At 73.0% G+C, this 56363-nt stretch carries 46 protein-coding genes and 3 pseudogenes (1 of these 49 running past the window's edge); 30 read left to right on the top strand and 19 right to left on the bottom strand.

Annotated features, from left to right (window positions below; all coding sequences use genetic code 11):
- Together ACGFIE_RS32680 and ACGFIE_RS32675 are read left to right on the top strand one after the other, a co-directional pair.
- A protein-coding gene (locus ACGFIE_RS32680) for a multiprotein-bridging factor 1 family protein (protein ID WP_393302179.1) crosses the window boundary here: on the top strand, positions 1 to 1137 show its 3' portion. The gene continues 81 nt to the left of window position 1, outside the view; 1137 of the gene's 1218 nt are visible here — the last part of the coding sequence; its start codon lies beyond the left edge, outside the window; the stop codon is at positions 1135 to 1137.
- A gap of 12 nt (positions 1138 to 1149) precedes the next feature.
- The gene (locus ACGFIE_RS32675) at positions 1150 to 1692 is read left to right on the top strand and encodes a GNAT family N-acetyltransferase (protein WP_393302176.1); all 543 of its coding nucleotides are present in this window, start codon (positions 1150 to 1152) and stop codon (positions 1690 to 1692) included.
- 58 nt (positions 1693 to 1750) lie between these two features.
- Here the strand turns inward: ACGFIE_RS32675 and ACGFIE_RS32670 are convergent, their stop codons facing one another.
- Both ACGFIE_RS32670 and ACGFIE_RS32665 read right to left on the bottom strand, forming a co-directional pair.
- Positions 1751 to 2212, bottom strand: a complete 462-nt coding sequence (locus ACGFIE_RS32670; RefSeq protein ID WP_393302173.1) for a hypothetical protein — start codon at positions 2210 to 2212, stop codon at positions 1751 to 1753.
- A gap of 102 nt (positions 2213 to 2314) precedes the next feature.
- Positions 2315 to 2974 carry a YitT family protein gene (locus ACGFIE_RS32665; RefSeq protein WP_393302170.1) on the bottom strand — a complete coding sequence of 220 codons (660 nt, stop codon included), beginning with the start codon at positions 2972 to 2974 and terminating at the stop codon, positions 2315 to 2317.
- Positions 2975 to 3033: 59 nt separating this feature from the next.
- On the opposite strand from ACGFIE_RS32665, the gene ACGFIE_RS32660 reads away from it, so the two are divergent.
- Positions 3034 to 4491, top strand: coding sequence for a PLP-dependent aminotransferase family protein (locus tag ACGFIE_RS32660; RefSeq protein WP_393302167.1), 1458 nt, complete (start codon positions 3034 to 3036; stop codon positions 4489 to 4491).
- A gap of 60 nt (positions 4492 to 4551) precedes the next feature.
- On the opposite strand, the gene ACGFIE_RS32655 is transcribed toward ACGFIE_RS32660, so the two are convergent.
- From ACGFIE_RS32655 to ACGFIE_RS32645, 3 genes are all read right to left on the bottom strand, one after another.
- Positions 4552 to 6378: an AMP-dependent synthetase/ligase gene (locus ACGFIE_RS32655; RefSeq protein WP_393302164.1), complete on the bottom strand. Its 1827-nt coding sequence runs from the start codon at positions 6376 to 6378 to the stop codon at positions 4552 to 4554.
- 137 nt (positions 6379 to 6515) lie between these two features.
- Positions 6516 to 7466: a terpene synthase gene (locus ACGFIE_RS32650; RefSeq protein ID WP_393302161.1), complete on the bottom strand. Its 951-nt coding sequence runs from the start codon at positions 7464 to 7466 to the stop codon at positions 6516 to 6518.
- A gap of 128 nt (positions 7467 to 7594) precedes the next feature.
- Complete coding sequence (locus tag ACGFIE_RS32645; protein ID WP_393302158.1) at positions 7595 to 8224, bottom strand: TIGR03085 family metal-binding protein; 630 nt, start codon at positions 8222 to 8224, stop codon at positions 7595 to 7597.
- A 172-nt stretch (positions 8225 to 8396) separates the two neighbouring features.
- On the opposite strand from ACGFIE_RS32645, the gene ACGFIE_RS32640 reads away from it, so the two are divergent.
- From ACGFIE_RS32640 to ACGFIE_RS32630, 3 genes are all read left to right on the top strand, one after another.
- A complete protein-coding gene (locus ACGFIE_RS32640) occupies positions 8397 to 10280 on the top strand; it encodes an ABC transporter ATP-binding protein (protein WP_393302155.1) in 1884 nt (627 codons plus the stop codon).
- The gene (locus ACGFIE_RS32635; protein WP_393302152.1) at positions 10277 to 12064 is read left to right on the top strand and encodes an ABC transporter ATP-binding protein; all 1788 of its coding nucleotides are present in this window, start codon (positions 10277 to 10279) and stop codon (positions 12062 to 12064) included. Before ACGFIE_RS32640 ends, ACGFIE_RS32635 begins: the two co-directional genes overlap by 4 nt.
- 85 nt (positions 12065 to 12149) lie before the next feature.
- On the top strand, positions 12150 to 12899 hold the full coding sequence (locus ACGFIE_RS32630) for a DUF2470 domain-containing protein (RefSeq protein ID WP_393302149.1): 750 nt from the start codon (positions 12150 to 12152) through the stop codon (positions 12897 to 12899).
- Positions 12900 to 12914: 15 nt separating this feature from the next.
- Here the strand turns inward: ACGFIE_RS32630 and ACGFIE_RS32625 are convergent, their stop codons facing one another.
- The 3 genes from ACGFIE_RS32625 to ACGFIE_RS32615 all read right to left on the bottom strand — a co-directional run bounded on the left by ACGFIE_RS32625 (position 12915) and on the right by ACGFIE_RS32615 (position 15085).
- Positions 12915 to 13511: a TetR family transcriptional regulator gene (locus ACGFIE_RS32625; RefSeq protein WP_393302146.1), complete on the bottom strand. Its 597-nt coding sequence runs from the start codon at positions 13509 to 13511 to the stop codon at positions 12915 to 12917.
- Positions 13512 to 13592: 81 nt separating this feature from the next.
- On the bottom strand, positions 13593 to 14348 hold the full coding sequence (locus ACGFIE_RS32620; RefSeq protein ID WP_393302143.1) for an ABC transporter permease: 756 nt from the start codon (positions 14346 to 14348) through the stop codon (positions 13593 to 13595).
- Entirely contained in the window at positions 14345 to 15085 is a 741-nt protein-coding gene (locus tag ACGFIE_RS32615; RefSeq protein ID WP_393302140.1) for an ABC transporter ATP-binding protein, read from the bottom strand. Before ACGFIE_RS32615 ends, ACGFIE_RS32620 begins: the two co-directional genes overlap by 4 nt.
- Before the next feature lie 192 nt (positions 15086 to 15277).
- Between ACGFIE_RS32615 and ACGFIE_RS32610 the strand changes: the two are divergent.
- The 4 genes and pseudogenes from ACGFIE_RS32610 to ACGFIE_RS32595 form a co-directional block, all read left to right on the top strand.
- A pseudogene (locus tag ACGFIE_RS32610) lies at positions 15278 to 15964 on the top strand (phosphoribosyl-AMP cyclohydrolase); the annotation flags it as partial.
- Positions 15965 to 16144: 180 nt separating this feature from the next.
- Positions 16145 to 16573: a phosphoribosyl-AMP cyclohydrolase gene (hisI, locus tag ACGFIE_RS32605; protein WP_393302199.1), complete on the top strand. Its 429-nt coding sequence runs from the start codon at positions 16145 to 16147 to the stop codon at positions 16571 to 16573.
- The gene (locus tag ACGFIE_RS32600) at positions 16570 to 18123 is read left to right on the top strand and encodes an anthranilate synthase component I (protein ID WP_393302137.1); all 1554 of its coding nucleotides are present in this window, start codon (positions 16570 to 16572) and stop codon (positions 18121 to 18123) included. The genes hisI and ACGFIE_RS32600 overlap by 4 nt, the downstream gene beginning before the upstream one ends.
- Positions 18120 to 18692, top strand: coding sequence for a Trp biosynthesis-associated membrane protein (locus ACGFIE_RS32595; protein WP_393302134.1), 573 nt, complete (start codon positions 18120 to 18122; stop codon positions 18690 to 18692). Before ACGFIE_RS32600 ends, ACGFIE_RS32595 begins: the two co-directional genes overlap by 4 nt.
- Here the strand turns inward: ACGFIE_RS32595 and ACGFIE_RS32590 are convergent, their stop codons facing one another.
- Positions 18693 to 18962: a hypothetical protein gene (locus tag ACGFIE_RS32590; RefSeq protein WP_363688696.1), complete on the bottom strand. Its 270-nt coding sequence runs from the start codon at positions 18960 to 18962 to the stop codon at positions 18693 to 18695.
- A gap of 488 nt (positions 18963 to 19450) precedes the next feature.
- On the opposite strand from ACGFIE_RS32590, the gene trpC reads away from it, so the two are divergent.
- Genes trpC through trpA form a run of 3 tightly spaced genes read left to right on the top strand, consistent with a single transcriptional unit; the run spans position 19451 to position 22335 of the window.
- Entirely contained in the window at positions 19451 to 20254 is an 804-nt protein-coding gene (trpC, locus tag ACGFIE_RS32585; protein WP_039906616.1) for an indole-3-glycerol phosphate synthase TrpC, read from the top strand.
- Positions 20255 to 20291: 37 nt separating this feature from the next.
- Positions 20292 to 21530 (top strand): tryptophan synthase subunit beta, encoded by a 1239-nt coding sequence (gene trpB, locus ACGFIE_RS32580; RefSeq protein ID WP_393302131.1) that lies wholly within the window; start codon positions 20292 to 20294, stop codon positions 21528 to 21530.
- 1 nt (position 21531) lies between these two features.
- Positions 21532 to 22335 carry a tryptophan synthase subunit alpha gene (gene trpA / locus ACGFIE_RS32575; RefSeq protein WP_363688700.1) on the top strand — a complete coding sequence of 268 codons (804 nt, stop codon included), beginning with the start codon at positions 21532 to 21534 and terminating at the stop codon, positions 22333 to 22335.
- 121 nt (positions 22336 to 22456) lie between these two features.
- Here the strand turns inward: trpA and ACGFIE_RS32570 are convergent, their stop codons facing one another.
- Positions 22457 to 23029: an NUDIX hydrolase gene (locus tag ACGFIE_RS32570; protein ID WP_393302128.1), complete on the bottom strand. Its 573-nt coding sequence runs from the start codon at positions 23027 to 23029 to the stop codon at positions 22457 to 22459.
- Between the two features lie 101 nt (positions 23030 to 23130).
- On the opposite strand from ACGFIE_RS32570, the gene lgt reads away from it, so the two are divergent.
- Both lgt and ACGFIE_RS32560 read left to right on the top strand, forming a co-directional pair.
- A complete protein-coding gene (lgt, locus tag ACGFIE_RS32565) occupies positions 23131 to 24333 on the top strand; it encodes a prolipoprotein diacylglyceryl transferase (protein ID WP_393302125.1) in 1203 nt (400 codons plus the stop codon).
- Between the two features lie 15 nt (positions 24334 to 24348).
- Complete coding sequence (locus ACGFIE_RS32560; RefSeq protein WP_007462913.1) at positions 24349 to 25536, top strand: FAD-dependent monooxygenase; 1188 nt, start codon at positions 24349 to 24351, stop codon at positions 25534 to 25536.
- A gap of 13 nt (positions 25537 to 25549) precedes the next feature.
- Here ACGFIE_RS32560 and ACGFIE_RS32555 read toward each other — a convergent pair whose 3' ends face one another.
- A complete protein-coding gene (locus tag ACGFIE_RS32555; protein ID WP_393302196.1) occupies positions 25550 to 26386 on the bottom strand; it encodes a GNAT family N-acetyltransferase in 837 nt (278 codons plus the stop codon).
- Positions 26387 to 26539: 153 nt separating this feature from the next.
- Here ACGFIE_RS32555 and gltB point away from each other — a divergent pair, with 153 nt between their 5' ends.
- The 3 genes and pseudogenes from gltB to ACGFIE_RS32540 form a co-directional block, all read left to right on the top strand.
- Complete coding sequence (gene gltB / locus ACGFIE_RS32550) at positions 26540 to 31246, top strand: glutamate synthase large subunit (RefSeq protein WP_393302122.1); 4707 nt, start codon at positions 26540 to 26542, stop codon at positions 31244 to 31246.
- Positions 31239 to 32774, top strand: coding sequence for a glutamate synthase subunit beta (locus tag ACGFIE_RS32545; protein ID WP_393302119.1), 1536 nt, complete (start codon positions 31239 to 31241; stop codon positions 32772 to 32774). The genes gltB and ACGFIE_RS32545 overlap by 8 nt, the downstream gene beginning before the upstream one ends.
- Before the next feature lie 67 nt (positions 32775 to 32841).
- Positions 32842 to 33045 (top strand): annotated as a pseudogene (locus tag ACGFIE_RS32540) (hypothetical protein); the annotation flags it as partial.
- Positions 33046 to 33352: 307 nt separating this feature from the next.
- Here the strand turns inward: ACGFIE_RS32540 and ACGFIE_RS32535 are convergent.
- A complete protein-coding gene (locus tag ACGFIE_RS32535; RefSeq protein WP_393302116.1) occupies positions 33353 to 34885 on the bottom strand; it encodes a M1 family metallopeptidase in 1533 nt (510 codons plus the stop codon).
- A 190-nt stretch (positions 34886 to 35075) separates the two neighbouring features.
- Here ACGFIE_RS32535 and ACGFIE_RS32530 point away from each other — a divergent pair, with 190 nt between their 5' ends.
- The 7 genes from ACGFIE_RS32530 (at position 35076) to ACGFIE_RS32500 (ending at position 43444) form a co-directional block, all read left to right on the top strand.
- Positions 35076 to 37607 (top strand): FtsK/SpoIIIE domain-containing protein, encoded by a 2532-nt coding sequence (locus tag ACGFIE_RS32530; protein ID WP_393302113.1) that lies wholly within the window; start codon positions 35076 to 35078, stop codon positions 37605 to 37607.
- A 2-nt stretch (positions 37608 to 37609) separates the two neighbouring features.
- A complete protein-coding gene (locus tag ACGFIE_RS32525) occupies positions 37610 to 38530 on the top strand; it encodes a hypothetical protein (protein WP_393302110.1) in 921 nt (306 codons plus the stop codon).
- A 191-nt stretch (positions 38531 to 38721) separates the two neighbouring features.
- Entirely contained in the window at positions 38722 to 39900 is a 1179-nt protein-coding gene (locus ACGFIE_RS32520; RefSeq protein WP_393302108.1) for a radical SAM/SPASM domain-containing protein, read from the top strand.
- Positions 39901 to 39904: 4 nt separating this feature from the next.
- On the top strand, positions 39905 to 40156 hold the full coding sequence (locus ACGFIE_RS32515; RefSeq protein ID WP_363688721.1) for a phosphopantetheine-binding protein: 252 nt from the start codon (positions 39905 to 39907) through the stop codon (positions 40154 to 40156).
- A 1-nt stretch (position 40157) separates the two neighbouring features.
- Positions 40158 to 41429, top strand: coding sequence for a hypothetical protein (locus ACGFIE_RS32510; protein ID WP_393302105.1), 1272 nt, complete (start codon positions 40158 to 40160; stop codon positions 41427 to 41429).
- A gap of 21 nt (positions 41430 to 41450) precedes the next feature.
- Positions 41451 to 42536, top strand: a complete 1086-nt coding sequence (locus ACGFIE_RS32505) for a hypothetical protein (protein WP_363688725.1) — start codon at positions 41451 to 41453, stop codon at positions 42534 to 42536.
- Positions 42533 to 43444 carry an NAD-dependent epimerase/dehydratase family protein gene (locus tag ACGFIE_RS32500; RefSeq protein ID WP_393302102.1) on the top strand — a complete coding sequence of 304 codons (912 nt, stop codon included), beginning with the start codon at positions 42533 to 42535 and terminating at the stop codon, positions 43442 to 43444. The genes ACGFIE_RS32505 and ACGFIE_RS32500 overlap by 4 nt, the downstream gene beginning before the upstream one ends.
- 1 nt (position 43445) lies before the next feature.
- On the opposite strand, the gene ACGFIE_RS32495 is transcribed toward ACGFIE_RS32500, so the two are convergent.
- On the bottom strand, positions 43446 to 44732 hold the full coding sequence (locus ACGFIE_RS32495; protein ID WP_363688729.1) for an MFS transporter: 1287 nt from the start codon (positions 44730 to 44732) through the stop codon (positions 43446 to 43448).
- The gene (locus ACGFIE_RS32490) at positions 44729 to 45928 is read right to left on the bottom strand and encodes a condensation domain-containing protein (RefSeq protein ID WP_393302099.1); all 1200 of its coding nucleotides are present in this window, start codon (positions 45926 to 45928) and stop codon (positions 44729 to 44731) included. The genes ACGFIE_RS32495 and ACGFIE_RS32490 overlap by 4 nt, the downstream gene beginning before the upstream one ends.
- A 694-nt stretch (positions 45929 to 46622) precedes the next feature.
- Between ACGFIE_RS32490 and ACGFIE_RS32485 the strand changes: the two genes are divergently transcribed.
- A complete protein-coding gene (locus tag ACGFIE_RS32485) occupies positions 46623 to 47870 on the top strand; it encodes an FAD-dependent monooxygenase (RefSeq protein WP_363688733.1) in 1248 nt (415 codons plus the stop codon).
- Here the strand turns inward: ACGFIE_RS32485 and ACGFIE_RS32480 are convergent.
- On the bottom strand, positions 47758 to 48819 hold the full coding sequence (locus ACGFIE_RS32480; protein ID WP_393302096.1) for a phosphotransferase family protein: 1062 nt from the start codon (positions 48817 to 48819) through the stop codon (positions 47758 to 47760). The two genes, ACGFIE_RS32485 and ACGFIE_RS32480, sit on opposite strands and share 113 nt — an antisense overlap.
- Positions 48820 to 49189: 370 nt before the next feature.
- Here ACGFIE_RS32480 and ACGFIE_RS32475 point away from each other — a divergent pair, with 370 nt between their 5' ends.
- Together ACGFIE_RS32475 and ACGFIE_RS32470 are read left to right on the top strand one after the other, a co-directional pair.
- Positions 49190 to 49453 carry a DUF6244 family protein gene (locus ACGFIE_RS32475; protein WP_393302093.1) on the top strand — a complete coding sequence of 88 codons (264 nt, stop codon included), beginning with the start codon at positions 49190 to 49192 and terminating at the stop codon, positions 49451 to 49453.
- A gap of 181 nt (positions 49454 to 49634) precedes the next feature.
- Positions 49635 to 49856 (top strand): annotated as a pseudogene (locus tag ACGFIE_RS32470) (hypothetical protein); the annotation flags it as partial.
- Here ACGFIE_RS32470 and ACGFIE_RS32465 read toward each other — a convergent pair.
- From ACGFIE_RS32465 to ACGFIE_RS32455, 3 genes are all read right to left on the bottom strand, one after another.
- Entirely contained in the window at positions 49853 to 50305 is a 453-nt protein-coding gene (locus ACGFIE_RS32465; protein WP_393302090.1) for a nitroreductase family deazaflavin-dependent oxidoreductase, read from the bottom strand. The pseudogene ACGFIE_RS32470 and the gene ACGFIE_RS32465 sit on opposite strands and share 4 nt — an antisense overlap.
- A gap of 135 nt (positions 50306 to 50440) precedes the next feature.
- Positions 50441 to 51424, bottom strand: a complete 984-nt coding sequence (locus tag ACGFIE_RS32460; protein WP_393302088.1) for an SEC-C domain-containing protein — start codon at positions 51422 to 51424, stop codon at positions 50441 to 50443.
- A 102-nt stretch (positions 51425 to 51526) separates the two neighbouring features.
- Positions 51527 to 52993, bottom strand: a complete 1467-nt coding sequence (locus tag ACGFIE_RS32455) for an MFS transporter (RefSeq protein ID WP_393302085.1) — start codon at positions 52991 to 52993, stop codon at positions 51527 to 51529.
- A gap of 215 nt (positions 52994 to 53208) precedes the next feature.
- Between ACGFIE_RS32455 and ACGFIE_RS32450 the strand changes: the two genes are divergently transcribed.
- Complete coding sequence (locus ACGFIE_RS32450) at positions 53209 to 53784, top strand: TetR/AcrR family transcriptional regulator (protein ID WP_393302083.1); 576 nt, start codon at positions 53209 to 53211, stop codon at positions 53782 to 53784.
- Between the two features lie 42 nt (positions 53785 to 53826).
- Here the strand turns inward: ACGFIE_RS32450 and ACGFIE_RS32445 are convergent, their stop codons facing one another.
- Positions 53827 to 55185 (bottom strand): pentapeptide repeat-containing protein, encoded by a 1359-nt coding sequence (locus ACGFIE_RS32445; RefSeq protein ID WP_393302080.1) that lies wholly within the window; start codon positions 55183 to 55185, stop codon positions 53827 to 53829.
- A 233-nt stretch (positions 55186 to 55418) separates the two neighbouring features.
- Between ACGFIE_RS32445 and ACGFIE_RS32440 the strand changes: the two genes are divergently transcribed.
- A complete protein-coding gene (locus ACGFIE_RS32440) occupies positions 55419 to 56222 on the top strand; it encodes an esterase/lipase family protein (protein WP_393302077.1) in 804 nt (267 codons plus the stop codon).
- Positions 56223 to 56363: the final 141 nt, after the last annotated feature.

The raw sequence follows: 56363 nt of genomic DNA, 5'->3' as shown, positions 1-56363 counted from the left end.
TTCCAGTACAGCCACATCTCTCAGGTGGAACGCGGTGACCGCCGCCCCACCGAGGCGCTGGCCACGGCCTGCGACCGGGCACTGGACGCCGACGGCGCGCTCGTCGAGGCGTACCGGAGCGAGCGGGCCGGTGTCACCGACCTGCACCGGCGCACCATGCTGCGTGCCATGACGGCGTTGGCCGCCGCCCCTGCCGTCGCGCCCCTGGCTGGATTGGAGGCCCTTCGCCACGGCCTCAGCGACGCGGCGACCCCCGGCCATGACGAGTGGGACCAGATTGCGGCCGACTACGGCCACGGCTACTACCGGCAACCCCGTCCCGCGTTGATGGCCCATCTGAGTGCCGACCTGACGGTGCTGCAACACCAGATTGCCGCCGACCCTGGCGCGCGTCGACCTGGTCTCCTGCGGGCTGCTGCGCGCCTGTCCGTCATCGTCGCGTTGAGCCTTGTCGCGTCAGGCCAGGTCGTGATGGGTCGGCGCTGGTGGCAGACCGCCCATCGGATCGCCGACCAGTCCGAGGACACCGAGACCCGGGTGTTGGTGCGGGCTTGGGATGTGGTGAACGGCTGCTACGACGGACGACCACCATCGGCGGTCGTCGCCCTGTCGGACGAGGTGCTGCCCCTGCTGGGTCGGCAGGCCACGTCAGCCGCGTGTGGACTACTCGCTGGCCGGGCCCAGGCCCTCTCGTTGGCCGGGCGGCATGCGGAGGCGGTGGCGACGGTGCGGCAACTCGTCGACCTCGCTCCGCGGTTGCCGTCCACGATCGTGAGCGACGTGGAGTCGCTGTGGGGGTGGCCGGAGCATCGGGTCCGCCACACCGAATCCTGGGTGTACACCCACGCCGGCCGGCTGGCCGAAGCCGAGGTCGCGCAGGATCTGGCCCTCGGCCTGTATCCCGCCTCGCAGACCCGGCTACGTGCGCAGGTGCAACTGCACCAGGCTGCCCGGCTGATCCGTGGCGGGCACATTCCCGACGGGCTGCGGCACGCCGCCGACACCCTTGATGCGCTCCCAGCCCACCTGCACAACCACCTGCTGCGGTCGGTGGCCACGCAGGTCGCGGCCGCCGTACCCACAACGGAGCGGTCTCGGACCGCGTTCGTTGAACTCGCCGACCGGGTTTACACCTAGGGTCCTCCCGCGATGCCCGTGACGTACACCGCGTACACCCCCGGATCGGCTGTTGCTTTGTTTCCGGCGCTGGTCGGCCTGTACGCGGTCGTCTACGCGGAGCAGCCGTACAACGAGGGACCGGAGCAGGTGGTCGGGTTCGCCAACGGCTTGCCCGCCGAAACGCAGCGCCCCGGGTTCACACTCGTCGCCGCCGACGACGCGGGCGGACTGGTTGGTGCGGCCTATGGGTGGACGATGCCCGCCGGCCGGTGGTGGACGCGCGCCGACACCGAGCCGCCCGCCCACGTCCGGAACGCCGACAAGTTCGCGGTGATGGAGTGGGTCGTGCACCCCGATCGGCGGGGTGAGGGCATCGGCGCGGAACTCATGCGCCGGCTCCTCGACGGGCGGTCCGAACCGTGGGCGACCCTCGCGTCCAACCCGGCCGCACCCGCCCGCGCCATCTACCAGCGCGCGGGTTGGCAGCAGGTCGGCGGGTCAGCGATGCCCGACGGAACTCCCATGCACCTGCTTCTTCTGCCGCTACCGGCAGCGCCGGTCCAGCATTGCTGACTGCCGGGCCGCGTCCGCGACGCTAAACGTCTCCACGAAGCCTGCGGTCCCCAGGCCGTCAGTGCCCGCCGGAGTGGCCCTCGGAGGACCGGCGGGGCGTGGGGATCGACCGTACCGCGTATTCCTGTACGGCCGCCGCGTGCTCGGCCTCGTCCAGGATCCACTCGGCGCGACCCGGCGCGTGCCGGCGGCTCAACACCCCCTGCACGGTGTCCACCATCGTCGCCACCCCGGCGCGGGGCCGGGAGCGCCAGAGCTGTTCACCCTCCGAGGTGATGCGGAACCAGCCGTCCGCGACGGTGACCAGACCCGCCCCGACCAGCCGCTGGACCGCTACCTCCACCTCGTGCCGCTGCGGAATCGTCTGGTTGAGGTGATCGGCGGTGGACAGCACGTCGGTCAGACGTACGCCCTCCGGCCGGCGACTGGTCGCGGACCGTCGGTGCCGCCCGGCCCCGCTCGCGATCACCAACGAGACGAAGATCCAGGCGTCGCTCCAGCGCCAACCGTTCTCCCCCATGCAGAGATGATGACGGCGAGCGTCGCGGAAGGGAACACCCACCCTCCAACGAGCACACTCGCACCAGCGCGGCGTGCCGGGGTGTGAACGGTAGGTGAGCGCTCAGGCTGCCGGGGCGGGAGCGGCGCTCGGCGGGTCGCCCGTGACGGCAGCCGGCGCGGGCACCGCGACGAGCGGGATGAAGAACTGTGCCAGTGGGCCGATGGCCAGCGCGTACGCGACGGTGCCCACGCCTACTGTGCCGCCGAGCAGAAAGCCCAGCGCGAGCACGGTGACCTCGATGACCGTGCGTACCAACCGGATCGACCACCCGGGCCGGCGGGCGACGAAGCCGGTCATCAGTCCGTCGCGGGGGCCGGGACCCAGCCGGGCGCCGAGGTAGAGCGCGGTGGCGGCGCCGTTGGCGACGATCCCGGTGATCAACAGAGCGATGCGGACGCCGAGGGGGCCGCCGGCGGGCAGCAGGGCCAGGGTGGCGTCGACCACCAGGCCGATCACCACCACGTTGCTGACGGTGCCGAGACCGGGTCGCTGGCGCAGCGGGATCCACAGCAGCAGCACCAGGGCGCCGACGCCGATGGTGACGGTGCCGAAGGAGAGCCGGGTCAGCTCGGACAACCCCTGGTGGAAGACGTCCCACGGGTCGAGGCCCAGGTCGGAGCGGACCATGAGGGCCATGCTGACCCCGTAGAGGACGAGCCCGGCGTAGAGCTGGGTGAGCCGCCGCACCGGCCGTTGCCGCAGATTGCCAATCAGTGCCATGCATGCCACCCTAGGTGCCAATTCTGACTCTGGAAGAAGCCAATATTCGAGGAGTGGCCATGACAGGTCAGGTGCGAGGCGTCCAATTGGCCCGGTTGCTGGGGCAGTGGCACGCTCTGCCGGGCCGTCGCCGCAGCCCGGACTACGCCGCCCTGGCCGGGGCGGTGCGTGGCCTGCTCGCCGACGCCCGGCTTCCGCTCGGCGTCCGCCTCCCGGCGGAACGCGAGCTGGCCGAGGCGCTGCGGATCAGCCGCACCACTGTCACCGCCGCGTACCGGGAGCTGCGCGAGACGGGGCACCTGGCCAGTCGCCGGGGCGCCGGCAGCTGGACGATGCTGCCCGGCAACCACCGGGTCGCCAGTACGGGTCTGTGGACCCCGCTGGACGACCGGGAGATGATCGACCTGGGCGTCGCCGCGCTGGCCGCCCCGCCGCAGCTGCTCGGCGCCGCGCGGGCCGCCGCCGAGGATCTGCCCCGCTACCTGGGCGGGGCCGGCTACCACCCGACCGGGATCGGCGAGCTGCGCGAGGCGGTGGCCGCCGGCTACACCGCCCGCGGGTTGCCCACCTCGGCCGACCAGATCATGGTCACCAGTGGCACCCAACATGCCCTGGACCTGGTGCTACGTCTCGCCCTCGCGCCCGGCGGGAGTGTTCTGGTGGAGTCTCCGACCTACCCCAACGCGCTTGCCGCGCTGGCCGGCCGACGGGCCCGGATCACGACCCACGGGCTGTCCGCCGACGCCGGTGGCTGGGAGCCCGACCTGCTGCTGGGCAGCCTGCGGCAGACCCGGCCCAAGCTGGCGTACCTGATTCCGGAGTTCCAGAACCCGACCGGGCACCTGATGCCGTCGGCGTTGCGCGAGCGGGTGGTCGCGGCCGCGCACGCGGTCGGCACCGACCTGATCGTCGACGAGTCCTTCGTGGACCTGCCGCTGGACGGCACCGAGCTTCCCCCGCCCACTGCCACGTTCGACAGGCACTCCCGGGTGGTGAGCATCGGGGGGATGAGCAAGCCGTACTGGGGTGGTCTGCGGATCGGCTGGGTCCGCGCCTCCGCGCCGCAGGTGCAGCGGCTGGCCGCCGTCCGCGTCGGCGTGGACATGTCCAGCCCGGTGCTCGACCAGTTGGTCGCGGTGCACCTGCTCGCCGACGCGTCGGCAATCGTCGCGGCCCGCCGGGCGCAGCTCACCGCCCAGCGCGACGCGTTGCTGGACGCGCTGGCGCACCGACTTCCGGACTGGCGGGTGACGGTGCCGCGCGGCGGCGTGACCCTCTGGGCCGAGCTGGACGGCCCGGTCTCCAGCGCCCTCGCGCGGGCCGCCGAGGAGGTGGGCGTCCGCCTCGCGCCCGGCCCCCGGTTCGGTCTGGACGGCACCCTGGAACGGTTCCTGCGACTGCCGTTCACCCTGCCGGCCGCCGACCTGGTGGAGGCCGTGGAGCGGATCGCCACGGTCCGCTACGACCTGGATCGGACCGGCCGGCAGCGGTGGCGGGAGCCGTCCGTCATCGCCTGAGCATCCGACACCCACGCCGGTGGCCCACACCCGCAAGGTGCGGGCCACCGGCGGCCGTTTCTACAGCTCGGCGAGGGTGCCGGCGTACATCTTGTCGATCTCGGCGGCGAAGTTGCTCTCCACGCCGCGCCGCTTGATCTTCAACGACGGGGTGATCTCGCCGTTCTCGATGGTCAGGTCGCGCGGCAGGATCGCCACCTTCTTGATCGTCTCCCAGCGGTTGAGCTTGGCGTTGAGCTGGGCGACGTACTCCTCGACCATCGCCTTCGCCTCCGGCGAGGCGACGATCTCGGTGTAGTCGCGGCCCTCGAGGGGGCCGCCGGCCACCCAGCCCCGGATGGCGTCCGGGTCCAGCGTGACGAGCATCGTGCAGAAGTTGCGGGCCTGACCGACCACGACCGCCTGCGAGGTGTACGGGCAGATGGCCTTGAACATTCCCTCGATGTGCGAGGGCGCGATGTACTTGCCGCCCGAGGTCTTGACCAGATCCTTCTTGCGGTCGGTGATCCGTAGGTAGCCCTGCTCGTCCAGGCTGCCGATGTCGCCGGTACGGAAGAAGCCGTCCTCGGTGAACGCGGCGGCGGTCTCCTCCGGCAGGTTGTGGTAGCCGCGCATCACCGGCCGGCCACGGACCAGGATCTCGCCGTCGCTGTCGATCCTGCACTCCAGATCGCCCATCGCCTGCCCGACCGTGCCGATCCGCAGCCCGGAGGGCGGGTTGACGAAGTTGCCGGCGCTGGTCTCGGTGAGGCCGTAGCCCTCGGAGATCGGCAGGTTGGCGGCGGCGAAGAAGGTGGCGATCTCCGGGCTCAGCGGTGCGGCGCCGGAGACCAGCACCCGCATCCGGCCGCCCAGGCGGGCCTGGAGCTTGCTGAACACCAGCTTCTCGGCCAGCCCGTAGCGCAGCCTCAACCCGGCCGGCACCGGCTTGCCGGCCTGCTCCAGGGCGACCTTCTCCTTGCCGACCTGGACACCCCAGGCGAAGATCTTCGCCTTCGCGCCGCCGGCGCCCTGGGCGGTGGTCACCGCCCGGTTGTAGACCTTCTCGAAGACCCGGGGAGCCCCGCACATCAGGGTCGGCCGGATCACCGCGAGCAGGTCGACGAGCTTCTCCACCCGCCCGTCGACGTAGGTGGGCAGACCGACGTGGATCGCGCCGCAGAGCAGCGTCTTGCCGAAGGAGTGGGCCAGCGGCAGCCACAGGTACTGCAGGTCGTCGTCGCGCAGCAGCCCGACCTCGGCCTGCGCCACGGCCTCCCAGCACCAGCCGCCGTGCAGCAGTTCGACACCCTTGGGCTGGCCCGTGGTGCCGGAGGTGTAGATCAGCGTGGCCAGGTGGTCCGGACCGATGCCGGCCACCAGCATGTCGATCAGATCGGGCTCGGCGGCCAGCACGTCGGTGCCCCGCGCCTCCAGCTCGGTGAGGGTGAGCTGGGGGACCGCGGCGCTCGGGTCCGGGGCGCCGTCGAAGAGCACCACGTGGGTCAGCGCCGGCAGGGCCGCTCCGGCGATCTTGGCGGCCTGTGCCGGGTTCTCCGCGAAGAGCACCCGTGAGGCGGAGTCAGCGATGATGTATGTCGCGTCCGCCGGCTCGGTGGTCGGGTAGACGGTCGTGGTCGCCCCGCCCGCGCACATGATGCCGAGGTCGGCGACCACCCAGTCCAGCCGGGTGTTGGCGAGGATGGCGACCGGGTTCTCCTGGCCGACGCCGAGCGCGTGCAGGCCGGCGGCCACGGCCTTGGCGCGCTGGCCGACCTGCTCCCAGGTCAGCCAGTCGGGGCCCGAATCGTCGGGGGTCGGGGACGCGAACGCGTGCTGGTCGGGGGTGGCCGCCACGCGCTTGAGGAACATGTCCGGGATGGAACGGTACGGTACATCGAGAGCCATCGCTGTAGCCGCCTTCGGGGGTGGTGGCGTGACGGGCGTCACGTCATAGTGGTTACCGAAGAGTATTGCCTGCCACCGGGCATCGGCTAGTGCGGGTGATCGACCGGCGGCCCGTTCCGCCGGCCGGTGCCCCCGCATCAGGCGTAGCGGGCGGCCACGAGTGACCAGTCGTAGGTGGCCCGGACCCAGTTGCGCCGCGTGGCCAGCGGCGGGTGCAACGCCTCGACACCGCCGGCCAGCAACCTCTCCTCCGCCGCCAGGTACGCCGCCAACCCCCTGTTGAAACGGTCGGCGGCCGCCCGCAGCGCGTCCGCCTCGGCCAGACCGTCCTCCTGGGCGATGACCGTCACCAGATTGTGCGCGTCCGGGTCGGTCCGGCTCTCCTTGCCGTACGAGAAGAGGTCGTTGCACCAGCAGACCAGGTCCACCGCCAGCAGGTCCAGAGCGGTCAGCGCCGGATCGGCACGCCGGGTCGGCCCGGGTGGCTGCTCCGACGCCAGGTCGGTCAGGGTGAGGCAGGGGTGCACCCCGCCGATGTGCCGACGCAGTTGGACGTACTCCGTCACGCTCGGCACCCGCCGGCGTTCCCGGTTGGCGGCCTCCCAGAGCAGCGCCAGCAGGTACTGGCGCACCTGACTGACGAAACGCAGCAACATCGGCGCCCGGCCCTGTGCCCGGGTCCGGCGGCACAGGTCGTGCAACGCGGCCCCCAGCGGGCCGGCGTCCGGAGGCGGTGTCGCGAGCGGGTCACCGCACCGGTCCAGCACGTCGAGCAGGGCGGCGATGACCGGCGCCAGCCGGCTCGGGTCCGCGCCGAGGCCATCTTCGTCGCAGGCGTCGTCCATGACGAAGAGCCAGGAAATCAGGTCGGTGAGGAGCCGCAGCCCCCGCGTCGGCCCGTCCGGGCAGGCCCGGCCGGCCAGGCCGGCGGCGTCCGCCCGTTGTAGTCGGTGTACCTGATGACCGGAAATGACCAGGCCGAACGCGCGCGCCCACTCGACGCTCTCGCTGGCCACCCGATCCGTGGACCTGTGGCGCCCCGCCGTGAAGGAGGGTTCCCGTAGCGCCGAGATCGCGAAGCTCCGCATCGTGTGCCCCCACATCGTGCCGCCCCGGCGCGGAACGGCGCGCTGAAGCGTACGGGAGGAGGTATCGGCACGCATCGCTGGGACTGAGGCAAATGCCCGCGTTCGTGTGACCGATTAGGTGCAGTAAGTTACATGCCCAGGCTGGCATTGCGGAGCTGCCGCGCGGATGTCGGCGAACCGTCCAGTTGTACCCGGGCCACCCGCTGCCGCCCGGAGAGGAACAGGGCCAACTCGGCGGGAGCGCCCACCAGGCGCAGTCGCTCGCCGCCGCGGCCGACGGAGACCTCGCCGTAGCCGGGCGCCTGCACGTAGAGGTCCGCCGGAAAGCGGCGCAGCGTCAACCGGGCCAGCGGGGCGGCCCGCTTCCACAGGGTCGCCTGCAAACCGCGGGCCAGCTCGCGCGGCTGCCACCCCGCAACGGCCCGCCGCACGTCCTCGTGGTGGATGAAGAACTCCATCGTGTTGACCAGCTCGTCGGTCAGCGGGTTGCTGATCGGGCTCCACACCGGGGGCCGGCGTACCTGCGCCACCAGCTCGGGGTAGGGCCCGGCGGCGAGCCGCCGGCGAACCCGTTCGGCGTGCCCCCGCAGCGGCGCCAGCAGGATCCCGCCGGCCGCGTCGGGACGACGCTCCCGCAACACCAGGTGCGCGGCGAGGTCACGGGTCGCCCAGCCCTCGTTGATCGTCGGCGCGTCGGGCCCGAGGGCCAGGAGGAGATCGGCCAGCGCCTCGCGCTCGGCTCGGGCGTACCGCGACATGGCCCGATCGTAGGCCCGCGCACGCGCCGCCGCGCGTTGGCGGACGCCGGGTCGCACCCCCCGGGCCCGCGCGTCCGGTACGTGACGGTCGACATATCCCGTCCGGGTCGGCGGTGCCGGTCCGCAACGGTAAGGATGAGGGAGATAATTGTGGCTTACGGCGGGGGAGAGCGTGGCGAGCAGGACAAGCCGAGACGTGCTCGGCAGAGGGCTGGGGGTTCTGCGGCAGGCGATCCGGGAGCAGCCGCGGATCTTCGCGGTTGCCGTGCTCGGCAGTGTGCTGTTCGGCTCGATGGTCATCGCCAGCGCGTACGTGGTGGGCGCGGTGGTCGGTGACGTGGTGGTGCCGGCCATCGCGCGGGGCGACGTGGGCGTCGGCGCCCTGGCGCTGGCGGCGGGCGCCCTCTTCGGGATCAGCGTGCTGCGGGTGGTGGGCATCTTCGGCCGCCGGCTCGGCGCGGGTTACATGCAGTACCGGCTCCAGGCCGCCTACCGTCGCCGCGTCACCCGCCGCTACCTGGACCTGCCGCTGTCGTGGCACCACCGCAACGCCACCGGCACGCTGCTCTCCAACGCCAACTCCGACGTGGAGGCGGCCTGGTATCCCATCGCCCCGCTGCCCTTCGCGGTGGGCACGCTTGTGATGCTTGTCGGCGCGATCGTCTCGCTGTTCGCCACCGACTGGGCCCTCGCCCTGGTCGGCCTCGCGGTCTTTCCCGCGCTGTTCGCGCTCAACGTGGTCTACTCCCGCCGGATGGCGCCCCGGCAGGCCCGGGCGCAGCGGTTGCGCGCCGAGGTCAGCAGCATCGCGCACGAGAGCTTCGACGGCGCGTTGGTGGTCAAGACGATGGGCCGCGAGGCGCAGGAGACGGCCCGGTTCGCCGGCCGCGCCGGTGAGCTGCGCGACGCGTTGATCTCGGTCGGCCGGCTGCGGGGCGTCTTCGACCCACTGCTGGAGACGCTGCCCAGCCTCGGCACCCTGGCGGTGCTCGTGGTCGGGGCGTTCCGCCTGCGCCAGGGCGCGATAAGCGTCACCGAGCTGGTAAGCGTCGCGTTCCTCTTCACCGTGCTGGCCTTCCCGGTGCGGGCCATCGGCTGGGTGCTGGCCGAGCTGCCGCGCAGCGTCGCCGGCTGGGACCGGGTGCGCCGGGTGCTCGACGCCACCGGCGAGATGCCGTACGGGGAGCGTGTGCTCGACCCGGCCCTCTCCGGCCCGGCCACGCTCACGTTCACCGACGTGCACTTCTCCTATCCGCCGGCCGAGGCGCACCAGCCCGGCGCGCAGGTGCTCGGCGAGGTCGGCTTCACCGTGCCGGCCGGCCGTACGGTCGCCCTGGTCGGGCCGACCGGCGCCGGGAAGTCCACCATCGCCTCGCTGGCCGTCCGCCTGGTCGACCCGGACTCCGGCGTCGTCGAGCTGGACGGCGTGGATGTGCGCGACCTGACCGCCGCGTCGCTGGCCGGCGCCGTCGCCCTGGTCGCGCAGGTGCCGTTCGTCTTCGACGACACCGTGCGGGCCAACGTCGCCCTGGACCGTGAGGGCATCGACGACGAGGCCGTCTGGGCGGCGCTGCGCCTGGCCGAGGCGGACGGGTTCGTCGCCGCGCTGCCCGACGGGCTGGACACGATGGTCGGCGAGCGGGGCACCTCGCTCTCCGGCGGCCAGCGGCAGCGGCTCACGCTGGCCCGCGCGTTGGCGGGGCGGCCACGCCTGCTGGTGCTCGACGACGCGACGAGCGCCGTGGATCCCCGGGTGGAGGCGGCCATCCTCGCCGGTCTGCGGGCGTCGGCGGGTGAGCCGGGAGTGCCGGCCGCGTCGATCCTGGTGGTGGCGTACCGCCGGGCGACCATCGCCCTCGCCGACGAGGTCGTCTACGTGGAGCAGGGCCGGGTGGTTGCCCGGGGCACGCACACCGAGCTGCTGGCCACCGTCGCGGGCTACGTGGATCTGGTCACCGCGTACGAGCAGGCGGAGGTCGACCGCGCCCAGGAGCGCGCGTACGACGACGAGGTGGCGCAGCTGCCGTCGGGCCTGGAGATCGAGGTGGACCATTGAGTACGACGGTGACGAACGACGAGCGGGACGCGCGGGCGGAGACGACCTGGCAGACCCTGCGGCGGGGCTTGGCGCTCTCCCCGGAGCTGCGGACCGGCCTGGCCGCCACCCTGGGCCTGGCCCTGGTCTACATGGTGGGCCGGGTGGCCGTGCCGGTGGCGGTGCAGCAGGGCATCGACCGGGGCCTCGTCGGTGGTCTGAACCTCGACGTGGTGTGGTCGGTGGTGGCGGTCACCGCGGCGATCCTCGTGGTCACCACGGCGTGCGGCTATCTGATGATGCGCCGGCTGTTCACGGTCAGCGAGACGGCGTTGGCGAACGTGCGGACGCGGGCGTTCCGGCACGTGCACGACCTGTCGATGTTGCACCAGCAGTCGGAGCGGCGTGGGTCGCTGGTCTCGCGGGTGACGAGCGACGTCGACCAGATCACCCAGTTCCTCCAGTGGGGTGGGGTGATCCTGCTGGTCAACCTGGGTCAGCTGGTGGTGACGACGGCCGTCATGCTGGCGTACTCCTGGCAGTTGACCCTTGTGGTGCTGGCGGCGTTCCTGCCGGCGGTGCTCGTCATCCGTCAGTTGCAGCGTCGCCTCGGCGCGGCGTACGCGACGGTGCGTCAGCGCACCGGCACGCTGCTGGGCGCGATCGGCGAGAGCGTGGTGGGGGCGCCGGTGATCCGGGCGTACGGCATCGCGGGGCGTACGGCGCGGCGGCTGGACGACGCCATCGACAACCAGCGCCTGGCGCAGCAGCGGGCGATCCGGATCAGCATCGTCGGCAGCTCGGTCGGCGAGCTGGCGGCCGGGTTGGCGCTGGCGGGCGTGGTGGTGCTCGGGGTGACGTTGGGTGTGGACGGCACGCTGTCGATCGGCCAGCTGACCGCCTTCCTCTTCCTGGTGACGCTGTTCATCCAACCGGTGCAGATCGCCACCGAGGTGCTCAACGAGGCGCAGAACGCGATCGCGGGCTGGCGGCGGGTGCTGGACGTGCTGGACGTCGCCCCCGACGTGGCGGACCCGGGGGAGCAGGGCCGGGATCTGCCGGCCGGTGCGCTGGACATCCGGTTCGCCGGGGTGCGGTTCGCCTATCCGGGTGGCCCCGCCGTGCTGCACGACATCGACCTGGAGATTCCGGCGAAGAGCCGGGTGGCGGTGGTCGGCGAGACGGGCAGCGGCAAGACGACCTTCGCGAAGCTGCTCACCCGCCTGATGGACCCGTCGGCGGGGGCGGTGCTGTTGTCCGGGGTGCCGCTGGCGGACGTCCGGTTCGACTCGTTGCGCTCCCGGGTGGTGATGGTGCCGCAGGACGGGTTCCTCTTCGACGCGACGGTGGGGGACAACGTGCGGTTCGCCCGGCCGGAGTTGACCGACGAGCAGCTCGCCGCCGCGTTCACCGAGCTGGGCCTGGCGGACTGGTTGGACGGTCTGCCCGCAGGCCTGGACACGCCTGTCGGTGAGCGTGGCGAGGCGTTGAGCGTCGGGGAGCGGCAGCTTGTCGCGCTGGCCCGGGCGTACGTGGCCGATCCGGACCTGCTGGTGCTGGACGAGGCGACGAGCGCTGTGGATCCGGCGACCGAGGTGCGGCTGCAACGCACCCTGGACGCCGTCACGCGGGGTCGCACGACGCTCGCCATCGCGCACCGGCTCTCCACCGCCCAGGCAGCCGACGAGGTGATCGTGGTGGACCGGGGGCGCATCGTGCAGCGCGGCCCGCACGACGAGTTGGTGCACGACCCCGACTCGGTCTACGGGCTGCTGTACGCCTCCTGGCTGGAGCAGACCCGATAACGGAGCGCACGGGCTGGTGGACGTCGTGGACCGGGTGCTCTACGCTCCGGGTTAGGTTAGCCTAACCTCTTAAGGAGGTCGTGCCATGCGGCCCAGCCCCGCCGAGATCGTGCGTACCCTCGTCGCCGGTCGGCTGCCCGGTCTCGTCCACCTGGCCCGCCGGCCGGGCCCGCACCACGCCCGGCACGTGACCGACCCCGACGGCCGGGTGCTGCTGCTGGTGCCGGTGGCCAGCCACCTGGGCGCCGCGCTGCAACCGGTCGCCGGGGGCGCCGACGTCGCAGTGGTCCTGGACGTCCTCGACCTGCCGCCCGCCGCCGGCGCTCCCGGGCTGGGGCGGGCCTGGGTGTCCGGCTGGGCGGCCGAACTGCACGACGAGGAGGCGCGTCGCGCGGCGCTCGACTTCGCCGCGGTCGAGCCGACCGGCGACCTGCTCGACGTGGGCGTCCGGTTCCGGCTGTTCCGCTTCGAGGTGGCCGAGGTCCGCTGGGAGCGGGCCGGCGTCGTGCACCGGATCGACCCGCTGGAGTACGCCGAGGCCGAGCCGGACCCGGTACACCCGTTCGAGGCGCTGCTGCTGGCCGACCTCGCCGAGCGCGACGCCGACCAGGTGACCGCCTACCTGCGCCGGCAGCTCGGGTTGACCGAGCAGACCCCGGACGGGCCACCCCGCGTGGTACGCATCGACCGTTACGGCCTGGTGGTCACCCTCGGTCGCCCCGGCGCGCGGCGGCGCGTCCGGCTGGCGTTCCCGTGTCCGCTGGCCGACCCGGACGAGCTGGGCCGGCTGCTGCCGCCGCTGCGTCGCCCGGCCGACGCCCGCCCACCGCGCTGACCCACCCCGCCCGGTCTAGGTGGGCAGCTCTCCGGTGACGTACCGCTGGATGGTGGGGCCGATGGCGGCGACCAGGGTGTCCGGGTCGGCGGACGCCACCGGCTCCATGCGTACCACGTACCGGATCATCGCCAACCCGACCAGTTGGGTGGCGACAAGTGATCCGCGCAGCGGCAGCTCGGCCGGGTCGACGTCGAGTTGGTCGAGCACCCGGCGCAGCACCTGCGTGGTGATGAACTCCCGCAGCAGGCGCGCCGTCCACTCGTTGCTCACCGCCGAGCGCAGCAGCGCCACCCCGGCGCTGCCGGCCGGGGAGTCCCAGATGCCGACGAACGTGCGTACCAACCGTTCACCCACGCCGTCCCGGTCACCGGCGAGCACCCTCGGCAGCATCTCCCCGGGGTCGACGGGGAAGTTCATGGCGGCCAGGAAGAGCTGGTCCTTGCTGCCGAAATAGTGGTGCACCAGCGCCGGGTCCACCCCGGCGGCGGCGGCGATGCCGCGGATCGGAGCGGCGTCGAAGCCGCGCTCGGCGAACGCCGCCCGCGCCGCGTCCAGGATCGACTCCCGGGTGTCCGGGTTGCCGGGTCGCCGGCCGGTCCGCCGCGTCATCGCCGCCCTTCGTTCGTCGCTCACACCGCCGGTCGCCCGACGGCTGGCGGCAACCCGCGTGCGCGGGCCGCCGCCGGCCGGTCAGCCGGTGCGCCGGCGCAGGGTCGCCGCCGCGAGCACCAGCGCCAGCACCGCCGCGCCGAGCACCACACCCACATCCCGCCACATGGTGCCGGTCGGCTCGGCGTTGGCGCCGACCTCCTGCAAGGCCTCGATGGCGTACGACAGGGGGAAGGCGTCACTGAGCGCCTGGAGCCAGCCGGCCATCTGGTCGCGGGCCACGAACAGCCCACACAGCAGCAGTTGGGGGACCACCACGACCGGCAGAAACTGTACTGCCTGGAACTCGGTGCGGGCGAAGGCGCTGCACAGCAGCCCGAGAGCGACGCCGAGCACCGCGTCGAGCACCGCGATCCCGATGACCAGACCACTGCTGCCGACGGTGCGGAGATCGAATATCCAGTACGCCACGCCGGCGGCGACCGCGGCCTGCACGGCGGCGGCCAGCCCGAACGCGATGCCGTACCCGAAGAGCAGGTCGAGCTTGCCCAGCGGGGTGGTGAGCAGCCGTTCCAGGGTGCCGGAGGTGCGCTCCCGCAGCATCGCGATGCTGGTGACCAGGAACATGATCACGAAGGGGAAGATGCCCAGCATCACCAGCGCGATCCGGTCGAACATCGACGGCTGCCCCGGCGGGGTCGGGTGGTCGACGTACATGAAGTAGACCAGGGTGAGCAGGAGGGCCGGCACCAGCACGAGCAGCGCGATCGTGCGCCGGTCGTGCCGGAGCTGACGCAGGATGCGGCCGGTGGTGGCCGCCAGGATCCGCGGGTTCACGAGTTCTCCCGTCCGGCCGGCGCGTCGGCCGCGCCGGCCCTGATCAGTCGCAGGAACGCCTCGTCGAGGTCGTCCACGCCGGCGGCGGCGCGGATCGCGGCCGGGCTGTCGTCGGCGATCAGCCTCCCCTGGCGGATCAGCAGCAGCCGGTCGCAGCGGGCCGCCTCGTCCATCACGTGACTGGACACCAGCAGGGTGGTGCCGGCGGCGGCCATGGCGTGGAACCGGGCCCACAGGTCGGCCCGCAGCACCGGGTCCTGACCGACTGTCGGCTCGTCGAGGATGACCAGCTCCGGGTCGCCGACCAGGGCGCAGGCCAGCGAGGCCCGACTGCGCTGACCACCGGAGAGGGTGACGACAAGTTGACCTGCCGCCTCGGCCAGCCCGACGTCACGCACCGCCTGGTCGGCCTCGGCGCGACCACGGCCGTACAGGGCCGCGAAGTAGCGGGCGTTCTCCCGGACGGTCAGGTCGGCGTAGACGCTCGGCGCCTGGGTGAGGTAACCCACCCGGTGCCGCAGGGCCGGAGTGCCCGCCGGCTGGCCCAGCACGGTGACCGTCCCCGTGCTGACCACCTGCACCCCGACCACCGCCCGCATGAACGTGGTCTTGCCGCTGCCGCTGGGCCCCAGCAGACCGGTCACGGCGCCGTGCGGAACGGCGCAGCTGATGCCGTCCAGCACCCGCCGCCCGCCCCGGTCGACCACCAGGTCGCGGACGCGTATCGCGTCGTCCATTGCGCACCTCCGAGAAACTCATCATCTGTTGAACTCAACGCTAGATGAGATACCGCCGCCCGCGCAACGACCCGCCTCCCCGCCGGTGCCCGCCGTCGCACCCAGCGGCAGAACGGGCAGTAGGCTCCGGACCGGACAGCAGGTCCGGCAACGGGCATTGCGCACCGATCGGGCGTACGGCACGATGGCGCCGTGGGTCACGCTCCGTTACCGCACAGCGGGTTTCTCGAGGACTGGGCCGCGCGGTTGCGGGACGCCGCCGAACGGCCGGTCGTCGGCATCCTGCTGCGCGGCAGTCACGCCCGACGGGCCGCCACCGCGCACAGCGACGTCGACCTCGACGTGCTGGTCGGCGGCTCTCCGTACGCTGCCCGCCGCGCGTACCTGGCCGAGACGGCCGGCCGGGTCACCCACGTCTCGGTGGCCGCGCGGGACGTCCGCTCCTGGGTGCGCCGGCTCGGGAAACCGGCCGACTGGGCGTTCGGGCTGCCGGTCACCGCGCCGGCCCGGCTGCTCTGGGCCGACCCGCACTGGCGGCCCCGGATCGACCTGCCGGTGCTCTGCCAGCCCGCCGAACCACCCCGGCTGGAGGAGCTGATCGCCATGCTCGGCAAGGCCGCCGCCGCCCGGACCGCGGTCGACCGCCTCGGGGTCCGGCTCGCCGTCGCCGACCTCGCCCGACTCTGCCCGTCGGTGCTGCGCCCGGCGAACCCGTCGGTACGGGTGTCCTCCCGTCGGGCGGCGTTCGAGGCCGCCCTGGAGCTCCCGGTCGCCCCGGCCGGCTACCGGGAGGACATGCTGCTCTGCCTCGGGCTGCGTCCCGGCGGCACCGGGCAGCTCTGGGCCGCCGCCGTGCGGCTGGTCGCCGGGACCCTGCCGTTGATCCGCCCGTACGCCGCGGAGATCGCCGAGGCGGCCGGCACCGACCTGGCCGAGGCCCTCATCGACGGCCGGCTGGACCGCTACGTGGCCCAACTCGCCCGGCCGGTGGCCCACCCGCCGAACTCTCGGCGGGAGCCGTCGCCGGTTCCCGCCCCGCGTGCGGGACAATGGGCAACTGTGCCCGTACCTGACGCGCCGGTGACCGGCGTCCCCAGCGAACCGAGCGGCCCGGCGGCGTCGACGCCGGTCCGTCCGTCCCGGCTCGACCCGGCCATCGCGGCCCGGCTGCGCCGCAGCGCCGACGGTCTGGTCGCCGCCGTGGTGCGCGCGCACGACTCCGGCGAGGTGCTGATGGTCGCGTGGATGGACGACGAGGCGCTGCACCGCACCCTCACCACCGGCCGGGCCACCTACTGGTCGCGCAGCCGCCGGGAGTACTGGGTCAAGGGCGCCACCTCCGGGCACCACCAGTACGTGCGCTCGGTCGCGCTGGACTGCGACGGCGACGCGCTGCTGGTGAGCGTCGACCAGGTCGGCGCGGCCTGCCACACCGGGCACCGGACCTGCTTCTACACCGAACTGCCGGTGACGAGGGCGGACGCATGACCGACGGCGCGGTGAGCCCCGACCTGACCACGTTCACCGACGTGGCTGCCCGCTGGCGCGTCGTGCCGGTCACCCGACGCCTGCTGGCCGACGCCGAGACCCCGGTGGGTGTCTACCGCAAGCTCGCCGGCGGGCCCGGCACGTTCCTGCTCGAATCCGCCGAACAGGGCGTCGGCTCGGCGGGCACGGCCTGGTCGCGGTACTCGTTCATCGGCGTCCGCAGCAGCGCCACCCTCGTCGAGCGGGACGGGGTGGCGACCTGGCTCGGCCAGCCGCCGGCCGGGCTGCCCACCGACGGCGACCCGGTGCGGGTGCTGCGGGACACCGTCGCGGCGCTCGCCGGCCCGCCCGGGGACCCGTCCGACGGTCTGCCCCCGTTGACCGGGGGCATGGTCGGCTACCTCGGCTACGACCTCGTCCGCCGCTTCGAGCGGCTGCCCGAGCTGACCGAGAACGACCTGGGCGTACCGGAGCTGGGCATGATGCTCGCCACCGACCTGGTGGTGCTCGATCACTACGACGGCTCGGCGATCCTGGTCGCCAACGCGGTGCTGCCGCCGCTGGACACCCCGGGCCGCGACGCGCAGGTCGCCGCGGCGTACCACCACGCGGTGGGCCGCCTCGACGCGATGACCACGGCGCTGTCCCGACCGATCCCACCGATGATCTCCACAGTGGAGCGTCCGCCGGCCGGTGAGGTCCTCTGTCGTACGCCCGAGGGTGGTTACCTGAAGGCGGTGGAGGCCGCCAAGGAGGCGATCCGGGCGGGCGAGTGCTTCCAGATCGTGCTGTCCCAGCGCTTCGAGCGGGCGACGCGCGCCGACCCCCTGGACGTCTACCGGGTGCTGCGCACCAGCAACCCCAGCCCGTACATGTACCTGCTGCGCTTCGACGGGTTTGACATCGTCGGCTCGTCACCGGAGGCGCACCTGAAGGTCACCGCCGACGTCGACGGACGGCGTCGGGCGCTGCTGCACCCGATCGCGGGCACCCGGCCGCGCGGCGCCACCGCGACGGCCGACGCCGGGCTCGCCGCCGAGCTGCTCGCCGATCCCAAGGAGCGCGCCGAGCACGTGATGCTCGTCGACCTGGGCCGCAACGACCTGGGCCGGGTCTGCGAGCCGGGCAGTGTCCAGGTGCCCGAGTTCGCGACAATCGAGCGGTACAGCCACGTCATGCACATCGTCTCCACGGTGACCGGCACGCTGCGTGACGACCGCTCGGCGTTCGACGCGCTCGCCGCGACCTTTCCGGCCGGCACGCTCTCCGGCGCGCCCAAGGTGCGGGCCATGGAGATCATCGAGGAGTTGGAGCCGGTTCGCCGCGGCCTCTACGGCGGCACGGTCGGCTACTTCGGGTTCGGCGGCGACCTGGACATGGCGATCGCCATCCGGACCGCGCTGATCCGCGACGGACGCGCCTACGTGCAGGCGGGCGCCGGGGTGGTCGCCGACTCCGATCCGGCCGCCGAGGAGCAGGAGACCCGCGACAAGGCCGCCGCCGTGCTGGCCGCGATCGCGGCCGCCGAAACGCTGAGGCCGGCCCGATGAGCGCGGGCGTGGGTGGTCGGCGTCAGCTGACGTACGCCATGTTGTTCTGCCTGGCCGGCGCGGGCCTGGCGCTGTGGGCGGCGACCCGGGGCTGGTCGGTCGAGGTGACCGCGCGTCCGGCGCCGTTGCCGCCGGTGCGCGAGGCCCGCAGCGGGGCCGCCCTGCTGCCGTGGCTGCCGGCGCTGGCGCTTGTCACGCTGGCCGGCGGTGGCGCGGTGCTGGCGACCCGCGGTCGGGTGCGGCGGGTGCTGGGCGTGCTGCTGGGCGCTCTGGGCGTGGCGGTGGCGGCGGGTGGCGGGTACGGGTTGGTAGCCGATCTCGGCGGCGTGGTGAGCCGGCAGTGGCCGGCGCTCTGCCTGCTCGGCGGTCTGCTCGCCGCCGTGGGCGGCGGGTGGACGGCGCTGCGGGGCGGCGGGTGGCCGGCGATGGGCGCACGTTACGAGCGGCCGACGCGGACCGTCACGGAGAGTGGCCCCCCGGCGGTCGCCCCGCCGAGCCCGATGGTCGGGCGGCGGACCACCGAGGCGTGGGACGCGTTGGATCGGGGCGAGGACCCGACAGCGGGCTGATCAGCCGACCGGCTGACGTTCCCGCTGCCGGCGGGCCGAGGCGGCGCGGGCGGCGGCCAGCTCGGCCACCAGGCGGTCCAGTTCGGCACGCTGGTCGGCGCGGGCACGGTCGGCGCAGACCGCCTCCCAGGCGTTGCCGCGCGCCGTGCGTACCCGGCCCTCGCCGACGACGGCCCGCTCCAGGGTGTGCACCACGCCGACGGCCAGCGACGCCACGGTCCGTGAGATGGTGGTCAGTCCGATGCTCGGGTTCGACTCGGCAATGCTCATGGGTCACCCCGCACGAGGAGTTGGCGGACGGTCGGGCAGGCGCGTCATCGAGTCTGCCCGAGGACGATGCTGCCCGGCTGACGTTTCGCCGGGGTGACCGCCCGGTCAACTGTCCCGCCATGCCCGCGACCTGGGACCGGCCGTTCGGCCTTGAGCTTGCTCACAGCATCGATCGGTGTCGTTGTCGTCGGGCGGCGGGGCGGAACCAGTGGCATGATCGATGGGTCGGCCCGGTTCGACCGGGGCCGCCGGGCTCCCGTCGTGTGACGGCGGTCGATACCGGAGGTGGCGCTGCGTGACATCCCGTTCACGGCAAGTCGGCCATTATGCCGCAGCCCTTTTCGTGAGCAGCGCCATACCCCCGGCTCCCGGCGTCGGTCGGCTGCCCCTAGCATCGGCCCATGACACCCGGAGAGGGGAGTCCGTTGGTGACTGCTGAGCATGCGCACGCGGAGGGGGACGAAGCCGGTCAGGCGGCGTCCGTAAGCGTGCTCGACGAGATCCTGGCTGGCGTGCGCGAGGACGTCGCCCGACGCCAGGAGCAGGTTCCGTTGGAACGGATCCGTGAGCTGGCCGCGGCGGCGCCGCCGCCGCTGGACGCGTACGCGGCGTTGCGTAAGCCCGGCGTCGCGGTCATCGCCGAGGTCAAGCGCTCCTCGCCGTCGAAGGGCCGGCTGGCCGAGATCGCCGATCCGGCCGATCTCGCCGTCGACTACGCGGCGGGCGGGGCGCGGGCCATCAGCGTGCTGACCGAGGGGCGCTGGTTCGGCGGGTCGCTGGACGACCTGGCCGCCGTGCGGGCCGCGGTCACCGTGCCGGTGCTGCGCAAGGACTTCGTGGTCTCCAGCTACCAGGTGCACGAGGCGCGCGCGCACGGCGCCGACCTGGTCCTGCTGATCGTGGCCGCCCTCGAGCAGAACGTGCTGATGGGCCTGCTGGAGCGGATCGAGTCGCTGGGCATGACCGCGCTGGTCGAGGTGCACGACGAGGAGGAGGCCGACCGCGCCCTGGAGGCCGGCGCGCAGGTGATCGGCGTCAACGCCCGTGACCTGCGTACCCTTCAGGTGGATCGGTCGGTGTTCGAGCGGATCGCGCCGGGCCTGCCGAGCAGCGTCGTCAAGATCGCCGAGTCCGGCGTCCGCGGGCCACACGACCTGATCCGGTACGCCTCCGCGGGCGCGGACGCGGTTCTCGTCGGCGAGGGCCTCGTCACCCAGAAGAGCCCACGCGAGGCGGTGGCCGAACTGGTCAACGCCGGCAACCACCCGGCGACGCCCCGGCCGGTGCGCTGACCCGCGCCGGTGTGACGCCCCACCGAGAGGATTTCCGATGAGCGCCGATGCGCTGGCCCCGGTGGCCGGCTCGCAGCCCGACTCCGCCGGCCACTTCGGCCGCTTCGGCGGCCGGTTCGTGCCCGAGGCCCTGGTGGCCGCGCTGGACGAGCTCGACGGGGCGTGGCGTACGGCGATCGCGGACGAGTCCTTCCGGGCCGAGTTCGGCGCGCTGCTGCGCGACTACGCGGGCACGCCGTCGCTGCTCTACGAGGCCCGGCGGTTCTCCGCGAAGGTCGGCGCGCGGGTGCTGCTCAAGCGTGAGGACCTCAACCACACAGGCGCCCACAAGGTGCGCAACGTGCTCGGCCAGGCGCTGCTCACCAAGCGGATGGGCAAGACCCGGGTCATCGCCGAGACCGGGGCGGGGCAGCACGGCGTCGCCACCGCGACCGCCGCCGCCCTGTTCGACCTGGAGTGCGTGGTCTACATGGGCGAGGTCGACACCGAGCGGCAGGCGCTCAACGTGGCCCGGATGCGGATGCTCGGCGCCACGGTCGTCCCGGTCGTCACCGGCTCGCGGACCCTCAAGGACGCGATGAACGAGGCGATGCGCGACTGGGTGGCGAACGTCGACGAGACCCACTACCTGATCGGCACCGCCGCCGGGCCGCACCCGTTCCCGGCGATGGTCCGGGACTTCGTCCGGGGCATCGGCGACGAGGCCCGCCAGCAGTGCCTCGACCTGACCGGCGCGCTGCCGGACGCGGTCGCCGCCTGCGTCGGCGGCGGTTCCAACGCGCTGGGCATCTTCCACGCCTTCGTCCCCGACGAGGACGTGCGCCTCTACGGCTTCGAGGCCGGCGGCGACGGGGTCGCCACCAGTCGGCACGCCGCGAGCATCACCGGCGGGTCGGCGGGCGTGCTGCACGGCGCTCGCACGTACGTGCTGCAGGACGCCGACGGGCAGACGCTGGAATCGCACTCGATCTCCGCCGGCCTGGACTACCCGGGCGTCGGGCCCGAGCACGCGTGGCTGCACGACACCGGCCGCGCCAACTACCTGCCCGTCACCGACGCCGAGGCGATGGCCGCGTTCGAACTGCTCTGCCGCACCGAGGGGATCATCCCGGCGATCGAGAGCGCGCACGCGCTGGCCGGCACCGTGACCCTCGCTCCGAAGCTGGCCGCCGAGCTGGGCCGGGAGCCCACCATCGTGGTCAACCTCTCGGGGCGGGGCGACAAGGACGTGCACACCGCCGGGGACTACTTCGGCATCCTCGACAAGGAGCACTGAGATGAGCCGCATCGGGGTGGCCTTCGACAAGGCCCGGGCCGACGGGCGGGCCGTGCTGGTCGGCTGCATGCCGGCCGGGTTCCCGACCGTCGAGGGCAGCATCGCGGCCATGACGGCGATGGTCGAGGCAGGCGTCGACGTCATCGAGGTGGAGATCCCGTACTCCGATCCGGTGATGGACGGCCCCGTCATCCAGAAGGCCAGCGACATCGCGCTGGCCGGCGGCGTCCGCACGGCCGACACGCTGCGCATCATCGAGGCGGTCGCGGCGACCGGTGCGCCGGTCGTCACGATGACCTACTGGAACCCCATCGAGCGGTACGGCGTGGACGTGTTCGCCCGCGACCTCGCCGCCGCCGGCGGAACCGGCCTGATCACGCCGGACCTCATCCCCGACGAGGCGGCCGAGTGGCTGGCCGCTTCGGACGCGCACGGCCTGGACCGCACCTTCCTGGTGTCGCCGTCGTCCACCGACGCCCGGGTGGCGATGACGGTGGACAACTGCCGGGGCTTCGTCTACGCCACTGCCGTGATGGGGGTGACCGGCGCCCGCACGCGTACCTCCGACGCGGCCCCCACGCTGGTCTCGCGGGTTCGCGCGGTCACCGACCTTCCCGTCGGCGTCGGGCTGGGCGTGGGCACCGGCGCGCAGGCCAGCACGGTCGCCGGGTACGCCGACGGGGTGATCGTCGGCAGCGCGCTCGTCCGTTGCGTGCTCGACGCCCCCTCCGAGGCCGAAGGGCTGGCCGCGCTGCGCACCCTGAGCGCCGAACTCGCCGAGGGCGTCCGCAACCCCGCCCGCTGAGCCCACCTCGCTGGTCTTTCACTGCTGGGCACCGCGAGCCGTGGCTCGCGGGCCCTGCCTTCTGGGCGTTGGCGCGCGGACGCGCCGGGAACAACTGCGACGCCGGAGGGCACTGCGACGCTCAGAGCAGGAGGGAGGGGTCTGCTGGCGCCTCACCGCGCTGCTCCGGCGGAATACCGGCTGCCGGACTGGTCCCCTCGGTCGGGGGCGCGGCAGCCGGTGGCGGGGAGTCGACGGTATCGGGCACCCGAGGGACGGTCCGCAGGACGCCGGAACGGCCGGCGAGCGCGTCGGTGACTGCCGCCCGGGTGAGCGGGGTGACGGCCTCGGGCAGCGCGTCGGGGGCGTGCCAGGACAGCCGGCAGCCCGGCGGCGGATCGGCTGTCGGTCGCCCCTCGGCGGCACGCGCGCGGAACACGTGCACCAGGACGTCCGGCAGCGGCCCGGCCCGCCCCGCCCGCGCATGCGTCGTCGGGCCGTCGAGGTGGTAGACCCCGACCAGGTCGACCAGGTCGATCTCCCAGCCGGTCTCGGCGGGGATGTCGCGCAGCGCCGCCCGCACCGGGCTCTCCGCGGGGCGCAGCCGGCCGCCGGGCAACGCGTACCGGCGCTGGCCCCGGCCCTGGCGGCAGAGCAGCACCCGGCCCGCGTCGTCGGTGACGACCGCGACGACCGCCCAGGTGAGCGCGCTCATGGACAAAGAGCGTACGGCGGCGCAAACCAGAAGTCATCGGGATCCGCGCACGGCGGCCCGGGGTGCCGCTGCGGGGGTGCGCAGCGGTAGCGTGTGCACCCGTGACCATCGCCTCGCTGTCCCCCCAGGCGGCCCTGCCCAGTCCCAGCACCGCCGTCTGGCAGCTCGGGCCGTTCCCGCTGCGGGCGTACGCGCTGTGCATCATCGCCGGCATCGTGGTGGCCTGCTGGGTGACCGAGCGGCGCCTGCGTCAGCGCGGCGTCGCTCCGGGCGCGGTGCTCGACATCGCCGTCTGGGCGGTGCCGGCAGGCATCATCGGCGCCCGCATCTACCACGTGATCACCTCCCCGGAGAAGTACTTCGGCGCCGGTGGCGAACCGCTGAAGGCGCTCTACATCTGGGAGGGCGGTCTCGGCATCTGGGGTGCCGTCGCCGGTGGCGCGGTCGGCGCGTGGATCGCGGCCCGGCAGCTCGGCATCCCGTTCGGCGTGGTGGCCGACGCGCTCGCGCCGGGGTTGCCGCTGGCCCAGGCGATCGGCCGGTTCGGCAACTGGTTCAACAACGAGCTGTTCGGCGGCCGTACGACGCTGCCGTGGGGTCTGCAGATCCACCGGATGGACCCGGACAATCCGGGGCACGCGCTGCGGGACGACGCCGGCAAGCCGATCCTCGAACCCGGCCTCTACCACCCGACGTTCCTCTACGAGGCGCTGTGGAACCTCGGCGTCGTCGCACTGGTCCTTCTCCTGGACCGGCGGCTGCGGCTGGGGCGGGGTCGGGCGTTCGCGCTGTACGTGATGGGCTACACCGCCGGCCGGTTCTGGATCGAGCTCATGCGGACCGACGAGGCGAACCAGATCTTCGGCGTACGTCTCAATGTCTGGACCGCGGCCCTGGTCTTCCTCGGCGCGTTGATCTACTTCGTGCGGGTCCGCGGCCCCCGGGAGTACCTGATCCCGATCGGTGTGGCGGCCACCTCCACGCCGCCGACCACGTCCGACCTGTCCCAGGTCGACATCTCCGAGGGCCAGACCAGCGCGCGCGCCGCCGCCCCGGAGGGTTACCGGGTGGTCAGCGAGGAGCAGTACGACACCTGGCGGGACACCGGCGTGGCGCCTCCGGAGCCGGCCGACGAGGTACGCCCCCAGGGAGCCGAGCCGCTCGACGACGAGGTGAACGACGAGGCGGCCGACGACGAGGCAGCCGGCACCCGCGACGACGGGCCGGTGGACGGCACGCGGGAGGCGCGCGACGACGACCGGGCCGACGCCGCCGGCGTGCGGCCCGCCGACCGGGACAGCTGAGCGGGGGCGACACCGATGCGAAGCGCGGTGGTGGTGGGTGCCGGGGTCGGTGGCCTCGCGGTCGCCGGCGCGCTGGCCCGCTCCGGTTGGCAGGTCACCCTGCTGGACCGCGCCGAGCGGGTCCGCCCCGAGCCGACCGCTGTGGTGCTCTGGCCCAACGGTGTCCGCGCGTTGCAGGCCCTCGGCCTCGGCGCCGGTCTGGCAGCCATCGCCACCCCGCTGCCCGACGGTGGGGTCCGCCGTCCGGACGGGCACTGGCTGGTGCAACCCCGGCCGACGCCTGCCGACCGGATGCCTGTGGTGGTGCACCGGGAGGATCTGCACGACGCGTTGATCGCCGGCCTCGGTGACCGGGTCGAGCTGCGTACCGGGGTGACAGTGCGCCACGTCCGCGTCGAGCCGGGGGAACGCCCCGGGGTGAACGACGGGCGGCACACCATCGAGGCCGACCTGGTGGTGGCCGCGGACGGCACGGACAGTGTCATCCGTCGCCAACTGGCCCCCGAGTCCGGCGTGGTCAGCTCCGGCTGCGCGGCGTGGCGGGCCGTCATCCCCTGGTACCGGGCGCCCCGACTGCCCGCCGACCAGCCGATCGCCGGCGAGGTTCTCGGCGCGGGCTACCGGTTCGTGGCCGCCTCGCTGGGTGAGCGTGGCTCGTCGGGTGGTTCCAGCCGGGGTGGCATCTACTGGGTGGCCACCGCCGCCGGCGCTCCGCGCCCCGAGCCGCCGGAGACCCAGCTCGCCCTCCTGCGCCGCTGGTACGCCGGCTGGCCGGCGCCGATCGCCGCGCTGCTCGACGCCACCGACCCGAGCGACCTCGTGCAGCAGGAGGTCCGCGAGCTGCGTCCGCTGCCGCGCGCCTACGGCTTCGGCGTCGGGCCGGGCGGGGTGGTGCTGCTCGGCGACGCTGCGCACGCCATGCCGCCGCACCTCGGTCAGGGCGCGTGCCTCGCCTTCGAGGACGCCGCCACGCTCGCCTCGCTGCTGCGCGAGGCCCGCCTGCCGGACGCCGTGCAGACGTACGACCGGGTGCGCCGTCCCCGGGCCGCGACAGTGGTCCGGCAGACCCGGCGCATGTCGGCGGTGCTCCAGACCCGGGGCCGGTTGGCGCTGCGCGCCCGCGACGCCGCGCTCGGCACCATCAACTCGCGGCTGCTCTCCAGCGCCGCCGCCTCGGCGGCCCAGTGGCGTCCGCCGGCCTGACCGTCCGCGCGGTTCAGGGGATCAGGGCGGTGGGTTCGGCGATGCACGCGGTACCGATGCGTCGGAAGCCGACGCGCAGGTAGACCCGGGCGATCTCCTCGCTGCCCGCGGACAGGAAGACGAGGCCGGTGCCGGCGGCGAGCAGTTCGTGGGCGAGGGTGGCGGTCAACGCGGCGCCCATGCCGCGACGTCGGGCGGCCGGCAGGGTGGCCACCCCGGCGATCTCCGCGACGTCGTCCACCCGCATCGCCATGCCGCTGGCCAGCGCGCCCTCGGTGGGTGTCCCGGCCAGCGCCGAGATCCGCCGGCCGTCGGCGATGCGGACCCGCTCCTCGTCCAGAGCGGCGAGCTCCAACTCGGTGACCGCCGCGTCCCGTTCGGCCGGGCCGGCCGTGCCGGGCGCGGTGCCAGCGGCGCCGAACGCCACGGCCGCCACCGCCCGCCGGGCGGCCACGTCGGCGGCGAGGTCGGGCGCGTCCGCCGCCAGCACCCGCACCGGTACGTCGGACAGCGTCGCCGGGTCGGGCAGCGCGGCCGGGTCGAGGACCATCAGCGGGGCCTCCAGCACGTTCAGCCCCGCCGAGCGGGCCACCGCCAGCAGCTCGGGGGTCGTCTCGTGCACCCACTCGAAGGCCTCCGGCAGGCCCAGCTCCCGCTGGCGCTCCCGCGCCGAGCTCACGTCGGCCAGCGACGGCGCCTCGGTGGCGCCGATCCGGGGGCGGGCGTAGAACGGCCAGCCGACGCCCTCGCGGACGAACAGCACCAGCCCGCCATGCTCCTCGACACCGGCGACGTCGCGGGGCACCGCGTCGTAGAAGCGTTCCAACCGGTCGAAGATGTCCTTGTGCACCGAATCCACCGCGCGAGACTACACGTCCCAGACTCTGGACGGTGTGATCAATCTTGAGTGGCCTTGCGCCCCCAGCCCTAACGTAGACTCAATAGACCCACGGGCCGACGTCGTCCCCACCATGATCCAACCTGAGTGACGACAGGAGGCCCGGTGGCTCAGCCGTACGCGGACACGACACAGCCGCACCCGCACAGCCCGCAGGCGTCCCCGACGCCCGGCCCCCATCCGCCCGCCCAGGGTCTCTACGACCCGGCGCAGGAGCACGACGCCTGCGGGGTGGCCTTCGTGGCGGACATGCACGGCCGACGGTCCCACGCGGTCGTCGCCAACGGGCTCGGTGCGCTCTGCCGCCTGGACCACCGTGGCGCCCGGGGCGCGGAGCCCAACACAGGCGACGGCGCGGGCATCATGATCCAGGTCCCGGACGCGTTCCTGCGCGCGGTCGCCGACGTGACGCTGCCACCGGCCGGCGAGTACGCCACGGGCCTGGTGTTCCTCCCCGACGACGACGCTGCCGAGGCGCGTGCCCGTCGGGTGGTCGAGAAGTACGCGCTGGTCGAAGGCGCGGAGCTGCTCGGCTGGCGGGACGTGCCGATCGAGCCGCAGGGACTCGGCGAAACCGCTCTCGCGGCCATGCCCCGGGTGCGGCAGGTCTTCGTGGCCGCGCACCGCCTCACCGACTCGCCCGCCGGGCCGGCCGGTTCCGCACTGAGCGGCATCGAGCTGGACCGGGTGGCCTTCTGCCTGCGTAAGCAGGCTGAGCGGGAGACCGCCGAGCGGGGCGTGCCGGCATACTTCCCGTCGCTGTCCAGCCGCACCATGGTCTACAAGGGCATGCTCACGCCCGACCAGTTGCCGGCGTTCTACCCCGACCTGCGCGACGAGCGGGTGGAGAGCGCGATCGCGCTCGTGCACTCCCGGTTCTCCACGAACACCTTCCCGTCCTGGCCGTTGGCGCACCCGTACCGGCTCATCGCCCACAACGGCGAGATCAACACGATCCGCGGCAACCGCAACTGGATGCAGGCCCGCGAGGCGCTGCTGCGCTCGCCGAACGTGCCGGGCAACATCCGACGGGTCTTCCCGGTCTGCACGCCCGCCGCCTCCGACTCGGCGAACTTCGACGAGGTCCTGGAGCTGCTGCACCTGGCCGGCCGGAGCCTGCCGCACGCGGTGCTCATGATGATCCCCGAAGCCTGGGAGAACGACCCCGGGATGGATCCGGCCAAGCGGGCCTTCTACCGCTTCCACGCGAGCCTCATGGAGCCGTGGGACGGTCCGGCGTCGGTGGCCTTCACCGACGGCGAGATCGTCGGCGCGGTGCTGGACCGCAACGGGCTGCGCCCGGGGCGCTGGTGGCAGACGGACGACGGCCTCGTGGTGCTGGGCTCCGAGGCGGGCGTGCTCGACCTCGACCCGGCTCGGGTGGTCGCCAAGGGGCGGCTCCAGCCGGGGCGGATGTTCCTGGTCGACACCGTGGCCGGGCGGATCGTGCACGACGACGAGATCAAGTCCGAGTTGGCCGCCGCGCAGCCGTACGGCGAGTGGCTGCACGCCGGGCTGATCGAGCTGGACGACCTGCCGCCCCGCGAGCACACCGTCTACACCCACGACTCGGTGCGTCGGCGCCAGCAGACCTTCGGCTACACCGAGGAGGAGCTGAAGATCCTGCTCGCGCCGATGGCCCGTACCGGCGCCGAGCCGCTGGGCTCGATGGGCACGGACACCCCGATCTCGCCGCTGTCCACCAGGCCGCGGCTGCTCTACGACTACTTCCACCAGCTCTTCGCCCAGGTCACCAACCCTCCGTTGGACGCCATCCGCGAGGAGTTGGTGACCAGCCTCGCGTCGACGATCGGGCCGGAGGGCAACCTGCTCGACCCGAACGCGGCGAGCTGCCGGCAGATCGTGCTGCCCCGCCCCATCATCGACAACGACGAGTTGGCGAAGATCCTCTCCATCGACGAGGACGGCGACCTGCCCGGCTTCAAGGCGGTGCGGGTCTCCGGGCTGTACCGGATCCGCGAGGGCGCCGCCGGGATCAAGGCGCGGCTGACCGAGATCTGCCGGCACGTCTCCGAGGCCATCGAGGACGGCGTCCGCATCCTGGTGCTCTCCGACCGGGACTCCAACGCCGATCTCGCGCCGATCCCGTCGCTGCTGCTCACCGCGGCCGTGCACCAGCACCTGGTGCGGGAGCAGACCCGCACCCAGGCGGCGCTGATCGTGGAGTCCGGCGACTGCCGGGAGGTGCACCACGCGGCGGTCCTGATCGGGTACGGCGCGGCGGCTGTCAACCCGTACCTGGCGTTCGAGTCCGTGGAGGACATGATCGCCACGGGCGCGCTGCTCGGCGTGGAACCGGCAGCGGCGGTGCGCAACTACGCCAAGGGGCTCGGCAAGGGCGTCCTGAAGATCATGTCCAAGATGGGGATCTCGACGGTCTCGTCGTACTGCGGTGCGCAGGTCTTCGAGGCGGTCGGCCTGGACACCCGGCTGATCGACCGTTACTTCCGGGGCACCCCCAGCCGGATCGGCGGCGTCGGGCTGGCCGGCGTGCACACCGAGGTGGCCGCCCGGCACGCGCTGGCCTGGCCGCCGGCGAACACCGCCGGCTCCGACCGGCTGGAGGTCGGCGGCGAGTACCAGTGGCGCCGCGAGGGTGAGCTGCACCTGTTCAACCCGGAGACGGTCTTCCTGCTCCAGCACGCCACCCGCAGCCGGCAGTACGACGTCTTCCGCCAGTACACGGCCAAGGTCGACGCGCTCGCGGCGCAGGCCGGCTCGCTGCGTGGGCTGTTCACCCTGCGTACCGGGGTCCGTCCGGCGGTGCCGATCGAGGAGGTCGAGCCGGCCACCGAGATCGTCAAGCGCTTCGCCACCGGCGCCATGTCGTACGGGTCGATCTCGGCCGAGGCGCACGAGACGCTCGCCATCGCCATGAACCGCCTCGGCGGCAAGTCCAACACCGGCGAGGGCGGCGAGGACGTCGACCGGCTGCACGACCCGCTGCGGCGCTCCTCGGTCAAGCAGATCGCCAGCGGCCGGTTCGGTGTCACGAGCGAATACCTGGTCAACGCCGACGACCTGCAGATCAAGATGGCCCAGGGCGCGAAGCCCGGCGAGGGCGGCCAGCTGCCCGGCAACAAGGTGTGGCCGTGGATCGCCCGGACCCGGCACGCCACTCCCGGCGTCGGTCTGATCTCGCCACCGCCGCACCACGACATCTACTCCATCGAGGACCTGGCTCAGCTCGTCCACGACCTGAAGTGCGTCAACCCGGCGGCCCGGGTGCACGTCAAGTTGGTGAGCGAGGTGGGCGTGGGCACCGTCGCCGCCGGGGTGGCCAAGCTCAAGGCCGACGTCATCCTGATCTCCGGCCACGACGGCGGCACCGGCGCGTCCCCGATGAACTCGCTCAAGCACGCCGGCACCCCGTGGGAGCTGGGGCTGGCCGAGGCGCAGCAGACGCTGCTGCTCAACAAGCTGCGCGACCGGGTCACCGTGCAGGTCGACGGCCAGCTCAAGACGGGCCGCGACGTCCTGGTCGCGGCGCTGCTCGGCGCGGAGGAGTTCGGCTTCGCGACCGCGCCGCTGATCGTCTCGGGCTGCGTGATGATGCGGGTCTGCCACCTGGACACCTGCCCGGTCGGCATCGCCACCCAGAACCCGGTGCTGCGCGAGCGGTACACGGGCACGCCGGAGTTCGTGGAGAACTTCTTCCTGTTCCTCGCCGAGGAGGTGCGGGGATATCTGGCCGAGCTGGGCTTCCGGTCCATCGAGGAGGCCATCGGGCAGACCGAACTGCTCGACGTGGCCCCGGCGGTGTCGCACTGGAAGGCCTCCGGGCTCGACCTGGCATCCGTCCTGCACCTGCCGGAGTTGCCGGCCGGCGCTGCCCGGCGCGGGGTGCGCGCCCAGGATCACGGTCTCGAGCACGCTCTGGACAACGAGCTGATCGCGCTGGCCCGTCCGGCCCTGGAGGACGGGGCACCGGTCCGCGTCGAGGTCGCGGTGCGCAACGAGCACCGTAGCGTCGGCGCGATGCTCGGCGGCGAGGTGACCCGCCGCTTCGGCGGGGGCGGCCTTCCGGACGACACAGTCGAGTTCGTGCTGCACGGCACCGCCGGGCAGTCGTTCGGCGCGTTCCTGCCGCGCGGGGTGACGCTGCGCCTGCACGGCGACGCCAACGACTACGTGGGCAAGGGCCTCTCCGGGGGCCGGCTCATCGTCCGTCCGGACGCCACCGCGCCGTTCCTCGACCCGGACGCCGAGCCGGGGCAGCGGGCCGAGGATCAGATCATCGCCGGCAACACCATCCTGTACGGGGCCACGGCGGGCGAGGTCTTCCTGCGCGGTCGGGTGGGGGAGCGGTTCGCGGTGCGCAACTCCGGCGCGGTCGCCGTCGTCGAGGGCGTCGGCGACCACGGCTGCGAGTACATGACCGGTGGCACGGTGGTGGTGCTCGGCGCGATCGGCCGCAACTTCGCCGCCGGTATGTCCGGCGGTACGGCGTTCGTGCACCGGCTGGACCGGTCCCGGGTCAACGCGGAGCTTGTCGACCTGGCGCCGCTGCGCGAGCAGGAGCAGGCGCTGCTGCACGAGCTGGTGCAGCGGCACGTGGCCGAGACCGGGTCGGCGGTCGCCGAGGAGCTGCTCAAGCGCTGGCCGGAGGCGGTGTCCGAGTTCACCGCAGTGGTGCCCCGCGACTACCGCCGGGTGCTGGAGATCATGCGGGCCGCCGAAGCAGCCGGCCGCGACGTCGACGACGCGGTGATGAGCGCGCTCAGCGTGCCGTCCGCCGCGCCGGTGCCGCCCGCCCCGCGGGTGGCTGCCCAGGAGGTGGCACGTGCCTGACCCGAACGGTTTCCTGCGCTACGACCGGCGGTTGCCGGCCCGCCGCCCGGTGCCGGTGCGGATCAGCGACTGGCGGGAGGTGTACCCGCCGGCCGGCGAGGAACTGGTCCGTGAGCAGGCCACCCGATGCATGGACTGCGGCATCCCGTTCTGCCACGACGGCTGCCCGCTGGGCAATCGCATCCCGGACTGGAACGACCTGGTCCGCACCGGCAACTGGGACGCCGCTGTGGAGTCGCTGCACGCCACAAACAACTTCCCGGAGTTCACCGGCCGGCTCTGCCCGGCGCCCTGCGAGGCGGCCTGCGTGCTCGGTATCGCCGGCGGCCAGCCGGTCACCATCAAGCAGGTCGAGGTGGAGATCGCCGACGCGGCGGCGGCGCGCGGGCTCACCCCGCGTCCGGCGCCGGCGCCGTCGGGCCGGTCGGTCGCCGTGGTCGGCTCCGGGCCCGCAGGCCTGGCCGCCGCCCAGCAGTTGGCCCGCGCCGGTCACAGCGTGACGGTGTACGAGCGCGACGACGCGATCGGCGGCCTGCTCCGGTACGGCATCCCCGACTTCAAGTTGGAGAAGCGGCACATCGACGCCCGGTTAGCGCAGCTCACCGCCGAGGGGGTGCGCTTCCGCACCGGCGTGCACGTAGGCGTCGACGTCACCGCCGAGCAGCTGCGCGCCGAGCACGACGCGGTGCTGCTGGCCGCCGGGGCGTTGCAGGGCCGGGACACCCCGGAGACCCCGGGGCGGGCGCTGCGGGGCGTACACCAGGCGATGGCGCACCTGGTCGCGGCGAATCGCGCGGTCGCCACGGCGACCGACGGCGGGCCCGGCGTGGCGGTCACCGGCGAGGGCCGGGCGGCCCGCGCGGTGCTGCCGGACGGCACCCCGATCGACGCGGCAGGCAAGCACGTGGTGATCATCGGTGGCGGCGACACGGCTGCCGACTGCCTCGGCGTCGCCCACCGGCAGGGCGCCGCCGGCGTCCACCAGCTCGACCTGTACCCGCAGCCGCCGCAGGAGCGCGACGAGGCCCGTGACCCGTGGCCGACGTGGCCGTGGCTCCTGCGCAGTTACCCGGCGCACGAGGAGGGCGGCGAGCGGGTCTTCGCCGTCGCGGTGCAGGAGTTCGTGGACGACGGCACCGGTCAGGTGCGCGCGGTGCGGATCGCCGAGGTGACAGTCGAGAAGCGCGACGGTCGACGGGTGGTCACCGTCGTCCCGGGTTCCGAGCGGGAGCTGCCAGCCGACCTGGTGCTGTTGGCGATCGGTTTCGAGGGCACCGAGCAGCAGCCGCTGCTGGAGCAGTTCGGCGTGACCCGCAACCCGCGGGGGGCGATCGACGCCCGCGACGACTGGCAGACGGCCGCCGACGGCGTGTTCGTCGCCGGTGACATGCACCGGGGCGCCTCGCTGATCGTGTGGGCCATCGCCGAGGGGCGCGCGGCTGCCGCCGCGATCCACGGTTACCTGGGTGGCGCCGTCGCGTTGCCGGCGCCGGTCGGCCCGGCCGCGCAGCCGCTCGCCGTTCGCTGAGGTTCGTTCGAGCAGTTCCGGCCGGCGTGGCAGGCATCTGCCGCGCCGGCCGGACCATGAGACAGCGGTGCAGGTCGGCATGATCGCCTGCGCGGGGATCATTCCGCTGGCGCTCATCTGCGGCCCGGTCCGAGACATTCCCTGGTTCTGGACCCTCGTCGACCTGTCCTTCGCGGTGGGGGCGTTCGCGCCGCTCTGGTTCGCCTATCGGCACATCCGTGCGGTCGAGGCGAGCACGGCCGAGCCGGTGGCTGACCCAGCGGTCGTGTGATCGGCTCCCCTCGGAAGGCCGGCCGGGCGGGTGAGTCACACTCCTCGCAATCCCTGTAGAGCTGCCCCAGATATGGGCCGCCGCCATTGCCCCATTCCTGGGGCAGCTCTACAGGCCGGCACCAAAGTGGTCGGCCGTCGATCCGCGGCCCTGAAGAACAGCGGGATGCCGCGAAGGTGGGGCGCTGGTGACCGGGGGGCCGCCCTGGCTGAAGCGGAGGTCGGCGAGGAAGGGCCCGCCGCAGGGGCGGCCGGCGCGGAAGGGCCCGCCGCAGGGGCGGCGAGCCCTTCCGGTCCACACCGAATCGCTAGTGGGACATCAGCTGGTGCGACTCGCGGATCTTGCCCCACGACTTGGGCTCGGTCGGCGGGGCGGCCTTGCGGGCGGCGCTTGCCACGTCGGGCCGGCCCGGGGTGAACAGCCAGGTGGTGAACAGGTCGTCCAGGTCCAGGCCGGAGATCCGCTCGGCCAGGGCCTGGAACTCCTCGATGGTGCCGTTGCCGTGCCGGTGCTCGGCCGTCCACGCCGGCAGGATCGCGAAGAACGCGTCGTCGCCGACGGCCAGCCGGAGCTGGTGCAGGGTCATCGCGCCCCGGTCGTAGACCGCGTCGTCGAAGACCCGATCGGCGCCCGGATCACCGGGCAGCACCTGCCAGAACTCGTCGTCGGCCGGATAGCTGGCGTACGTGAAGTCGAAGATTTCCTGCGCGGTGCCCTCGTCCTGCTCCTCCGACCAGAGCCACTCGGCGTACGAGGCGAAGCCCTCGTTGAGCCAGATGTTGCGCCACTCGGCGACCGAGACCGAGTCGCCGAACCACTGGTGGGCGTTCTCGTGGGCCACCACGTACGTGTTGGCGCCGCGACGCCAGAAACCCGGGCCGTACACCGGGCGGGTCTGCGTCTCCAGGGCGAAGCCGATGCCGTCGACCGGCCCGGCAACGCCGCCTCGTGCCTCGGACGGGTACGGGCCGAAGATCCCGCTCTCCCAGTCGGTGATCTCACCGGTCCGTTCGATGCTGGCCCGCGCGGCCGGCCCGAGCGCGCCCAGCGAGGTGCTGTACGCGTTGATCACCGGCTGGCCACCGGGGGTGGTGTCGGTGACGATGTCGTACTGGCCGATCGCCATGAAGGCCAGGTAGGTGGCGGTGGGAGTGGTGGTCCGCCAGATCCACCGGGTGCGGTTGCCGGCCTCGGCCGCCGGTGGCCGGGGCTGCACGCCGTTGCTGATCACCTCGACGCCGGTGGGCACCGAGACGGAGATGTCGAAGGTGGCCTTGTCCAGCGGGTGGTCGTTGCTCGGGAACCACCACCACGCCGACTCGGGCTCGTTGACCGCGAGCGCCCCGTCGTCGGTGCGCGTCCAGCCGGTGTAGCCGCCGACAAGGGTCTCCGACGGGATGCCGCCGTAGCGCACCACGATGGTGAGCTGCTGGCCCCGGGTGATCGTGCGGGCCGGGGTGACCACCAGTTCGTGCGCGCCCGCCGTGCCGGTGGTGGCCTCCCAACCGTTGACCCGCACCGACTCGACGTCGAGCAGGAAGTCCAGGTTGAACGCCGAGAGGTCCTGCGTGGCGGTGGCGAGGATCGTGGTGGTGCCGGTGAGCCGGTCGGTGGCCGGGTCGTAGCGCAGCCGGACGTCGTAGTGCGAGACGTCGTAGCCGCCGTTGCCGTAGTCGGGGAAGTAGGTGTCGCCCAGGCCGGGGGCGCCGGGTTGCGGCGCGACCGAGACGACGGGCCGGCCCCAGCCCGTCGGGGCGGCCGGGGCGGGCGTGCCGGTGAGCATGGTGCCGGCGGTGGTGAGGGTCAGGGCGGCGGTGGCCGCCGTGAGGACTCGTCGCACGAGGTGGACTCCCTCCATCGGGTGTACGCACCGCCAACCTAATCGACAACTGTGAACGTTGCTCGCCGGTCGTCGCCGCGGATGGGTCACGGCGTCGCCGTCGCGAAAGAGTGGGTCGCTACTGTCCCGGTGTGACAGCTGTCCGTTAGGGTTTCGGCGAACCGGACGGCCGTGGCGTGGGAGGCAGAGCGTGGGCAGGCTCGCGTCGGCGTACGGGCAGGCGGTCACCGCCCATCGGTCGGCCCGCGCGCACCTGGAGGCCGCCCGGGGCGTGCTCGGCGTGGCGCCGGCTCCGAGGCCGCAGGCCGGCGGGGGCGACCTCGTCGCCCGACTCGCGCGTCTCGGCGGCGCGCTGGCCACCCCGACCCCCGGCGCCACCGCGCTCACCGACGCGCCCGCCGCGGTGCGGATCGGTGAGGCGTCCACCCCGGACGGTGGCTTCCCGGTGCTGCTGCCGCTCGGCGGCGGCCACCACCTGGCCCTGGACACCGACGCCCGGGACGGGCGGGTCGCCGCGCTGCTGCGCGCGCTGGTGCTCCGGCTGGTCGCCACCGCGCCACCCGGTCGGGTGCGGGTCACCGGCATCGACACCGCCGCGCTGGGCGCCACGTTCGGCCCGCTGCGCCCGCTGCTCGACGCCGGGGTGCTCGAAGCGCCGGCGACCGGCGAATCCGAGGTGGCCGCCCTGCTGGCCGCCGCCGAACGGCACGCCCGCGAGGCCCAGCACGCCGAGCCCTCCACCCGGCAGTTGCTGCTGGTGGTCGCCACCGCCGCTCCGCCGCCGCGCGAGCTGGCCCGGCTCGCCGCGCTCACCCACGCCGGCCCGGCCGCCGCCGTCTGCGTGCTCCTCGCCGGCCATCCGTCGCGGCTGCCCGGCGAGATGTCGCCGCCGCTGGGCAGCACCACCGCCATCCGGCTCAGCGAGGGGTACGCGCACGTCGGCGACCCGCCCGGCGCCCCGTTCAGCGCCGACGGCAGCGGCCTCGCCGCACCCGTGCTGCTCGACGGCGATCCGCCGCCGGCCTCGGTCCGCGCGCTGGCCGAGCACCTCGGCGCCGCCGCCCGCCGCGCCGACGCGCTGCCCTTCGCCGAGCTGATGCCCGAGCGGCGCTGGGCCGAGTCCGCGGCGAACGGCCTGCGTACCGTCGTCGGCCGGGCCGGCACCGCGCCGCTTACCGTCGCCTTCGATGACGCAACCCCGCACTGGCTGGTCGGCGGGCGCACCGGCGCCGGCAAGACGGTCTTCCTCCTCGACGTCCTCTACGGGCTGGCCGCGCGCTACTCGCCTGCCGAGTTGCAGCTCTACCTGCTCGACTTCAAGGAGGGCGTGAGCTTCACCGAGTTCGTGCCCACCGGCCGTGACCCGTCCTGGCTGCCGCACGCCCGTGCCGTCGGCATCGAATCCGATCGCGAGTACGGCCTCGCGGTGCTGCGCGAGCTGCGCCGGGAGGCACAGCGTCGGGCCACCGCACTGAAGCGGCACGGCGTCACCAAGCTCGCCGACCTGCCACGCGACAGTCCGCTGCCGCGCATCGTGGCAGTCATCGACGAGTTCCACGTGCTGCTCGCCGGCAACGACGCCCTGGCCCGCGAATCCGTGGACCTGCTGGAGGAATTGGCCCGCAAGGGCCGCTCCTACGGCATCCACCTGGTGCTGGCGAGTCAGAGCATGACAGGCATCGAGGCGCTCTACGGTCGAGCCGAGGCGATCTTCGGGCAGTTCGCGCTGCGGGTGGCACTGCCCGGCGGCGGCGGGGTCCTCGACCAGCTCAACGACGCAGCCGCGGCCCTGCCGATCGGCTCCGCCGTGATCAACACGGCCGCCGGGGCGGTCGGCGCCGACACCGTGCTGCGCTTCCCCGACGCGCACGCCGCCGCCGCTGACCTCGCCGCGCTGCGCCACGAGCTGTGGCAGGCCCGCCCGCCGGGCTCGCGGGCCCCGGCGGTCTTCAAGGGGTACGAGGCGGCGCGCGTCGAGGACGATCCCACGTTCGCCGGGCTGCGCCCCGGTGGCCGCCGCCCCATGGCGCTTGTCGGCCGGACAGTCGACGTGCACGGCACCACCGCCCTGTTCCTGATGGACTCCACTCCCGGCCGGCACCTCGCCGTGGTGGGCACCGCACCGGCCGGCGCGGACGTGCTGCGCGCCGCGGCGCTGAGCCTGGCCCGCCAACACACCCCGGGCGACGCCCGGTTCCAGGTGGCCTCCGTGGTCACCGCCGCCGACCCCATCGCGGCCGAGACCGAGGCCGCGCTACGGGCCGCCGGTCACCCGGTGCACCGCCTCGACGCGGCCGGCCTGCGTGACCGGATCGTCACGCTGGCCGCCGAACCGGCCGGCCGCGAATACCTGGTGGTGTTCGGGATGGACGCCGCTGCCGGAGTCCTCGGCGCGGCCGACCCGGTCACGTTCCGCTCCGGTCTGGACGACCTGCGTACGCTGCTGCGCCAGGGTCCCGCCCAGGGCGTGCACCTGCTCGGCTGGTGGCGGGGCCTGCGACGGCTCTCCGACGACCTCGGCGGCACCCAGAACCGCGACGACGTCGCCTGCCTCGTCGCGCTCAACGTGCCCGGCGCCGAGCTGGCCCTGCACCTCGGGGTGCACGACCTGGCCTACACGCCGCGCGCCGACCGGGCGCTGCTTGTCGACAGGCACGACCAGCGCACGAGGCTGATCGTGCCGTTCGCCCGCGACGGGCACGAGTCGTACGGGGAGCGGTGACGGTGTCCTTCGAGGAGTACGCGGCGCTGGCCCGACAGCTCGCCGAGCACCGCCGTGCCGGCGAGCGGGACGCCGCGGCCGAGTCCGAGCGCCGCCGTGACCTGCACGCCGCCGCCGACTACCTGCACCAGCGGCTGACCGCCCAGGGCCACCGCCTCGACCAGCTCGGCCGCGCGACAGGCATCGACCAGCCACCCGCCGGTCCGACTGCCGCACCGGGCAACGACGCGTCGGGAGCGAGGCCGGGCGTCCCACCCGTGGGGTCGGGCTCGCCGGCGGCGACCGGGTCGGCCGGTGACCCTGCCGCTTGGCCTGGTCCGCCGGCGGGGTCCGGCTCGGAAACCGCACCCGGATCGGGGGACGGCGGCTCCGCCGGCGCAGCCGGCGTGCCGGGGCGGGCGGGTGTCGGGGCGTACCCCGAGCTGCCGGGGGTGCAGGCGCGGCTGGCGCTGCCGACGGCGGTGACCCCGACGGGCGCCGGGGTGCCGGCGCAACGGGCGGCCGTGGTCGACCCGGTGGTGGAGCTGGAGCTGGCCCGGCGGATGGCCGACGAGGCGGACCGGCACGGGCAGCAGGCCGAGGTGCTGGCCCAACGGCCGGCGCTGCTGCCGACGTGGTCCGCGCTGGCACGGGCGGTCGCCGTCTACGCCGCGTGCGGTGCGGCGGCGGGGGTGCTCATGCTGACCCTGGTGCTCGCCTCCGGGGTCGGTCTGGTGGATGGCTTCACCCTCGGTGCGTGGATCTGTGCGGGGCTGCCGGCGCTGGCGTTCTTCGGGGGATACCTGGTGCTGGGCCGGTGGGGGAGGCCCGCCATGGTCGCCGGCACCCCACCCCGCTACCTGCCGCTCGGGTTCCTGATCTGCTTCCTGCTGGTGCCGCTGGGCTACTGCGCCTATCTGCTGCTGTTCCGCGCCCTGCGCTGAGGGGTTTACGACGAACACCTCGTGTGTCAGTGTGGTGAACGACCCGTGGCGGGGTGAGCAGGACACTCACATCCACGTCGGACGACCGCCGCCGGTTCCCCAGTGATAGCGGGGGTTCGTGCGCATGTAGGGATGCGTTCGGCCCCCGAACCATCACGATTCGCTTCGTGGCAGACGAGCGGGGAGCCTGCATGTCCTACCCACGTACCAACAAGGTCTTCACGTCCGGTGAGTTGCACGATCTGCGCCGGACGGTGGCGATCCGGTCGGCGACGCGCCGTAATCTGGCGGCGGACCCCCTCTACGCGACCGCGTTGCCACAGGAGGTCAGCATGCAGCTGACCTACCGGTGCAATCTGCGGTGCCACCACTGCTTCCAGTGGAACGAGCAGGGCTTCTTCCACAACTACGACAGCAAGCGCAGGCGTTCCGAACTCGACCTCGACGTCGTCCGCGACGTGTTGGAGACGACCGCCCCCGAGCAGGCGAAGGTCTTCCTGTGGGGCGGCGAGCCGCTGATGCACTCCCGGTTCGGAGAGATCGCGAAGCTGCTCGGCGCCGTGCCGCGCGTCGTCAACATGTGCACGAACGGCCTGTTGATGGAGCGCAACGCGGAACACCTGCTGACCATCGGACCGCGACTCAACCTGCTGGTCAGCCTCGACGGCTTCGAACCGGAGCACGAGGCGCTGCGGGGCAAGGGATCGTTCCGGCGCACCATGCGCAACGTCGAGGCGATGCTCGACCTCCAACGGCGCGGCGCGTACCAGGGCGAGTTGTCCGTCGCGTGCATGGTCAGCGAGGACATGGTCGGCCGCATGTACGAGTTCACCGAGTGGGCCGAGCAGACCGGCTTCAACTCGGTCTACTGGCTGCTGCCCTGGTACATCAGCCCCGAGACGGCGTCGGCGATGGACCGGCTCTACGCGGAGTCGTTCTCCTGGCTCAACCCGCCGGAGCCGGGCGACAAGCCGACGTGGCACTCGTACACCTACGCGCTGCCCGAGCAGTACCTGCCGGTGCTGAAGGAGTCGATGGCGCGACTGGCGAGCCGGGTGTGGGATCTGCGGGTGCGTTACCAGCCGCAGGTCGAAGAGGACGAGATCGACGACTTCATCCGCGGCACCTCCCGTCCCGCCCAGCGGCGCAGCCGCTGCCTGGCGGTGTCCAACCGGATCGAGATCCACGCGGACGGCCGGGTCAGCTCGTGCAAGTTCTTCCCCGAGTTCGTCATCGGCGACCTGAGCGAGCAGCCCATGCAGGACATCTGGCAGAGCGAACGCTTCACCCGGGTCCGCGGCATCCTGCGCGACAGCGGGCTCATGCCTGTGTGCTCGAAGTGCATCCTTCTCTACCTGAGCGGGGAGTGAACGCATGGCAGAGGTCATCACCCGCATGGCGGCCCTGCTCGCGCGGGTTCTGGAGGATCCGGCGCTGGCCCAGGAGGTGACGGCGGACACGAATCTGCTGCTCGACCTCGGAATCGACTCGCTGCACATGATCACGTTCCTGCTCGCCGTCGAGGAGGAGTTCGACATCGAGATCGACTTCGAGTCGCTGGACACCATCCACCTGGAGTCGGTGAAGGCGTTCTGCCACTTCGCCCTCGACGGCGATGGTCGGTGAGGTGAGCGGGACCGTTCACTTCGGCTCGTTCGACGCGGAGGCGGTGTGGCGGCCGGAGGATCTCGCCGGGCTGCCTGCCGCCCCGACGGCGGGTGGCAGTCGGGGACGTCGCGGCATGGACGAGCTGCTGGCGGTCGGGTGCGCTCCGGGCGATCTGCTGCTCACCGCCGAGCCGATGGACGAGGCCCTGGTCGAGGCGCTGGCGGTCGCCGGCATCGCGCCACGGGTCGCCGCCGTGCCCGGCCACCCGGACTCCACGGTGGAGGAACGGCTGGCCGCGGCCGGCGGCACGTCCCTTCCGGCGGTGTCCGGGTGGGCCGCGGCGTTCTACGCCGTCCGACCGGACACCTCCGTGGCGGTGCGCCGGCTCGGCCTCCGTGCCGTGGTCCCCGCCGTCGAGGTCGTCGCCCGCGTCAACTCCAAGGTCTGGTCGAACGACCTGGTCCGGGACGCCGGCCTGCCCGGCGGCGCCGTCCTGGCCACCACGCCCGCACAGGTGCGGCGGCTGGTGCGGGACGCGCAGGGCGACGTCGTGCTCAAGGACCCGTACGGGGTCGCCGGCCGGGGCGCCCTGCGGGTCACCACCCCTCGGATGCTGGACACGGTCGTCCGGCACCTGGAGCGGCAGGTCGCGCGGGGGGCTCGGGTGGAACTGCTGGTGCAGCCCCTCTTCGAGGAGGCGTCCAGCTTTTCCACGCACGTCGAGGTCGACCCGGGCGGCGTGGTGCGGTGGTGGGGCGTGCAGCACGTCGACAATGCCGAGTTCGCCTACCGCGGTTCCGGTCCGCTCCCCGCGGATCAGCACGCGAGCCTCGACACGTCCGCGCATCGGGAGGCGATCACGCGGGTCGGGACGGCGCTCGCGGCGGAGGGCTACCGCGGTCCCGTCTGCGTCGACGGGTTGCGGCTGCACGACGGCATAGTCGTGCCGGTGCTGGAGGTGAACGCCCGGCGATCGATGGGCCTGCTGAACCTGCACCTCGACCGACGGGCCCGGGCGGTCGGCCTGCGTTCCTGGCTGCGCTGCCGCCCGACACCTGTGCGCCCGGGCGACACGGTGGCCCGGCTGGTGTCGGCGCTCGACGACGCGAAGCTGCTGTTCCGGGGCACCGACCCCGGGGTGCTGCCGCTGGCCTCGGGGACGCTCACCCCGCCCCGTGGCCGGCTCTTCCTCGCGGTGTTCGCCCCGGACGACGCCTGTCGGATCGCCCTCGAAGCACAGGTGAGCGACGTGCGCGCCGCGACGGGCGGCGCAGCGAGTCTCGTCTCCTGACTCCCGACGATCGGAGCAACGATGGCGATTGTGCTGCTGACGTCGGGTGCCACGCTCGGCACCCACGTACCGGCCCTCATCCTGGCGGGCCGGCTGCGGGCCCTCGGGATCGAGGTGCGCGTGGAGGTGTTCGAGCGGCTGCTGCGACCCGACGAGCTCGACAGGCTGAGGGCCGCCAAGCGGGCCTTCCGCGGAAACTTCAAGCTCGCGGTCACCGCCCAGCGGATGGTGCGGGACCAGATGCCGGCGCTCGACGGCGCCGCTGTCGATGACCTCCTGCGCGGATGGCGGGCCGCCGACGTCGACCAGGTGGTGCTCTTCTCCGGCTTCTGGGTGCCCGTCGTCGAACGGTACGAGGCGCTCGCGTCCCGGACGCCCCGGGTCGACATCTGCCACCTCGACGCCGCGCCGACCGCCTCCTTCAACCTCTTCCGGGCACGCACCGAGCGCTTCCGGCACGTGTGGATGTTCGACGCCGAGCGGGGCACCGCGCCGACGAGCATCCGCGTCGGCGACGAGGACCCGGTGCCGTGGCACGAACGCGAACAACGCCTGCTGGCGCACGGCGGCGGCTGGGGGTTGGGCACCTACCGGGACCGCGCGGTGGATCTCGCCCGTGCGGGGCTGCTTGTCGACGTGGTGACCCACGACCCGGCCGACGTGTCCGGCCTGCCCCCCGGCTGCCGGGCGTACATGATCGATCCGGAGTGGGAGGCGTGGCAGGACGGCGACTTCCCGCCGTTCGGGGAGATCCGTCCCGACGGCACGGTGCGATACCGCAGGGGTCGGGCGCACCACGACTCGTTCGATCTCGCCCGGCACCGCGTCGCGATGCTCTGCAAGACCGGCGGGGGCACCCTCATCGACTCGCTGTGGTCGGCCACGCCGATCGTGCTGCTGGCACCCTTCGGCGCGCACGAGCAGGTGAACGCCGACCTGTGGCGTCGGTTGGGCTACGGCGTCACCGAGGACGCATGGCGCGAGAGCGGATACTCCCTCGCCCTGCTGGAGACCCTGCACCGCAACCTGCTGGCCGCCCGCGAGGGGACCGCCGACTACGCCGCCGAACTGGCGGCCCTCGCCGCCCGGACCGAGGTCGGGAGATGACCGCGGCGCCGGCCCCGGTCACGGTGGTCGTCGGGTCGGACGGGTTCATCGGCGCGAGTCTGTGCCGTGCGCTCGACCGCCGCCGCCGGCCTCCGCACCGGGTGACCCGACCCCGCAACGCCGCCGAGGAGCACCGGTACGCCGACACGATCAGGCGCGCGGACCTGGTCTTCTGGGCTGCCGGCACGGTTACGCCGAAGCGGGCGGTGAGCCAGCCCGAACTCGCCGAACTGGACCAGCGTGCCCTCGCCGCCGCGCTGGAGGCGTGCAAGCTGGGCGCCCGTCGTCCCACGGTCGTCCTGCTGGGATCCGGCGGGACGGCGTACCGGCCGGATGTGCCGCCGCCGGTGGACGAGACCGGCCCACTCGGCCCCGACAGCGTCTACGGCCGGGCGAAGGTGGCCCAGGAGCAGGCCCTGCGCGAGGCCGCCGACCATCTCCGGCCGGTCGTGCTGCGGCCGTCAAACGTGTACGGGCCCGGCCAGCGCGCCGAGGGTGGGCTCGGTGTGGTGTCGCACTGGTTGGAGGCAGCGGCCGCGCACCGGCCGTTGCAGGTGTTCGGCGATCCGGCGACCCGCCGCGACTACGTCTACGTCGACGACGTCGTGGCCGCCCTGCTGGCGGTGTGGGACCGGCACCTCGACCGCGACACCCTGGAAGGGCTCGACGGCGCGGTGCTCAACGTGGGCGCCGGCCGGCCCACCTCCCTCGCCGAGCTGCTGGAGGTGGTGACGGCGACCGTCGGCCGGCCGTTGACCGTGCGGTACGCGGCTCGTCGAGCCTTCGACCGGCGCGACATCTGGCTCGACGTCCGGCGTGCGTCGGCGCTGCTGGGCTGGCGTCCCGGCACCGACCTGCGGACCGGGGTGGCCCGGACGTGGGCGGCGCTGACGCCCCGCGCCTTTTGAGTCAGGGCTGGCCGGCCGGCTCGGGGACGGGCGTGAAGTCCCGCATTGTGCGCAGCGGGGAGAAGTAGACCCACAGTCCGGAGGCCCAGACGCCGAGGGCGGCGATCACCAGGGTCTCGCGGACGCCGAGCCAGGTGCCCAGCACACCACCGAGGACCGCCCCGATCGGCAGGGCGCCCCACACGATCCAGCGGACCCCGGCGGTGAGACGGCCGAGCAGTTCCGGCGGGCACATCTGCTGCCGGTAGCTGATCTGGGCCGCGTTGTAGATCGCGCAGAGCGCGGCGAAGCCGGTCATGCCGACGGTGTAGAACGCGACACGCCAGCCGGGCTCGGCCAGCGGCACCAGCAGCATCGTCCAGCCGAGCCCGAGCAGGGAGACCCAGATGATGCGGGCGGTGCCGATCCGTCGCGCCAGCCGGCCCGAGGCGAGCCCGCCGGCGATGCCGCCGGCCGTGCCGAGCGCCAGTTGCACGGCCACCTCGGCCGGCGTCAGTTTGAGGACCCGGACCAGGTAGATGACCGAGAGGGCGTAGATCACCTGGCTGAAGACGTTCAGGGTGCCGCTGGCCGCGACGATCTTCCGCAGCACCGGATGCCGGAAGGCGAAGGCGAGACCGGCGGAGATCTCCTCCCGCAGCCGTGGCCGGGGGCCCTCCGGTGCGGCGATCTCCGGCTCCTTGCGCCGGATCAGCAGCAGCGAGACGGCGCTGACCGCGAACGAGGCGGCGTCGATGAGTACCGTCCGCGCCGCACCGAAGACCGCGACCAGTCCTCCGCCGAGCCCGATGCCCGCGACCTGGGCCACCGAGTACGTGGTGCTGAGTTTGCCGTTCGCGTCCAGCAGCTGGTCGGAGCGCACCACCGCCGGCAGGTAGCACTGGTAGGCCACCTCGAAGAAGACGGAACAGACGCTGCACAGCGCCGCCACCAGCCACAACTGCGCCATGGTGAGCTCACCGGCGAAGAACGCCAGCGGAATGGTCGCCATCGCGGCGGCCCGCACCAGGTTGCAGAACACCATCAGCCGCCGCTTGCGCATCCGGTCGACGATGACTCCGGCCGGCAGCGCCACGAGCAGGTACGCCGCCATCCCGGCGGCCTGCAGCAGGCTCACCGAGAACGTCGACGCGTTCAGCACCGACACCGCGATGAGCGGGACGGCGAGGGTGGACACCGCGGAACCGGTCTCGCTGAGGGTCTGCCCGGTCCACAGGGTCATGAAGTCCCGGTGACGCCACAGGCTCGGCGTGACCGGGACGGTGGTGGGCGGCGCGGTAGTGGTCATGCGGTGGCCTCCGCGTTCGCGCCGACGAGGTCGAGCAGGTCGTCGCGCATGGCGACGAGCAGAGCGTCGAGTTCCTCGCGGCGGTAGCCCTCGCGGATCACCCGGACTGTCAACCGGACCGTCGTGTCGGCGTTGGCCATCAGGTAGAAGCCGGGCCCGGTCGAGCGGATCGGCACGTGCCACTCGATCCGCGATTCCTGGATCTCCTCCGGCGGCCGCACCTCCATCGGGGGCAGGAGGAACGTGAAGTGGTATCCCGGGTCGAGCGCGCCGCCCTCCCGTTCGGCGTCCTCGCGGATCCGCGCCACCGCGTCCGGGTCGTAGACCCCGTGCTTGAGGGCGCGCATGTTCCGGACGTACAGGGCGCGCGCGGTGTGCGCGAACGACTCGTCCGGGGCCGGTGCGGCCAGCAGCGGAACCCACTGGTTCATGGACGTGACGAGCGACGTGACCGCCGGGTCGAAGCGGTTGGACGACATCGGGTAGAGCAGAACCGGCGTGCCGGTGGTGCCGGTCCGGATGACCGCCCGGCAGTAGGCGGTGAGCAGGACGCCCGCGACGGTGACGCCGATGCCGCGCGCCGCCTGCCGGAGGATGGGCTCGGGGATGCCTGTGTGCATCGTCGCCCGCAGCACCGGCCCCGGTGGGGGAGGGGTCCGCCGGGGTGCCCCCGACAGCACCTTGCGCCAGTAGGACTCGGCGGCGAGCAGTCGGGCGTCCATCTCGCCGGACCGTTGCCGCGTCGCGAGGTCGGCCGGCTGCGGCGCCGGTGGCAGCGCCTCGCCGGCCAGCAGCGCGAAGAAGTCCCGCTCCATGGTGTTGATGCCCGCACCGTCGGCCGCCATGTGGTGGATGACGACCAACAGGTCGCGGGGTCGGCCGTCGCTCTCGGTCAGCCACACCCGCCACGGCAGGTCGGTGGTCAGCGTGAACGGACGCTGGATCTCCTCGGTCTCGATCCGGGACATCCCCGTCTCGCCGTCGGGCTGTCGTACCGCCGCGACCACGTCGGCGGGGGAGTCCACAGCGACGCGTTGCCGCGGATCGGTCGGGTCCTCGACGTCGAACGTCGTGCGCAGCGACGCGTGCCGCATGCCGAGCGCTCCGACCGCACGCCAGACCTGCGCCGCGGTCACATTTTCCGGCAACGACCAGGAAAAGCAGAGGTTGCCCTCCCACCACTTCTCCGGATGCATTCTTTCGATGTCCCGCCAGACCGATAGTTGGCCGAGAGTCATCGGATAGGTCGTTTCCGGGGCCACACCTCTTCCTTCCCGAGCGGGAACGGCTGCGCCGCCGATGAGCGTGTGCCGCGACGCGACACACGCTCATCGGGACGAAAGGTAATTGGTGTGCGTCAGCCGGCCGAGTTGTTCTTCATCACGACACCTCCCGAAGAATTGCGGTTGTCGGAAGTGAGGCCGTGGCCCTGCGCCGTGCTTAGGGGTGCATGACGCGCCGCCGTCGGATGACGGTTGGATGCAACGGCAGCAGTCCGACCAGCGATCGACCGAGCTGGTACGGCAATTGTCCACGCCCAACGTCGGATGCATTCTGCGGCATCCTGCGGCGAACACGGACGATGGCCGTCCCATTCGGAGCATTCGGTGGCGGATGAGCTTCCGGTGCAGGCCATGGAGCCGCGCGCGGGCGAATGCAGTAAAAGAACCGATCCCCCAATACGTGGCCCCGCCTCGGTTAGCAGGACTCCCACAGCATTCCGGCCGTCAATGGCCGTGTCAAGCCTCACATTGATGGATCTTGCTGTCTTGACCGCCGCCCCGGCGGTGATTACGGTCGGGGCGGCGGACGTGTCCACAGCGCCCGCCACACGGGGGAGCACATGGGTGCGACAGGTCCTTTCGGACCGCCGATGACGGCTGGCCCACAATGATCAGTCCCGCGCACGCCGTGGTCGTCGGCGCGGGAATCGCCGGCACCGCCGTCGGTCTCTTCCTGCGCCGGATCGGCTGGCGCGTGACGGTTCTCGAGGCCCGCCCGGCGCGGGAGCGACCACTCGGCTCGCACCTGAGCATCGCCGACAACGGCCGTACCGTGCTGCGCGAGCTGGGGCTCCTCGCCGCGGTCGATGAAGCCGGCACGCCCACCGACCGCATCTCCTTCCACGACCACCGGGGACGGGAGATCGGCAGCAACAACCAGGTGAGCACGCTGATCCGCCGGGACCGGTTCGGCGAGGTGCTGCGGGAGGCGGCCCGCGAGGCCGGCGTCCGCGTCGTCGAGGGCGGGCGCGTCGTCGGGCTGCGCGACGACGGGCAGGACGGGGTCGTCGCCACCCTCGCCGACGGATCGACTCACGGCGGTGAGGTGTTGATCGGTGCGGACGGGGTCCACTCCCACACCCGTCGGACGCTGTTCCCCGACCACCCGTCGGCGCGGTTCACAGGCGTCCTCGACGGCGGCGGCTCGGCCCCCCGGGTCGACGGAATCGCACCTGAGCCGGTGCTGCGCCTGACGTTCGGCGTCAACGCGTTCTTCGGCTTTCAGGCGCTGCCGGACGGCGAGGTGGTCTGGTTCCAGAGCATGCTCAGCGGGGACGGGGATGTCGTGGCGGCGCCACGTGCCGACCCGATGGACCGGTGGCGGCAGCGACTCGTCGCGCTGCACGGCGCCGACCACCCGCCGATCCCCGGCATCATCGACGCCAGCACCGGCCCGGTCATCCGGTGGCCGGTGCACGATCTCGATCCGCCCGCGCGGTGGAGCCGAGGCCGGATCTGCCTGGTCGGCGACGCGGCGCACGCGATGCCGCCGCACGACGGGCAGAGCAGCTCCATGGCCCTCGAAGACGCACAGGTCCTGGCCCGCTGCCTCGCCAGCGCCGACGACCTCACCGACGCCTTCGCGCGCTTTCAACAGCTCCGGGAGTCGCGGGTGGCGGCGGTCGCCGCCCTCGCCCGTCGTACCGGCAGCCTGAAGTTTCCGACCGGCGCCCGCGAGCGGCGGGCGCGCGACGCCGTCCTGACGATGTTCCTGAAGGCAGGTGTGGCCGCCTCCGAGGACGTCAGCCGGTACCGCCTGCGATGGCCGACGGACTCGCACGCCGCAGCTCGGTCAGCTCATGATCCAGCAGGTCGGCCAGCCGCTCGAACCGGTCCGGACGAGTTTCCCGGGTGATCCCACGGCTGGGCATCTCGACGGTCATCAACAGATACAGGTGCAGACGGTAGAGGCTGAGCCGCCGCAGGGTGGCCTCGTCGAAGACCACCGGCTCGGCCGCGGCGGAGCGATAGCCGCGTAGGAAAGGATGGTCCGCGTCGTCCTCCACCCGCCGATAGATCAGGGGCGACACGAGATCCATCAGCGGATCACCGAACAGATACCGCTCACCGTCGACGATCCCGCGCAGGCGCAGGGCGCCAGCGGGTTCGGGTTCGGGTTCGGGTTCGGCCAGCACGTTGCCGTCCCAACCGTCGAAGTGCAGCAGCGCCGGCCGGCGCACCTGGTCCAGCACCCAGGCGTACCGCTCGGTCAGCTCCCGGATCCGCGCGGCCGGGACGGGCAGCCGCACCTCCCAGTCGACCGCGTCGGCGAGCAGGTCGCCGAGCATGGCGGCGAAGGCCTCCCGCCACGTCACGCCGCTCGCCCGGCCGCCGTCGTAGCCGTAGTGGTCGCCGGTCACCGTGTGCAGGGCGGCGATCGCGGCGCCGAAGTCGCGTCGGGCCGGGGAGTCGTCGAGGTGCTGCTCGGAGTCCGACCACTCCGTCAGCGACCGCCCGGGCAGCAGGCCGCTGAACAGCCACTCGCCCTGTTGCTGATCGTTGCCGTAGTGCAGCAGCGGCGGCACCGGCACCTGCGGCGCGCGCGCGGCCACGAGGCGGAAGTAGCGGGCCTCCGCCCCGCCGAGGCCCCGCTCGTAGCGCAGCAGCGGCGCGTCCGGCGGTGGTGGCACCTTCAGCACGACCTCGCGCCCGTCGTCCAGCGTCACCCGCCACACCGTCGCGAAGCCGCCCCCCGGGATCGGTCCGCAGTCCACCACCCGGCGATCCGCGCCGAAGGACGCGTCGACGAAGCCTTGCACCTGATCATGGTCGAGTGACCGCTGGGTGCGGCTGAGCGCTTCCACCCGTCGTCCCTTCTCCCCGCCCTGTCGATGCGAGGATGTCGATCCGTCACGAGCGGTCGTCGCTCCGGTGACGATCGTCAGCGTGCCAGAGCTCTCGACGGTTTGTGGTCCGGCTTCGCCCGCCGATGTAGAGGGTGTCGGTGGCGTAGGTGTGTTCGTCGCCGAGCGCTGATCACGTGCGATCCCGAGTGCCGTCAGAGATCTTGGTACGAAAACGCCCCTCCAGGGGCAGTTTCGTACCAAGATCTTTCCAGTGAGGTCACGACTGGGCGATCGTGTGGTCGCGCTGGGTGTGCGGATCTCGTACGCTCCCTTGTGGTCACCACCAGTGCGGTGGTGGAGGCGATGGTCGACCAGGGGGAGGGCGCGAGTGAGCGCAGCACAGATCATCGCGAGGTTGGCGGCGGCATCGCAGAAGCTCGACGAGGCGAGGGCCAAAACCGCAGCGGCAGCGCAGGACGCGGCCGAGGCGCGAACGCTCGTCGCCGGCGCGCTGGAAGGTGTTGCCGCCGGTCCACTGGTTGGCATGATCGACGCGTACCGCCAGGCGCTGGCGCAGGCGTCCCAGGGCGGCGAGCCGGCCAAGCAGCACGTCCAGGAGACGATCGCCAAGGTCCGCGCACTGGGAAACTGACGCTTGGAGCGTGAGCCCAACGCCAGCGCGTACGTGGTCGACACGATCCGGGCACGGATGCGCGCCGAGGATCTCGACGCCGAGCTGGCCCGCCGGGGCATGACCGTGACGGCCGAGGGGCAGGCTCGCGCCAGGGCCGAACGCGCTCAGGTCGAGCAGGAGTGGTCGCCCGGCGGCCGACCGTGCGGTGCTGCACCGACTGCTCGAACGTCCCGCCTGCGCGGTGCTGCCGACCTGGGGTGAGGACTGGCAGGAGTTGGCCTACCGGCGGTTGGTTACCGGTCGGGTCGACCTCGCTGCCGCCGTGATGGCTGTCCTGGAGCAGGATGCCTCGGTGCTGACAAGCGAGGGCAAGGCGTACGGCGACGGCGGTGACCTGCCGGTCATCCGCTTCCCTGGCTAGGGGCGGGATGTCCGCTCGATGACGATGACGGGGATCTCCCGATCGGTCTCCTTCTGGTAGCGGGCGTACGTCGGGAAGACCTTCGTCATCACCGGCCACAGCCGGACGCGCTCCTCGCCCGTCGCGGTCCGGGCCCGGCCGGCGAACCGCTCCGCGCCGACCTGGATCTCCACTGCGGGGTCGGCGCTCAGGTTCAGATACCAGGCGGGGTGCTTCGCCGCGCCCCCGTTGGACGCGACAAGCAGGTAGTTGTCGCCGTCGCGGCCGTACATGAGGGCGGTGCGGCGCAGCGTGCCCGACCGGCGCCCGCGAGTGGTGAGCAGCAGCGAGGGGATTCCGTAGAAGGTCCCGCCGTCGGCGCCGTCGGACTCCACGTAGCGCCGGATGTGCTTGGCGACCCAGTCGACCGGGCTGTCCTCGATTGTCTCGTGCTGGTCCTGTGCGGTCACGCCATCGCCTCCGTCACCGAGCCCGGCCGATCGCGGACGCGATCGCGAGTGGACGCTATACCTGTGAGTCACGGTTATGACTCACAGGTATACGGCGCGCAGCGCACACCAAGGGCAGCACCCGCCCGGGGCAGGTCAGTCGCGCGAGCGCGGCAGGCAGCACTTCTTGTACTTCGCCCCCGACCCGCACCAGCAGGCGTCGTTGCGGCTCGGCGGCCAGGCCGTGAGGCCCGCCTCGTCGACGCTGAGGCTGTCGGCGTACTCGTCGAGGGTTTCCTCGTCGACGGGGTCGTCGCCGGCGAAGGTCGCCAGGCCCGCGACGGTGCCGGCGACGACGCCCAGGTCGCCGCCGCCCAGCCCGGACGCCTCGACGAGGGCGCGTTCGATCTGGGTACGGTGCTCGTCCCACGTCTTCGGGTAGCTGTCGACGAGCGCGGGCCAACGCATCAGCAACGCGTCGAACTCGGCCTGCGGCCAGTACAGCAGCGTCGCGGGGCCGTCGTCGAGCGCGTCGAGGGCGTGATCGGTCGCGGCGCGCAGCCGGTCGGCGAGGTTGTCGTACTCGTCGTGCGGCAGGCCCAGCTCCTCGCGCAGGTCGTGCCGCTGCTGGCTGAGGCCGAAGATCATGGCGGCGGCCTCGTCCTGCGCGTCCTCGGACTCGTGCTGCTGGGTCCGGGTCCGTTCCAGGATCGCGTCCAGGGCGGCGGTGAGCCACTCCAACGCCGTCTCGGTGTGGCCGGACTCGACCAGCTCGTCGATCAGGTACGTGGCGTCCGGGGCGGTCTCCAGCAGTGGACGCAGCTCGGTCAGCTCGGCCATGCCCTCGTCGGAGCGGCCGAGGCGCAGCAGCAGGCCGCCGCGCACCGCTCGGGCGTACGCGTCCTCGTCGGGCTGTTCGGCGATGGCGCGGGTGACCAGCGCGAGGGCGTCGGCCAGGTCGCCCGCCTGTTCGAGGATGTCCGCGGCGACCAGCAGCGCGAAACCGGTGTCGTCGGGGTCGGCGACCCGCCCCTCGTCGACGGCACCCACCAGCTCCGCGACCAGCGCGGCCGGGTCCGGGCTCTCGGGCCCCAGCTTGCCGATCTCTTCGATGCGGTCGGCGGTCAGCAGTTCGGACATGGGCGCATCCTGAAGGGCGACGAACGGACGGGGAAGCGGCCAGCGTACTCCCGAACATGGAGCAGCCCGGGCGGCGAACCGCCCGGGCTGCGACACGAAACCTCAGCGGGTAGCGGGCATGGTGGCGAACTCGGCGGCTAGCTCGGACTCGACGATCGTCGCGGTGGACGGCCGGCGACCGGCCGACGCCCGCCGGGCGGACGGGACGGCCAGGGCCGCGAGCGCGGCGGCGAGGGCGATCGCGGTGAGGACGAGAAACCCCGTCGTGAAGCCGGCCTCCCGGGGCAGGCCGCTGGCCTGCGGGTGGGCGGTGATCACGCCGCTGACCACGGCCGCGCCGATCGCGCCGCCGATGGTACGGATGTTGGCGTTCATGCCGGTCGCCACGCCGGTCTGGCTGGCGGGCACGCTGGCGACGATCAGGTTGGCCATCGACGCGAAGGCCAGGCCGATGCCGAGACCGACCAGGCCACCGGCGACGGCGACCTCCCAGCGGGTGTCGTGCGCGCTGGCGAGCATCGCGGAGGCTGCCACGTTGAACGTGGCACCGGTGGCGAGCTGCGCCTTGGAGCTGAACACGGCCTGGAGCCGCCCGGCGATGATGCCGGCGACGAACATCGCGACGAGCATCGGCAGCATGAGCAGACCGGCCTGGCTGATGCTGGCGCCGAAGCCGTAGCCGGCCGCGGTCGGCGTCTGCACGAACTGGGGAAGGAACGCGTACACGGAGAACATCGACGCGCCGTAGAGCAGGGCGACCAGGTTGGTGGTCCAGACGCCGGGCAGGCGCATCATCCGCATGTCGATGAGCGGGTTGGTCGAGCGCACCTCGGCGATGAGCCAACCGACCAGCAACACCACGGCGAGCGCCAGCAGGCCGAGCACCCGGGCCGAAGTCCAGCCCCAGGCCGCGCCCTGGCTGATCGGCAGGAGCAGCGCGACCAGCCAGCCGGAGAGCAGCACTGTCGCGCGCCAGTCGATCCGACCGGGGGTACGCACCGGCGACTCGGGCACGAACAGGTACGCGGCGACGGCGGTCAGCCCGACCACGACCATGGGGATCCAGAACAGCCAGCGGTAGTCCAACGTGCTGACGATCGGGCCGGCCAGCACGATGCCCAGGCCGCCGCCGACGGCGACGATCGCCGAGATGCTGGCCACGGCGGTGGAGACCCGCGCGGCGGGGAACTCGTCGCGGATGATGCCGAACGACAGCGGGAAGACCGCGCCGCCGATGCCCTGGATGACCCGGGCGACGATGAGCACGCCGATGTTCGGCGCGATGGCAGCCACCAGGCAGCCGAGGGCGAGGGCGGCGAGCGAGACGACAAGCATCCGCTCCTTGCCGATCATGTCGCCGACCCGTCCGAGGATCGGCGTGAAGATCGACGCGGAGAGCAGATAGGCGGTCAGGACCCAGGTCACGGTGTTCTGCGAGGTGTGCAGGTCCTGCTGGATGGTCGGCAGCACCGGGGTGATCAACGACTGGAGCATCGCGAAGAACCCGGCGCCGGCCGCGAGCACGGTGAAGGTGAGCCGACGCGAGCTGCGTCGGGAGGTCACTGACACGAGAGAAAACTCCCTGATTGGTACGGAAGGAGGTTTGTCGCCCGTCGTCGGAGGCGGGCAGGTCTGTCGGTCCGGGCGATCGGGTGGCCAGGCGGATCGGGCGGACCCCGAGGTAAGCTAACCGGAGGCTATCCTCCGGCATGTCCGGAGGGGTGCCTCCACTAAGCTAGCGGAGGGGTGCCTCCGGATGCAACCAAGGTGAGGTGACGCACGTCATGACCAGCGCGGGGCAGATGCCCGAGGTCTTCGCCCAGCGGCCCAAGCGGGCCGACGCGCGGCGTAACTACGACGCGCTGGTCGCCGCGGCGCGCGACGCCTTCGCCGAGAACGGCGCGGCCGCCTCCCTGGAGGATGTGGCCCGCCGGGCCGGGGTCGGCATCGGCACCCTCTATCGCAACTTCCCGACCCGCCGGCACCTGTTCGAGGCCGTCTACGTCGAGGAGGTCCGCGCGTTGAGCAGCTCCGCCGCCGACCTGGCCGAGCTGCCCCCGTGGGACGCGCTGGTCGCGTGGCTGCACCGCTTCGTCGCGTACGTCGCCACGAAGCGGGCGCTCGCCGAGCAGTTGCTGCACGACTCGGAGATCTTCGCCAGCTGCCGGACGGAGATCTACGCCGCCGGCGAGCCGTTGATGCGCCGCGCCCAGTCCGCCGGGGTGGTCCGCGACGACATCGGCTTCGACGACGTGGTGCGCCTGATCAGCGGCCTCACGATGGCCCAGTTCCCCGCACCCGAGCAGCGGGACCGGGTGCTCGGCGTGGCCCTGGACGGGCTGCGCGCGTCCGCTCGCTGAGCAGGCTTCAGCGCGTCCGCTCGCTGAGCAGGCGCCAGCGTGTCAGCGGTCGACGAGGAGCAGCCACTCGTCGTCGAGTCGTTCCACGACGGTGCCCGGCGGCCAACGGTGGCCGGGGTCGAGCACGGCTCGGGCCTGCTCGACCTGCGGCGTACGGCTGAACCGTGCGTCGCGGAAGCTGGCCATGCTGTGGAACCGCGCCCGGCCGAAGTTCGCGGCGTCGGCGAAGCGGGCACGGTCGAACAGCGCCTCCGCGCCGAACATCGTCCAGCGAAACAGCGCCATGTTGACGAAGCGGACGGAGTGGAAGTTGGCCGACCGGCCGAACTCGGTGTGCTCCATCGACAGGGCGCCGTCGAAGATGGCCTCCCGGAACGTGGTGGCGTCCTCGAAGCGTGTCGCGTCGAAGCTTGTCGGCTGGCCGAAGGTCGCTCGGCGGAATGACGTCAGACCGGCGAAGCCGGCCCGCCGGCAGGACAGCCCGTCGGTGAAGGCGGCGCCGTCGAAGCTGGCCGCGCCGCCGACGCGTACGCCGTCCAGCATGACCTCGCCGTCGGCCGCGAGGCCCTCGAAGACCACGTCGTCGAAGGTCGCCGCCGCGAGCAGGAGACGCCCCCGCGCTGTCACGCCCGCGAAGGTGGTCGTACCGGTGAACGCCGTCGCCGTGAAGTTCGCGTCGACGAGCGTGCAGCCGCTGGCGTCGAAGTCGACAAGCGCCGCGCCGGCCAGGTCGAGGGTCAGCTCCGGCCAGTACGCGGGGTCGTCCGCGCGCAGGTGTCGGGTCAGCACCCGCTGCGCGGTGCGCCGGACCTCGGTCTCGCGCGGCTCGTCGTCAGGTGCCGGCATCCGCAGGTACGCGCAGAGCACCGCCCCGATCGTCGGCCGTTGCGCCGCATTGTCCTGCCCGAGGCGTTCCAGAGCGTGCAGCCCGCCGAGGCGTACCGCCGCGCTGTCGCTGCCGAGCAGCTCGACGGCCCGGGTGTAGAGCTCGGTCAGCCGGCGTTCGGCCGCGTCGTGTTCGGCCGCGCCGGACTGCCGGTCCTGCTGGCGCTGCGCGGCCTCGGCCACCGACTCGGCGTGCGCCTGCACCCGGTCCCGGTGTGCCTGGTCGCGGACGGCGACGCTCTCCTGGTGCCGCTGCGCGCGCTCGGTGATCCACTGCCGACGGGCGGCCAGCAGCAGGGCCAGTCCACCGCCGGTGCCGGCGACCACTGTCAGGCCGGTGCGGATCGCGTCGATGCGCAGCGTGGCCCGGGTGTCCGGCGCGACGGCCCGGTCGGCCTCGGTGAGCAGCAGATCCAGCACCAACCAGCCCAGCGCGACGGCGAGCAGCAGGCCGACCAGGACCAGCCACCACGGCAGCACCCGCAACTGGCGCTCGGAGGGTTCGTCGGCGGCCACGGCCACAGCATGCCATCGGCCGGCACGGGACGGGGGTACGCGGACATCGGTGGGTGTCCGCTGTGGAGCGCGACCGGTTTGCCGGTTTGCGCCGTCGGTGGCACAACGGGTTACCGGTGCGTAACAAGTGATTGACGTTTCTGAATTGTTGCGGGGATGATCGTCGCACGGTCGACCGGACACCCCCACCCACCTGCCCGGTACGCCGGGCGCCTCCCCCCGGAGGTGCGGCCATGCTGCTCCGAAAGACCGTCCTCGTCGCGTTCCTCGCCACCGCCGCCCTGCTCGCGCCCGCCGGCGCCGCGACGGCGGCCCCGTCGACACCCGCCCCCTCGACAGCCGCCCCCGCAGCACCGGTCAGCGCGGCGGCCGTCACCGCCGCCAACCCGGTCATCGTGGTCGGCGGCCTCAGCGGCGTCGCCGTGGCGTACGAACCCATCGCCGCCCGGTTGCGCGCCGACGGCTACCGGACCTTCATCTACCAGCTGCCGGGGCTGGGCCTCGGTGACATCCCCGCCTCGGCCCGCGCGTTCGCCGGTTACGTCGCGCAGGTGCGCGCCAGCACCGGCGCGGCGACAGTCGACCTCGTCGCCCACTCCGAGGGCGGCCTGGTCAGCCGCTACTACCTCAAGCGGCTGGGCGGCACCGCCAGCATCGGCCGGTACGTCAGCCTGGGCACACCCCAGTACGGCACCTACGTCGCCAACATCGTGGCGTTCCTCGGCCTCGGCAGCTGCGCCGGCATCGTGGCCTGCCAGCAGATGACCATCGGCTCCGGCTTCCTCGCCGACCTCAACGCCGGCGACGACACCCCCGGGTCGGTGCGCTACACGACCATCCGCACGCTGCAGGACGAGCTGGTCCGCCCGACCGGCAACGCGGCGGTCAACGACGGGGCGACGAACGTCCTCATCCAGGCGTACTGCCCGCTGCGGGTGGTCGGCCACCTCGGCCTGGTGCTCGACGGCACCGCGTACACAATCGTGCGCGGCGCCCTGGTCGACGGCCCGGTGCGGCCCAACTGCCTCGCGGTCTGAGAGCCGTGGGGGGGGGGGGGGGGGGGGCGCCCCCCCCCCCCCCCCCCCCCCCCCCCCGCGCCCCGGGGGGGGGGCGGGGGCGGCGCGGGCCGGGGGGGGGGGGGGGGGGGCGGGCGCCGGGGGCGCACCCCCACCCGGGGC

The organism is Micromonospora sp. NPDC049275 (assembly GCF_043197115.1).
Taxonomy (GTDB): Bacteria; Actinomycetota; Actinomycetes; order Mycobacteriales; family Micromonosporaceae; genus Micromonospora.
The sequence above is the reverse complement of the archived record's forward strand: the minus strand, read 5'-3'. Positions and strand labels throughout refer to the sequence as shown.

What these genes read in the sequence shown, in the direction of transcription:
- ACGFIE_RS32675 (WP_393302176.1), top strand. Translation starts at nt 1,150, where the DNA reads ATGCCCGTGACGTACACCGCGTACACCCCCGGATCGGCTGTTGCTTTG.
- ACGFIE_RS32670 (WP_393302173.1), bottom strand. Translation starts at nt 2,212, where the DNA reads ATGGGGGAGAACGGTTGGCGCTGGAGCGACGCCTGGATCTTCGTCTCG.
- ACGFIE_RS32665 (WP_393302170.1), bottom strand. Translation starts at nt 2,974, where the DNA reads ATGGCACTGATTGGCAATCTGCGGCAACGGCCGGTGCGGCGGCTCACC.
- ACGFIE_RS32660 (WP_393302167.1), top strand. Translation starts at nt 3,034, where the DNA reads ATGACAGGTCAGGTGCGAGGCGTCCAATTGGCCCGGTTGCTGGGGCAG.
- ACGFIE_RS32655 (WP_393302164.1), bottom strand. Translation starts at nt 6,378, where the DNA reads ATGGCTCTCGATGTACCGTACCGTTCCATCCCGGACATGTTCCTCAAG.
- ACGFIE_RS32650 (WP_393302161.1), bottom strand. Translation starts at nt 7,466, where the DNA reads ATGCGGAGCTTCGCGATCTCGGCGCTACGGGAACCCTCCTTCACGGCG.
- ACGFIE_RS32645 (WP_393302158.1), bottom strand. Translation starts at nt 8,224, where the DNA reads ATGTCGCGGTACGCCCGAGCCGAGCGCGAGGCGCTGGCCGATCTCCTC.
- ACGFIE_RS32630 (WP_393302149.1), top strand. Translation starts at nt 12,150, where the DNA reads ATGCGGCCCAGCCCCGCCGAGATCGTGCGTACCCTCGTCGCCGGTCGG.
- ACGFIE_RS32625 (WP_393302146.1), bottom strand. Translation starts at nt 13,511, where the DNA reads ATGACGCGGCGGACCGGCCGGCGACCCGGCAACCCGGACACCCGGGAG.
- ACGFIE_RS32615 (WP_393302140.1), bottom strand. Translation starts at nt 15,085, where the DNA reads ATGGACGACGCGATACGCGTCCGCGACCTGGTGGTCGACCGGGGCGGG.
- ACGFIE_RS32600 (WP_393302137.1), top strand. Translation starts at nt 16,570, where the DNA reads ATGACCGACGGCGCGGTGAGCCCCGACCTGACCACGTTCACCGACGTG.
- ACGFIE_RS32595 (WP_393302134.1), top strand. Translation starts at nt 18,120, where the DNA reads ATGAGCGCGGGCGTGGGTGGTCGGCGTCAGCTGACGTACGCCATGTTG.
- ACGFIE_RS32590 (WP_363688696.1), bottom strand. Translation starts at nt 18,962, where the DNA reads ATGAGCATTGCCGAGTCGAACCCGAGCATCGGACTGACCACCATCTCA.
- trpB (WP_393302131.1), top strand. Translation starts at nt 20,292, where the DNA reads ATGAGCGCCGATGCGCTGGCCCCGGTGGCCGGCTCGCAGCCCGACTCC.
- trpA (WP_363688700.1), top strand. Translation starts at nt 21,532, where the DNA reads ATGAGCCGCATCGGGGTGGCCTTCGACAAGGCCCGGGCCGACGGGCGG.
- ACGFIE_RS32570 (WP_393302128.1), bottom strand. Translation starts at nt 23,029, where the DNA reads ATGAGCGCGCTCACCTGGGCGGTCGTCGCGGTCGTCACCGACGACGCG.
- ACGFIE_RS32560 (WP_007462913.1), top strand. Translation starts at nt 24,349, where the DNA reads ATGCGAAGCGCGGTGGTGGTGGGTGCCGGGGTCGGTGGCCTCGCGGTC.
- ACGFIE_RS32520 (WP_393302108.1), top strand. Translation starts at nt 38,722, where the DNA reads ATGTCCTACCCACGTACCAACAAGGTCTTCACGTCCGGTGAGTTGCAC.
- ACGFIE_RS32515 (WP_363688721.1), top strand. Translation starts at nt 39,905, where the DNA reads ATGGCAGAGGTCATCACCCGCATGGCGGCCCTGCTCGCGCGGGTTCTG.
- ACGFIE_RS32505 (WP_363688725.1), top strand. Translation starts at nt 41,451, where the DNA reads ATGGCGATTGTGCTGCTGACGTCGGGTGCCACGCTCGGCACCCACGTA.
- ACGFIE_RS32500 (WP_393302102.1), top strand. Translation starts at nt 42,533, where the DNA reads ATGACCGCGGCGCCGGCCCCGGTCACGGTGGTCGTCGGGTCGGACGGG.
- ACGFIE_RS32495 (WP_363688729.1), bottom strand. Translation starts at nt 44,732, where the DNA reads ATGACCACTACCGCGCCGCCCACCACCGTCCCGGTCACGCCGAGCCTG.
- ACGFIE_RS32490 (WP_393302099.1), bottom strand. Translation starts at nt 45,928, where the DNA reads ATGCATCCGGAGAAGTGGTGGGAGGGCAACCTCTGCTTTTCCTGGTCG.
- ACGFIE_RS32485 (WP_363688733.1), top strand. Translation starts at nt 46,623, where the DNA reads ATGATCAGTCCCGCGCACGCCGTGGTCGTCGGCGCGGGAATCGCCGGC.
- ACGFIE_RS32460 (WP_393302088.1), bottom strand. Translation starts at nt 51,424, where the DNA reads ATGTCCGAACTGCTGACCGCCGACCGCATCGAAGAGATCGGCAAGCTG.
- ACGFIE_RS32450 (WP_393302083.1), top strand. Translation starts at nt 53,209, where the DNA reads ATGACCAGCGCGGGGCAGATGCCCGAGGTCTTCGCCCAGCGGCCCAAG.
- ACGFIE_RS32440 (WP_393302077.1), top strand. Translation starts at nt 55,419, where the DNA reads ATGCTGCTCCGAAAGACCGTCCTCGTCGCGTTCCTCGCCACCGCCGCC.